This window comes from Achromobacter sp., assembly GCF_057314935.1.
The window spans coordinates 1-56,753 of the sequence record NZ_DBHKZA010000026.1 but is presented as its reverse complement, the minus strand read 5'-3'; the positions used below and the strand labels follow the sequence as shown (position 1 = coordinate 56,753).

The 56,753-nt window shown below is 65.4% G+C and carries 48 protein-coding genes and 2 pseudogenes (1 of these 50 running past the window's edge); 23 read left to right on the top strand and 27 right to left on the bottom strand.

What is annotated here, in order from left to right; all coding sequences use genetic code 11:
* The 7 genes from ACO6D5_RS12130 to ACO6D5_RS12100 form a co-directional block, all read right to left on the bottom strand.
* Positions 1-267 carry the 5' end (the start) of an SDR family NAD(P)-dependent oxidoreductase gene (locus ACO6D5_RS12130; RefSeq protein ID WP_485825519.1) on the bottom strand. It extends 528 nt beyond the left edge of the window, so the window shows 267 of its 795 coding nt (coding positions 1-267); it begins with the start codon at positions 265-267; the stop codon falls past the left edge of the window.
* Positions 264-1,277 carry a phytanoyl-CoA dioxygenase family protein gene (locus tag ACO6D5_RS12125; RefSeq protein ID WP_485825518.1) on the bottom strand — a complete coding sequence of 338 codons (1,014 nt, stop codon included), beginning with the start codon at positions 1,275-1,277 and terminating at the stop codon, positions 264-266. The genes ACO6D5_RS12130 and ACO6D5_RS12125 overlap by 4 nt, the downstream gene beginning before the upstream one ends.
* Before the next feature lie 189 nt (positions 1,278-1,466).
* Positions 1,467-1,967 (bottom strand): Dps family protein, encoded by a 501-nt coding sequence (locus tag ACO6D5_RS12120; RefSeq protein WP_315132093.1) that lies wholly within the window; start codon positions 1,965-1,967, stop codon positions 1,467-1,469.
* Between the two features lie 150 nt (positions 1,968-2,117).
* A complete protein-coding gene (locus ACO6D5_RS12115; protein WP_315846982.1) occupies positions 2,118-3,068 on the bottom strand; it encodes a LysR substrate-binding domain-containing protein in 951 nt (316 codons plus the stop codon).
* A gap of 82 nt (positions 3,069-3,150) precedes the next feature.
* Complete coding sequence (gene recG, locus ACO6D5_RS12110) at positions 3,151-5,241, bottom strand: ATP-dependent DNA helicase RecG (protein ID WP_485825517.1); 2,091 nt, start codon at positions 5,239-5,241, stop codon at positions 3,151-3,153.
* A gap of 39 nt (positions 5,242-5,280) precedes the next feature.
* The gene (locus ACO6D5_RS12105; protein ID WP_315846980.1) at positions 5,281-5,667 is read right to left on the bottom strand and encodes a Rid family detoxifying hydrolase; all 387 of its coding nucleotides are present in this window, start codon (positions 5,665-5,667) and stop codon (positions 5,281-5,283) included.
* 108 nt (positions 5,668-5,775) lie between these two features.
* Positions 5,776-6,690, bottom strand: coding sequence for a LysR family transcriptional regulator (locus ACO6D5_RS12100; protein WP_485825516.1), 915 nt, complete (start codon positions 6,688-6,690; stop codon positions 5,776-5,778).
* Between the two features lie 97 nt (positions 6,691-6,787).
* Here ACO6D5_RS12100 and ACO6D5_RS12095 point away from each other — a divergent pair, with 97 nt between their 5' ends.
* Genes ACO6D5_RS12095 through ACO6D5_RS12085 form a run of 3 tightly spaced genes read left to right on the top strand, consistent with a single transcriptional unit; the run spans position 6,788 to position 9,542 of the window.
* The gene (locus tag ACO6D5_RS12095) at positions 6,788-8,146 is read left to right on the top strand and encodes an acyclic terpene utilization AtuA family protein (RefSeq protein WP_485825515.1); all 1,359 of its coding nucleotides are present in this window, start codon (positions 6,788-6,790) and stop codon (positions 8,144-8,146) included.
* Positions 8,143-8,532, top strand: coding sequence for an AtuA-related protein (locus ACO6D5_RS12090; protein ID WP_485825514.1), 390 nt, complete (start codon positions 8,143-8,145; stop codon positions 8,530-8,532). Before ACO6D5_RS12095 ends, ACO6D5_RS12090 begins: the two co-directional genes overlap by 4 nt.
* A gap of 44 nt (positions 8,533-8,576) precedes the next feature.
* Positions 8,577-9,542 (top strand): tripartite tricarboxylate transporter substrate-binding protein, encoded by a 966-nt coding sequence (locus ACO6D5_RS12085; RefSeq protein ID WP_315846976.1) that lies wholly within the window; start codon positions 8,577-8,579, stop codon positions 9,540-9,542.
* A gap of 73 nt (positions 9,543-9,615) precedes the next feature.
* On the opposite strand, the gene ACO6D5_RS12080 is transcribed toward ACO6D5_RS12085, so the two are convergent.
* Positions 9,616-10,392 carry a ferredoxin--NADP reductase gene (locus tag ACO6D5_RS12080; RefSeq protein WP_183013249.1) on the bottom strand — a complete coding sequence of 259 codons (777 nt, stop codon included), beginning with the start codon at positions 10,390-10,392 and terminating at the stop codon, positions 9,616-9,618.
* A gap of 261 nt (positions 10,393-10,653) precedes the next feature.
* Here ACO6D5_RS12080 and ACO6D5_RS12075 point away from each other — a divergent pair, with 261 nt between their 5' ends.
* From ACO6D5_RS12075 to ACO6D5_RS12065, 3 genes are all read left to right on the top strand, one after another.
* Complete coding sequence (locus ACO6D5_RS12075) at positions 10,654-11,697, top strand: Fe(3+) ABC transporter substrate-binding protein (protein WP_485825513.1); 1,044 nt, start codon at positions 10,654-10,656, stop codon at positions 11,695-11,697.
* A gap of 112 nt (positions 11,698-11,809) precedes the next feature.
* Positions 11,810-13,480 (top strand): ABC transporter permease subunit, encoded by a 1,671-nt coding sequence (locus tag ACO6D5_RS12070; RefSeq protein ID WP_315845865.1) that lies wholly within the window; start codon positions 11,810-11,812, stop codon positions 13,478-13,480.
* A gap of 5 nt (positions 13,481-13,485) precedes the next feature.
* Entirely contained in the window at positions 13,486-14,262 is a 777-nt protein-coding gene (locus tag ACO6D5_RS12065; RefSeq protein WP_485825512.1) for an ABC transporter ATP-binding protein, read from the top strand.
* Between the two features lie 51 nt (positions 14,263-14,313).
* On the opposite strand, the gene ACO6D5_RS12060 is transcribed toward ACO6D5_RS12065, so the two are convergent.
* The 3 genes from ACO6D5_RS12060 to ACO6D5_RS12050 all read right to left on the bottom strand — a co-directional run bounded on the left by ACO6D5_RS12060 (position 14,314) and on the right by ACO6D5_RS12050 (position 17,082).
* Positions 14,314-15,291: a Bug family tripartite tricarboxylate transporter substrate binding protein gene (locus ACO6D5_RS12060; RefSeq protein ID WP_485825511.1), complete on the bottom strand. Its 978-nt coding sequence runs from the start codon at positions 15,289-15,291 to the stop codon at positions 14,314-14,316.
* A gap of 86 nt (positions 15,292-15,377) precedes the next feature.
* A complete protein-coding gene (locus tag ACO6D5_RS12055; RefSeq protein ID WP_315845862.1) occupies positions 15,378-16,283 on the bottom strand; it encodes a pirin family protein in 906 nt (301 codons plus the stop codon).
* Positions 16,284-16,383: 100 nt separating this feature from the next.
* Complete coding sequence (locus ACO6D5_RS12050) at positions 16,384-17,082, bottom strand: pirin family protein (protein WP_485825510.1); 699 nt, start codon at positions 17,080-17,082, stop codon at positions 16,384-16,386.
* Between the two features lie 180 nt (positions 17,083-17,262).
* Between ACO6D5_RS12050 and ACO6D5_RS12045 the strand changes: the two genes are divergently transcribed.
* A complete protein-coding gene (locus ACO6D5_RS12045) occupies positions 17,263-18,177 on the top strand; it encodes a LysR family transcriptional regulator (protein WP_485825509.1) in 915 nt (304 codons plus the stop codon).
* Positions 18,178-18,217: 40 nt separating this feature from the next.
* On the opposite strand, the gene ntrC is transcribed toward ACO6D5_RS12045, so the two are convergent.
* From ntrC to rdgB, 5 genes are all read right to left on the bottom strand, one after another.
* A complete protein-coding gene (gene ntrC / locus ACO6D5_RS12040) occupies positions 18,218-19,711 on the bottom strand; it encodes a nitrogen regulation protein NR(I) (RefSeq protein ID WP_315845859.1) in 1,494 nt (497 codons plus the stop codon).
* Positions 19,711-20,775, bottom strand: coding sequence for a nitrogen regulation protein NR(II) (glnL, locus tag ACO6D5_RS12035; protein WP_006222220.1), 1,065 nt, complete (start codon positions 20,773-20,775; stop codon positions 19,711-19,713). Before glnL ends, ntrC begins: the two co-directional genes overlap by 1 nt.
* 192 nt (positions 20,776-20,967) lie before the next feature.
* Complete coding sequence (gene glnA / locus ACO6D5_RS12030) at positions 20,968-22,380, bottom strand: type I glutamate--ammonia ligase (protein ID WP_485825508.1); 1,413 nt, start codon at positions 22,378-22,380, stop codon at positions 20,968-20,970.
* Positions 22,381-22,564: 184 nt separating this feature from the next.
* Positions 22,565-23,785, bottom strand: a complete 1,221-nt coding sequence (gene hemW, locus ACO6D5_RS12025; RefSeq protein ID WP_315845857.1) for a radical SAM family heme chaperone HemW — start codon at positions 23,783-23,785, stop codon at positions 22,565-22,567.
* 34 nt (positions 23,786-23,819) lie between these two features.
* Positions 23,820-24,443, bottom strand: coding sequence for an RdgB/HAM1 family non-canonical purine NTP pyrophosphatase (gene rdgB / locus ACO6D5_RS12020; RefSeq protein WP_315845856.1), 624 nt, complete (start codon positions 24,441-24,443; stop codon positions 23,820-23,822).
* Positions 24,444-24,625: 182 nt separating this feature from the next.
* On the opposite strand from rdgB, the gene ACO6D5_RS12015 reads away from it, so the two are divergent.
* On the top strand, positions 24,626-26,479 hold the full coding sequence (locus ACO6D5_RS12015; protein WP_315845855.1) for an EAL domain-containing protein: 1,854 nt from the start codon (positions 24,626-24,628) through the stop codon (positions 26,477-26,479).
* A gap of 165 nt (positions 26,480-26,644) precedes the next feature.
* Here the strand turns inward: ACO6D5_RS12015 and ACO6D5_RS12010 are convergent.
* Positions 26,645-28,078, bottom strand: a pseudogene (locus tag ACO6D5_RS12010) (methyl-accepting chemotaxis protein); the annotation flags it as partial.
* Between the two features lie 229 nt (positions 28,079-28,307).
* On the opposite strand from ACO6D5_RS12010, the gene ACO6D5_RS12005 reads away from it, so the two are divergent.
* On the top strand, positions 28,308-29,468 hold the full coding sequence (locus ACO6D5_RS12005) for an acyl-CoA dehydrogenase family protein (RefSeq protein WP_315845854.1): 1,161 nt from the start codon (positions 28,308-28,310) through the stop codon (positions 29,466-29,468).
* 13 nt (positions 29,469-29,481) lie between these two features.
* On the top strand, positions 29,482-30,864 hold the full coding sequence (locus ACO6D5_RS12000) for an MmgE/PrpD family protein (RefSeq protein ID WP_485825507.1): 1,383 nt from the start codon (positions 29,482-29,484) through the stop codon (positions 30,862-30,864).
* Positions 30,865-30,940: 76 nt separating this feature from the next.
* Here ACO6D5_RS12000 and rph read toward each other — a convergent pair whose 3' ends face one another.
* Positions 30,941-31,711 (bottom strand): ribonuclease PH, encoded by a 771-nt coding sequence (rph, locus tag ACO6D5_RS11995; protein ID WP_485825506.1) that lies wholly within the window; start codon positions 31,709-31,711, stop codon positions 30,941-30,943.
* Between the two features lie 73 nt (positions 31,712-31,784).
* Here rph and ACO6D5_RS11990 point away from each other — a divergent pair, with 73 nt between their 5' ends.
* Positions 31,785-32,717, top strand: coding sequence for a YicC/YloC family endoribonuclease (locus ACO6D5_RS11990; protein ID WP_315845851.1), 933 nt, complete (start codon positions 31,785-31,787; stop codon positions 32,715-32,717).
* A 20-nt stretch (positions 32,718-32,737) separates the two neighbouring features.
* On the top strand, positions 32,738-33,904 hold the full coding sequence (locus tag ACO6D5_RS11985) for an NAD(P)/FAD-dependent oxidoreductase (RefSeq protein WP_485825505.1): 1,167 nt from the start codon (positions 32,738-32,740) through the stop codon (positions 33,902-33,904).
* Between the two features lie 28 nt (positions 33,905-33,932).
* Here the strand turns inward: ACO6D5_RS11985 and ACO6D5_RS11980 are convergent, their stop codons facing one another.
* The gene (locus tag ACO6D5_RS11980) at positions 33,933-35,492 is read right to left on the bottom strand and encodes an amino acid permease (RefSeq protein ID WP_485825504.1); all 1,560 of its coding nucleotides are present in this window, start codon (positions 35,490-35,492) and stop codon (positions 33,933-33,935) included.
* A gap of 133 nt (positions 35,493-35,625) precedes the next feature.
* Complete coding sequence (locus tag ACO6D5_RS11975; RefSeq protein ID WP_485825503.1) at positions 35,626-37,125, bottom strand: AMP nucleosidase; 1,500 nt, start codon at positions 37,123-37,125, stop codon at positions 35,626-35,628.
* Between the two features lie 150 nt (positions 37,126-37,275).
* On the opposite strand from ACO6D5_RS11975, the gene ACO6D5_RS11970 reads away from it, so the two are divergent.
* From ACO6D5_RS11970 to ACO6D5_RS11960, 3 genes are all read left to right on the top strand, one after another.
* Positions 37,276-37,629 (top strand): hypothetical protein, encoded by a 354-nt coding sequence (locus tag ACO6D5_RS11970; protein WP_485825502.1) that lies wholly within the window; start codon positions 37,276-37,278, stop codon positions 37,627-37,629.
* 78 nt (positions 37,630-37,707) lie between these two features.
* Complete coding sequence (locus tag ACO6D5_RS11965; protein WP_485825501.1) at positions 37,708-39,807, top strand: TonB-dependent receptor; 2,100 nt, start codon at positions 37,708-37,710, stop codon at positions 39,805-39,807.
* A 214-nt stretch (positions 39,808-40,021) separates the two neighbouring features.
* Complete coding sequence (locus ACO6D5_RS11960; RefSeq protein WP_315845839.1) at positions 40,022-40,618, top strand: C40 family peptidase; 597 nt, start codon at positions 40,022-40,024, stop codon at positions 40,616-40,618.
* Positions 40,619-40,725: 107 nt separating this feature from the next.
* Here ACO6D5_RS11960 and ACO6D5_RS11955 read toward each other — a convergent pair whose 3' ends face one another.
* Complete coding sequence (locus ACO6D5_RS11955) at positions 40,726-41,496, bottom strand: SDR family NAD(P)-dependent oxidoreductase (RefSeq protein WP_315845838.1); 771 nt, start codon at positions 41,494-41,496, stop codon at positions 40,726-40,728.
* 231 nt (positions 41,497-41,727) lie between these two features.
* On the opposite strand from ACO6D5_RS11955, the gene ACO6D5_RS11950 reads away from it, so the two are divergent.
* The 5 genes from ACO6D5_RS11950 to ACO6D5_RS11930 all read left to right on the top strand — a co-directional run bounded on the left by ACO6D5_RS11950 (position 41,728) and on the right by ACO6D5_RS11930 (position 46,677).
* On the top strand, positions 41,728-42,432 hold the full coding sequence (locus ACO6D5_RS11950) for a c-type cytochrome (RefSeq protein WP_485825500.1): 705 nt from the start codon (positions 41,728-41,730) through the stop codon (positions 42,430-42,432).
* Positions 42,429-43,352 carry a c-type cytochrome gene (locus tag ACO6D5_RS11945; protein WP_315845836.1) on the top strand — a complete coding sequence of 308 codons (924 nt, stop codon included), beginning with the start codon at positions 42,429-42,431 and terminating at the stop codon, positions 43,350-43,352. Before ACO6D5_RS11950 ends, ACO6D5_RS11945 begins: the two co-directional genes overlap by 4 nt.
* A 127-nt stretch (positions 43,353-43,479) precedes the next feature.
* On the top strand, positions 43,480-44,112 hold the full coding sequence (gene gmk / locus ACO6D5_RS11940; RefSeq protein ID WP_315845835.1) for a guanylate kinase: 633 nt from the start codon (positions 43,480-43,482) through the stop codon (positions 44,110-44,112).
* 44 nt (positions 44,113-44,156) lie between these two features.
* Positions 44,157-44,360, top strand: a complete 204-nt coding sequence (gene rpoZ, locus ACO6D5_RS11935; protein ID WP_006219679.1) for a DNA-directed RNA polymerase subunit omega — start codon at positions 44,157-44,159, stop codon at positions 44,358-44,360.
* Positions 44,361-44,382: 22 nt separating this feature from the next.
* Positions 44,383-46,677, top strand: coding sequence for a RelA/SpoT family protein (locus ACO6D5_RS11930; protein WP_315845834.1), 2,295 nt, complete (start codon positions 44,383-44,385; stop codon positions 46,675-46,677).
* A gap of 62 nt (positions 46,678-46,739) precedes the next feature.
* On the opposite strand, the gene glnQ is transcribed toward ACO6D5_RS11930, so the two are convergent.
* The 3 genes from glnQ to glnH form a co-directional block, all read right to left on the bottom strand.
* On the bottom strand, positions 46,740-47,468 hold the full coding sequence (gene glnQ, locus ACO6D5_RS11925) for a glutamine ABC transporter ATP-binding protein GlnQ (protein ID WP_315845833.1): 729 nt from the start codon (positions 47,466-47,468) through the stop codon (positions 46,740-46,742).
* A complete protein-coding gene (gene glnP, locus ACO6D5_RS11920) occupies positions 47,465-48,121 on the bottom strand; it encodes a glutamine ABC transporter permease GlnP (RefSeq protein WP_315845832.1) in 657 nt (218 codons plus the stop codon). Before glnP ends, glnQ begins: the two co-directional genes overlap by 4 nt.
* 160 nt (positions 48,122-48,281) lie before the next feature.
* Entirely contained in the window at positions 48,282-49,034 is a 753-nt protein-coding gene (gene glnH, locus ACO6D5_RS11915; protein ID WP_006222243.1) for a glutamine ABC transporter substrate-binding protein GlnH, read from the bottom strand.
* 166 nt (positions 49,035-49,200) lie between these two features.
* On the opposite strand from glnH, the gene ACO6D5_RS11910 reads away from it, so the two are divergent.
* Positions 49,201-50,235 (top strand): C45 family autoproteolytic acyltransferase/hydrolase, encoded by a 1,035-nt coding sequence (locus ACO6D5_RS11910; protein WP_485825499.1) that lies wholly within the window; start codon positions 49,201-49,203, stop codon positions 50,233-50,235.
* A 25-nt stretch (positions 50,236-50,260) separates the two neighbouring features.
* Here the strand turns inward: ACO6D5_RS11910 and ACO6D5_RS11905 are convergent, their stop codons facing one another.
* From ACO6D5_RS11905 to nudC, 3 genes are all read right to left on the bottom strand, one after another.
* Positions 50,261-53,887, bottom strand: a complete 3,627-nt coding sequence (locus ACO6D5_RS11905; RefSeq protein WP_485825498.1) for a hydantoinase B/oxoprolinase family protein — start codon at positions 53,885-53,887, stop codon at positions 50,261-50,263.
* An 80-nt stretch (positions 53,888-53,967) separates the two neighbouring features.
* Positions 53,968-54,477, bottom strand: a complete 510-nt coding sequence (locus ACO6D5_RS11900) for a winged helix DNA-binding protein (RefSeq protein WP_315846830.1) — start codon at positions 54,475-54,477, stop codon at positions 53,968-53,970.
* Positions 54,478-54,615: 138 nt separating this feature from the next.
* Entirely contained in the window at positions 54,616-55,386 is a 771-nt protein-coding gene (gene nudC / locus ACO6D5_RS11895) for an NAD(+) diphosphatase (RefSeq protein WP_485825497.1), read from the bottom strand.
* A 278-nt stretch (positions 55,387-55,664) separates the two neighbouring features.
* Between nudC and ACO6D5_RS11890 the strand changes: the two genes are divergently transcribed.
* Positions 55,665-56,639 (top strand): TRAP transporter substrate-binding protein, encoded by a 975-nt coding sequence (locus tag ACO6D5_RS11890; RefSeq protein WP_485825496.1) that lies wholly within the window; start codon positions 55,665-55,667, stop codon positions 56,637-56,639.
* 7 nt (positions 56,640-56,646) lie between these two features.
* Positions 56,647-56,753 (top strand): annotated as a pseudogene (locus ACO6D5_RS11885) (TRAP transporter small permease); the annotation flags it as partial.

The window sequence follows — 56,753 nt, the reverse complement described above, 5'->3', positions numbered from 1 at the left end:
CATTTCCAGATCGCTCACGGCAGTCAACCAGCCGACGAGCGCGTCATGCTCGCGAACATCAAGTTCTTGTGTAACGACCCGCGCGCCGAACGCCCTGCATGCCTGGTCCAACTCATGAAGACGCGCCGAGTTGCGGCCCTGCAGAATCAATGTCTTTGTCCCTGCTGCCGCATACTCCAGCGCCAGCGCGCCGCCGATGCCGCCCGTCGCGCCGGTAATGAGCACGCAGCGCGGCAAACCGGGCAGCATGCTTTTAGTGCTATTCATGGTTCTGCCTTATTCTTCCGGACACGCCGCCACGGGTTGCGCCGTAGACCAAGGGCTTCTCCCAAGTCCCGAACGCGCCAATACAGGGGCACGACTCTACCCTTCAAGCCTGGCATTCCCTGGATATCCCACCCTGTCCAAGGCAAAAAGGGATTTCGACGGCCGTAGCCCCAGATTTCGATTCGTGTAGCGGGATGCTCGCTTGGGCCACGGGCGTGGAAGCCCGAGGTATCGGCGACCACCAGCGTGTTTCGCTTGACCGAAAATGTGCGCGGCTCCGCATAGCCCATCCGCCGTACTTCCTTTGGTGAGACCCGAAGCGAACCGCGGGCACTTAGGCGGTCGAGTGATTTCGCGTGCGTGGATTCCCGGCGCAACCAGGCCAGACGCCGGCGATTGATACGGTGTGACCCTGGCACATAGACGAACGCGCCATCGCCCTGCTCCACATCGGTCAGAAACAACCACGCCTTCACTGTTGGATGAAACGTGTCCGAATGCAGCTGCACCTGAGGATCGCAAGAGGTCTTGCGCACTCGGGTCAGAATGGTCTGCAAGTAGTTCATAGGATGGCACTGGAACGAACTGGCATAGCTGAGCAACCCCAGCCACTGTTCGCCTCCAAGGACCGATCGGGTTGCCGGCATGCGCCTAAGCGTGTCCGCGTCCAGAGAGACGCGACGAGTGATCGTGTCACCCTGCATCATCTCCCTGCTGTCGCCATTTAGGTTGAAGAGCTCCTGAGCAACAGCTTCGAATACAGTTGGGGCTAAAAAATCCTGCTTGAGGATAAACCCGTCGCGATCAAAATCCGCGCGATCTTGGTTGCTTATCCTGGACGCCAGGCGCCCACGGCGAAACGCCGCCAGGCGATGGGCCAGCTTCACGCGGGCGACGTGCAGCCCCTTCTTATTGAGGAATGCACTGCCAATGATGGGATTGTCTTTGAACGACTTGGCCTCGGTCGCAAGCGCCAGCAACCAGATCGGCGCGCACAGCCAACGCAGCATTTGCGCGGCGTATGTTGAGAGGGTCGCAGAAGGTTTTGTCTGTGGCGTGGTTTTTGACACGGTGCATAACGGACAAGGCCGCCCTGAGGCGGCCATTGTCCGATTTCACAATGATCCGATCGCGTCCCCCCGATGGGGACGACCGGGCATTGTAAGCCAACGCCAGGACCGCGCTGGCTAGATGTGTTGTTACTGCAGCAGGCTGCGCAGCATCCAAGCGTTCTTTTCGTGCACGTCCAGGCGCTGCGTCAGCAGGTCGGCGGTGGGCTGGTCATTGGCGGCATCCGCCTTCTCAAACGCCGAGCGGGCGGTCTTGGCGACGGATTCGTTGGCGCTGACCAAAAGTCGGACCATTTCCAGCGCTTCCGGCACCGACTCGGGCTCGGCAATGGACGACAGCTTGGAGTATTCGCGGTAGGTGCCCGGCGCGTAGTGACCCAGGGCGCGGATGCGTTCGGCGATGCTGTCCAGCGCGTTCCACTCTTCCGTGTACTGCGTCATGAACATCAGGTGCAGCGTATTGAACATGGGCCCCGTGACGTTCCAGTGGAAGTTGTGCGTCATCAGGTACAGCGTGTACGAGTCGGCCAGCAGCTTGGACAATTCACCGGCGACGGCGGCGCGGTCCTTGTCCGAAATGCCGATGTTGATGCGCGGAACGCTCGGGGTCTTCTTGGTGGACTTGGCCATTGCTAGCTCCTATAGGATAAGTACGAATTAAGGATACCACTGCAAACACTACGGATTGACGCGAGACAAGCATCAAGCAAGGGGTTGCGCGACGACTGTTTGACGCGGCTCAAAAGGCCTTTACGTCGTGCCAATCCAGCCCTTGAAACATCAGTCCTGGATCGCGGCCGCCTCGTCGGTCAGCATCTTCACGCCAGGCAGCTCGCACTCATAGACGGCCTGCGCCAAGGCCTCGATGGCGGCCAGGCGGGGAAAGCTGCGGCGCCAGGCCAGCACGACGCGGCGCTCCGGCACGTGGCCGTCGAACGGCAGGTAGGTCAGCAGGCTGTTGCTTGGCGGGTGCTCGGGCACGGCCGTAATCGGCAGCACGGTGACGCCGATGCCGGCCGCGACCATATGGCGGATGGTTTCCAGCGATGAACCTTCGAAGGTGCGCTGGATGCCGTCGCTGGCCGCCGAGAATCGGGACAGTTCGGGACAGACTTCCAGCACCTGGTCGCGGAAACAATGCCCGCTGCCCAACAGCAGCATGGTCTGCTGCTTCAAGTCTTGGGCGTCGATGGACTTGCGCTGGGCCAGTTCGTGGTCGTTGGGTACCGCCACGATGAAGGGTTCATCGTAGAGCGGTTGCATGACGAGGCCGGCTTCGGGCAGCGGCAGCGCCATGATGGCGCAATCGATCTCGCCCTGGCGCAGCAGTTCCACCAGACGTACGGTGAAGTTTTCCTGCAGCAGGAGCGGCATCTGCGGCGTGCGGCCGATCTGCACGGGCACCAGTTTGGGCAGCAGGTACGGGCCGATGGTGTGGATGACGCCGACGCGCAAGGGGCCGGCCAGCGGGTCGTGCCCCTGCCGCGCGATCTCTTTGATGCTGGCGCTTTCTTCAAGCACTTTCTGGGCCTGCGCGACGATGCGCTGGCCGATCGGCGTCACGCCGACCTCGGCGCCGCCGCGTTCGAACAGCGTCACGCCCAGTTCGTCTTCCAGCTTGCGTATCGCGACGGACAGCGTCGGTTGGCTGACGAAACAGGCCTCGGCCGCCCGGCCGAAATGCCGTTCGCGCGCGACGGCGACGATGTACTTGAGTTCGGTGAGAGTCATGGTGGACTACGCCCCCGGGGGTTGCGCGCAGGCCTTGCGGCCGGCGCTTGAAAGATTCAGATTAATGATGGCCTGCATGGCGTCACGTCCGCAGGAAGTCTTCGCGGCCACGCATCCAGCGCGCCAGATGCGCTTCGACGGCATCGGGATGCTCGGCGCGCAGCCATACCGCGGCATCGCGCGCGTCTTCGGCGATGGCGGCATCGGTTTCCAGGTCGGCAAAGCGCAGCAGCGCCATGCCCGACTGGCGCGTGCCCAGGAATTCGCCCGGGCCGCGTTGCTCCAGGTCGCGCCGGGCGATTTCAAAGCCGTCCGACGTCTCGAACATGGCCCGCAGGCGTTCGCGCGCGATCTGGGACAAGGGCGTTTGGTACAGCAGCACGCAAACGGACTCGGCGGTGCCCCGCCCTACCCGCCCGCGCAGCTGATGCAGCTGGGCCAGGCCGAAGCGTTCCGCGTGTTCGATGACCATCAGCGACGCGTTGGGCACGTCGACGCCGACTTCGATGACGGTGGTAGCCACCAGCAGGTCCACGTCGCCTTCGCGGAAGGCCTGCATGACGGCCGCTTTTTCAGCCTGGGGCAATCGGCCGTGCACGAGCCCGATGCGCAGGTCCGGCAGGTCGACGCGCATGCCTTCATAGGTATCGACGGCCGTTTGCAGTTCCAGCGCCTCGCTTTCCTCGACCAGCGGACAGACCCAATACGCCTGCTGGCCGCCACGCGCGGCTTGCGCGACATGCGCGATGACTTCTTCGCGCCGCGCGTCGGAAACCAGCTTGGTCAGCACGGGAGTGCGGCCGGGCGGCAGTTCGTCGATGACGGACACGTCCAGGTCGGCGAAGAACGTCATGGCAAGCGTCCGGGGGATGGGCGTGGCGCTCATGTTCAGCTGATGCGGCACGAAGCGCCCGCGCACGGTCTCGCCCTTTTTCGTCAGCGCCAGGCGCTGCCCGACGCCGAAGCGATGCTGCTCGTCAACGATCGAGAGGCCCAGACGATGGAACTCCACGTGATCCTGGATCAGCGCCTGCGTACCGACGACCAGTTGCACGCTGCCGTCGGCCGCGGCGGCGGCGGCCTCGCGGCGGGCTTTGGCGGTGAGGCTGCCGCTTAGCCAGGCGACATTCACGCCTAGCGGCTGCAACCACGACACCAGCTTCTGGAAGTGCTGCTCCGCCAGGATTTCAGTGGGCGCCATCAAGGCCACCTGTGCGCCGCTGGCTATCGCTTGCGCCGCCGCGATGGCGGCGACGACGGTCTTGCCGCTGCCCACGTCACCTTGCAGCAAGCGGTGCATGGGATAGGGCTTGGCCAGATCCGCCGAGATTTCCTGCACCACGCGTTCCTGCGCGCCGGTCAGTTTGAACGGCAGCTTGGCGTAGAGCTTGTCGACCAGGCCCCCCGGCTCGTTGCGCACCGGCAGCGATTCGGCTTCTTTCACGCGGCGCGCCGCGCGGGCGGCTGCCAGCGACAACTGCTGGGCCAGCAACTCATCGAATTTGATCCGGCGCCAGGCGGGATGCACGCGGTCCAGCAACGCCTGCTCGGACTCGCCTTGAGCGGGCGTATGCAACGCGCGAATGGAGGGTTCGAAGGGCGGCAGGTCATAGCGCTGGCGCGCTTCGTCCGGCAAGGTATCGGACAAATCAGCGCGGTCCAGCGCTTGCGCGATGGCGCGACGCAGCGTCAGCTGCGGCAGGCCTTCTGTGGTCGGATAGACAGGGGTCAGCGCCGTGGGCAATGGGGCATCCGCATTGGTCATGCGGGGGTGCACCATCTGGCGGCCGAACATATTGGTACGGACTTCGCCGCGGGCGCGCAGACGCTTGCCCACGGTGATCTGCTTTTGTTGGCTGGGATAGAAGTTCAGCCAACGCAATTGAAGTTCGCCGGTTTCATCCGCCAGGGTGGCGGTGAGTTGGCGCCGAGGCCGGTAAAGCACCTCGGATTTGGTGATCTCGCCCTCGACCTGGCCGGAAAACCCAGGGCGCAGGGAACTTATCGGGATGACTCGGGTTTCGTCCTCGTAACGCAACGGCAGGTGCAGCACGAAGTCCTCGGGCAGCACCAAACCCAGGTTACGGAGCTTGCGCTCTGTATCCGTCAACGGTTTCCCGGCGCCTTTGTTATCGGCGCCGGGTCGCTTGGAAGCCACTGCCGCGGCCGGCATGAAGGAACGAACCCCTGGGATCGAAAGTCCGGGTGTGCCTTACAGGACGAGGATGGCTTCGACTTCGAACTGCGCACCCTTGGGCAGGCTGGCCACGCCGATGGTCGAACGCGCCGGGAACGGCTGCGGAATGATTTCGGCCATGATGGAATTGGCGGCGGTGAACTTGCCCAGGTCCGTCAGGAACAGGGTGAGCTTGACGACGTTGTCCAGCGTGCCGCCGGCGGCGGTGATCACGGCTTGCATGTTGGCGAAAGCCTGGCGCACTTGCGCGTCGAAGTTTTCGGAAACCAGATCGCCGGTGCCCGGCTCCAGGCCGATCTGGCCCGAGAGATAGACAGTCTTGGTGCCGGTAACGGCAACCGCTTGCGAGTAAGGGCCAACGGCGGCGGGCGCGGCGTCGGTATGGATGATTTGCTTGCTCATGGGCGGAATCCTTCAGGTGACGGATAGAAGCTACAACTATCGGAGTTTAAACAGCAATAGACTTTTGCGAAAGTGGCCGGATGACGCAGGGATGTCCCTTTTCGCGTCCTATGAGTCTGCCTGATGGCCCGCGCCGCCGATATCGCCCCGATGCGCGATCAGCAGTTCGTATAGCGCCTGGGCCGCGACGGAGAGGCTGCGGCCTTTGCGCTGCACCAGATACAGCGGCCGCGTCAGCACGCGCCCGGCCAGCGGCACCACGCGCAGGTCATCGCTGCGGAAATGAAAGAGCGTCATGGCGGGCACGACCGACACGCCCAGGCCGGCCCGCACCAGCCCGGTCACGGTCGCCAGGTGTTCGACTTCGAACACGGGCAGCGGCGCATCGGCGCCCAGCGCCTCGTCCAGATGTTTGCGCACACTGCTGCCGCGCGCAAGTTGAATGACGGGATGGCGCACGATGTCGCGCAGGCGGACCCGGCTCTGCGCCGCCAGGGGATGGTCAGCGCGGCACACCAGGAAATAGCGGTCGGCGTGCAGGAATTCGCTGTCCAGGTCCGTCATGTCCGGCCGGCGGGACGCCACGGCAAAGTCGACCTGGCCGCTTTGCACCATGTCCAGGCAGGGATCCAGCAGCGCATCGCGCAGGTCCAGCACGATGCCCGGATGCGCCTGGCTGAAGCGCGCCAGCAGACCTGGCAGCCAGCCGGCGGCCAACGAAGGCAGCGCGGCCAGCGCGACGCGACCGCGGCGGCGGGCGGCATGGTCGCGCAGGTCTTCCATCACCAGATCCATGTCGGCCAGCAGGCGGCGCGCCGACGCGTCCAGCACCCTGCCCTCGGCCGTCAATTCCACGTGCCGCGTGTTGCGGTCGAAGAGCCGCAAGCCGGCGGCCTCTTCCAGAGACCGGACCAATGCGCTGAAAGCCGGCTGGGTCAGGTGGCAGCGCTGGGCGGCGCGCGTGAAGTGCCGCTCGTCGGCCAGCGCCACGAAGGCGCGCAGTTGCCGGGCAGATAGATTCATGGGTTTTTTCTATCAATTCATCCGATCTTTCTATTTTACTGATGAACCTCGTCTGCCTATAGTGACCTGCACCGCCCCAAGGCCGACTGGACCCTTTATGTCTCACTCTCCCCTGCTTATCGGCTGCGCCTCCGGGTTCTCCGGCGACCGCAGCGACGGCGCCGCCGCCGTGGTGCGTACGCTGGCCGCCCAGGGCGGCGGCACGCTGATTTTCGAAACGTTGGCCGAACGCACGCTGGCGTTGGCCCAACTGGCCCGCAACGAAGACCCCAGCCGCGGCTACGAGCCCCTGCTGGACGAACTGGTATCGCCGGTGCTGGCGGATTGCCTGCGCCATGGCATCAACATCGTCAGCAATTTCGGCGCCGCCAACCCGGCCGCCGCAGCCCGGCGCATTGCCGCGATCGCGCGCGAGCAGGGGCTGCCGGCGCCGCGGATCGCCGTGGTGCACGGCGACGCCTTGAATGCGCCGGATCAGCGCGCCTTGTTGCAGGAACGCCTGGGCGCGGCGCTGGAAGGACAAGAAGTGGTCAGCGCGACGGCCTATCTGGGCGCGACGGAAATCGCGCAGGCGCTCGCCGCCGGCGCCCAGATTGTGGTTGCGGGCCGCGTGGCGGATCCCTCGCTGACCTTGGGTCCGGCAATGGCGCACTTTGGCTGGGACGCCGCGGACTGGCCCCGCCTGGGCCGAGCCACCATGGCGGGCCACATGCTGGAATGCGGATTGCAGGTCACGGGCGGCTATTTCTGCGTGCCCGGCCTGAAAGAGGTGCCCGACGTGCACGCGGCGGGCTTTCCCATCGCCGAAATCCATGCCGACGGCGAATTCGTTATCGGCAAGGCAGCCGATACCGGCGGCGCGGTGGACGCGCGCACCGTCAAAGAGCAATTGCTGTACGAAGTCCATGACCCCGCCCGCTATCTGACGCCCGACGTCGTGGCCGACCTGAGCCAGGCCCGTGTGGTCGAGTTGGGCGGCAACCGCGTCGCCGTGCATGGCATCACCGGCCACGCGCGCCCACCCGAACTGAAGGTCAACGTGTGCTATCGCGGCGGCTGGCTGGCCGAAGCCGAGATCTCGTACGCGGGCGTGCAGGCTGAAGCCCGCGCCCGCCTTGCCGCGGACATCGTGCAGAAGCGGCTGGGCGCCGCCTTCAGGCTGCGCGCCGATCTGATCGGCGCGATCAGCATCCTGGGCGACGACGCCGGGGAAATGCGCCGCGCGCTGCCCGACGGTTTGGCGCGCGACGTGCGCCTGCGGATCGCGGGCGAACATACCGACCGCGCGCAGGCTGAACGCATCCTGCGCGAAGTGACCGCGCTGTACACCTGCGGCCCCGCTGGCGGCGGCGGCGTCCGCACCGCGTTGCGGCCGCGCCTGAACATGGTGTCCTGCACCATTGCCCGCGAAGCCGTGCACAGCGGCTGGAACTTCCTGGAGGACATCGCCCCATGACCCGCAACCCCGACACGCTGCCCGTGCCGTTATACCGCCTGGGCCACAGCCGATCCGGCGATAAAGGCGACATCTCCAACCTGAGCCTGATCGCGTGGGACCCGGAGTGCTACGCGGTGCTGGCGGCGCAAGTCACCGAGGCGCGCGTTGCCGCCTGGTTTGCCTACCGGCACCCTGCCCGCGTCACCCGCTACCTGCTGCCCACCCTGCATGCCATGAATTTCGTGCTGGAAGGCGTGCTGGACGGCGGCGTGAACGACGCGCTGAACCTGGACACGCACGGCAAGAGCCTGTCTTTCCGATTGCTGGACTTGACGGTGGAGGTCAGCGCCGACCTGGCCGGCCGCCTGCCAGACATACCCGGCGACCGTCCCGCGGCCGCCTGATCACTGCCATTACCCCCTATAAAAAAACACCACAGGAGACACACATGCGCATTTCATCCAAGGGCCGGCTGGCCCTGCTGCTGGCGGCTGCCCTTCCCCTGACCGCGCTGGCCCAGAGCTTTCCGGCCAAACCCATCACCTTCATCGTGCCGTTCGCGGCCGGCAGCGCCACGGACCAGATCGGCCGCGCCATCGGCCAGGGCGTCACGGAACAGACCGGCCAGGCCGTCGTCATCGAGAACAAGCCCGGCGCCAGCGCCATGATCGGCGCCGCCGCCGGCGCGCGCGCCGCGCCGGACGGCTATACGGTCCTGATCACCACCAACACCACGCACGCCGCCAATGAACACCTGTACAAGTCGCTGACGTACCAGCCCGTGAAGGACTTCGCACCGATCTCGCTGTTGGGCAAAGGCGGCCAGATCATGGTGGTCAACCCCAACTCGTCCGCCAAGACCGTGGGCGACTTCCTGGCCCAGGCCAAGCAATCGCCGGGCAAGCTGAGTTTTGGCAGCGGCAGCTCCAGCAGCCGCATCGCGGGCGAATTGCTACAGCAGATGGCAGGCGTGCAACTGCTGCACGTGCCCTACAAGAGCAATCCGCTGGCCGTGACCGACCTGCTGGGCGGTCAGATCGACATGATGATCACCGACACCGCGACGGGCCTGCCCCAGGTCAAGTCCGGCAAACTGCGCGCATTGGGGGTGACGGGGCTGGCCCGGTCGCCATTGGCGCCAGACGTGCCGACGATCGCCGAAGCCGGCGTACCGAACTACGAGATGGGCTATTGGTTCGCGGCCTATGCGCCAGCCGGCACGCCGCCCGACGTGGTGAAGCGCTTGAACGAGCTGCTGGTGAACGCCACCAAGACCAAGCCCGCCCAACAGTTCTATGCGCAGACCGGCACCGACCCGGCCACTTCCACGCCCGACGAGTTGGCCGCGTTTCAGCAGGCCGAATCCAAAAAGTGGGGCGACATCATCAAGAAGGCGGGAATCCAGCCGGAATAAGCTGGCCTGCCATGGAATGCAAAAAACCATCGCCTGGGCGATGGTTTTTTTTTATCGACACAGGCGCGATGGCTTATTTGTCGACGAACGCGCGTTCAACCACGTAATCGCCCGGCTGGCCCACGCCCGCCGAAACGACGAAGCCGCGCTTGTCCAGCATGGCGCTGATGTCGGCCAACATATGCGGGCTGCCGCAGATCATGGCGCGATCGGTTTCGGGGTTGATCTGCGGGATGCCGATGTCTTCACACAGCTTGCCGTTTTCCATCAGTTCCGTGATGCGGCCCTGATTGCGGAACGGTTCGCGCGTGACGGTCGGGTAGTACACGAGCTTGTCGCGGACGACGTCGCCGAAGAACTCGTTGTTCGGCAGTTCCTTTTCGATGAAGTCGGCATAGGCCAGCTCGCTGACCCAGCGCACGCCATGGACCAGGATGACCTTGTCGAAGCGTTCGTAGATGTCCGGATCTTTGATGATGCTCATGAACGGCGCCAGGCCCGTGCCGGTGCCGAACAGGAACAGGTGCTTGCCCGGCTTCAGGTCGTCGACGACGAGCGTGCCCACGGGCTTGCGGCTGACCAGGATGGTGTCGCCTTCTTTCAGATGCTGCAGTCGCGACGTGAGCGGACCGTTCTGCACCTTGATGCTGAGGAATTCGAGGTTTTCTTCGTAGTTCGCGCTGGCGATGCTGTATGCCCGCAGCAGCGGCTTGCCTTCAACTTCCAGCCCGATCATGACGAAGTGGCCGTTGTGGAACCGCAAGGCCGCATCACGCGTCGTGGTGAAGGAAAACAGGGTGTCGTTCCAGTGGTGCACGCTTAGTACGCGCTCAGTGTTGAAAGCAGCCATGTCGTAGTAGGGAATATTAGGGTTGACCCTATTCTACAGGGTCTTGATGGGAATTGCTCTCATTATTCCGTAATACCCTTATGCCGTATTGATGGGGATCAAGGGTTGGAACCCATGCCTTACGAAGAGTTGAATGCTGTTTCGCTTCCTGTTATTGTCCGGTTCTCAGTTGATAATCGTTTTCGTTAGCAGACCGTTTTAAGCAACGGAAAGCCCCCTTACGCGGCTTTGCCCGTTGCTGCCCTAGCCGGAGTTCCCGACATGACCAAGCGTCCCCAATTGAATTCGCTGCTTCGCGCCCTGGCGCTGGCCGGCGCCGCCGCCTTCACCGTCTCGGCCAATGCCGCAGAAGAAGTCAGCCTGTACACCACCCGGGAACCCAAGCTGATCCAGCCGTTGCTGGATGCCTTCACCAAGGAAAGCGGCATCAAGGTCAATACCGTTTTCGTCAAGGACGGCCTGCTGGAACGCGTGAAAGCCGAAGGCACCAAGTCGCCTGCCGACGTGCTGATGACCGTGGACATCGGCAACCTGCTGGACCTGGTGGACGGCGGCGTGACCCAATCGGTCAAGTCCGAGACCCTGGAATCGGTGATCCCCGCCAACCTGCGCGGCGCCGACGGCAAGTGGTACGCCCTGTCGCTGCGCGACCGCGTGCTGTACGTGGAAAAGGACTTGAAGCTGGAGTCCTTCCGCTACGAAGACCTGGCCGACCCCAAGTGGAAAGGCAAGGTCTGCATCCGTTCGGGCCAGCACCCTTACAACACCGCCATGGTCGCCTCGATGATTGCGCATGACGGCGCGGAAGCGACCGAGAAGTGGCTGCGCGGCGTCAAGGCCAACCTGGCCCGCAAGGCTGCGGGCGGCGACCGCGACGTGGCGCGCGACATCCTGGGCGGCATCTGCGACATCGGCCTGGCCAATGCGTACTACGTCGGCCACATGAAGAATTCCGAACCCGGCACCGACGGCCGCAAGTGGGGCGACGCCATCAAGGTCATCCGCCCGACGTTCGCCAACGAGAAAAGCGGCGGCACGCACGTGAACGTCAGCGGCGCCGCCGTTGCCGCCCACGCGCCGAACAAGGCCAACGCCATCAAGCTGCTGGACTTCCTGGTGTCCGAACCCGCCCAGGCCCTGTATGCCCAGGCCAACTATGAATACCCCGTCCGCAAGGGCGTGAAGCTGGACCCCGTGATCGCCAGCTTTGGCGAACTGAAGGTGGATCCGCTGCCCTTGACCGAAATCGCCAAGCACCGCAAGCAAGCCAGCGAACTGGTGGACAAGGTCGGCTTCGACAACTGATAAGCCCCGGGTCGCCACGCCCTGGCGTGGCATCATCCTGCGGCAGTATTGGGCCTGTTCCCTTCTTTGCGGAGGGAACAGGCCTTGCCTTTGATGCAATCGACTTTGAAGCATGCACACAGAATCCTTGCCCCGGCCGCTGCGTTTGCGCTGGACTGAACGCGGCGCCGGCTGGCTTGCGGGCGCCGGCCTGATCGCCCTGGCCGTGCTTGCGCCCGTGCTGACGCTGCTGTGGTGGGCGCTGGGCGGCGAACTCTCTCACTGGCAGCACCTGGCAAGTTACGTGCTGCCGCAGGCTCTCGCCAACACGGCCATGCTGCTGGCCGGGGTGGGCGTGATGGTGACGCTCTTGGGCACCGGCGCCGCCTGGCTCGTAACCGCCTACGACTTTCCCACGCGCCGCATCCTGACATGGGCGCTGCTGCTGCCGCTGGCGGTACCGACCTACATCATCGCGTTCTCTTACCTGGACTTGCTGCACCCCATCGGGCCGGTCCAGACGGCGATCCGCGCCCTGCTGGGCTATGACAGCCCGCGGCAGTTCCGCCTGCCCGACCTGCGCTCCATCTACGGCGCGATCTTCGTGCTGGGCTTCGTGCTGTACCCGTATGTCTATCTGAGCACGCGCGTCATGTTCATGACCCAGGCGGCCAGCCTGCTGGAAGCGGCGCGCACGCTGGGCGCCGGGCGCGTTGCGGTGTTCTTCCGGGTGGCGCTGCCCCTGGCACGGCCCGCCATCGTCGTGGGTGTCAGCCTGGCGCTGCTGGAAACGCTGAACGATATCGGCGCGTCCGAGTTCCTGGGCGTGCAGACGCTGACGGTGTCGGTCTATACCACCTGGGTCACGCGCTCGGACCTGGCCGGGGCCGCGCAGATCGCGCTGACGATGCTGGCCATCGTGATCGGGCTGATCATGCTGGAGCGCCACGGCCGCAAGCGCCAGCGCTACGCCAATACCCAGCGCATGCGCCCCATGCAGCCGCGCCGCCTGCGCGGCCTGGCCGCCGGCGTGGCCGCCCTGCTGGGCTGGATCCCCGTCATGCTGGGGTTCATCGCGCCGGCCGCCTATCTTATCCATGAAACCTACAAGCGCCTGCACTTGGTGGGCGGCGTATCGAACCAGTTGATCAACGGCCTGGGCAACACGCTGATCGTCGCCTTCAGCGCCACGATCGTTACCCTGCTGTGCGGGCTGATCGTGGCCTGGGCCGGACGCACCATGCGCGAAAGCGCCAGCTTCAATCCGGGCCGGGCCTGCGCGCGGATCGCCAGCCTGGGCTACGCGGTGCCGGGCACGGTGCTGGCCATCGGCCTGTTGACGCCTTTCGTCTGGATCGACCATGCCGTGGCCTCGGTTTTCGGCGGTCCGGGCCTGTTCCTGATGGGCTCCATGGGTGCGCTGGTCATCGCCTACGTGATCCGCTTCCTGGCGATTTCCACGGGCGCGCTGGAAGCCGGCCTTGCCCGCATCCCGCCTTCGCTGGAACAGGCGTCGCGGCTGCTGGGCGAAAGCTCGGCAGGCACCCTGCGTCGCGTCCATCTGCCGCTGCTGCGCCCCGCGCTGGCCGCAAGCGCCCTGCTGGTCTTCGTGGACGCCATGAAGGAATTGCCGGCGACCTTGCTGCTGCGGCCGATGAATTTCGACACGCTCGCCACCTGGCTTTACGCCGAAGCCGCGCGCGGCACGTACGAGGAAGGCGCCGTCGCGGCGCTGGCGATCGTGCTGGCCGGCCTTTTGCCCGTCATCCTGCTGGCGCGCACCAATCTGAAAATGGGACATTGATCATCGTGCCCGATCTGTTAGAAATCGATCACCTTTCGCTCGCTTACGACACGCCCGGGGGCTTGAAGCCCGTGGTGCAAGACTTGACCCTGGGCCTGCCGTCCGGACACATCGGCTGCCTGTTGGGCGAGTCCGGCTGCGGCAAGACCACAGTGCTGCGCGCCATCGCCGGCTTCGAACCGGTGCGGGCGGGGCGCATCCTGCTGGACGGCACCGTCATCTCCTCAGCCACCGAACAGGTCGCGCCGGAACTGCGCCGCGTCGGCATGATGTTTCAGGACTACGCCCTGTTCCCGCACCTGACCGTGGCCTTGAATGTGGCGTTCGGCCTGCGCAAGCTCGCGCGCGCAGACCGTGCGCGCCGCGTTGAAGAAATGCTGGAACTGGTGGGTTTGGCGCATGCCGCCAACAGCTACCCGCACGAAATCTCGGGCGGGCAGCAACAGCGCGTGGCGCTGGCCCGGGCGCTTGCGCCCTCCCCCGATCTGCTGTTGCTGGACGAACCGTTCTCGAACCTGGATGTGGACACACGCGAACGCCTGGCGTTCGAGGTGCGCGACATCCTCAAGACCACCGGCCACACGGCCATCCTGGTCACGCACAACCAGGCCGAAGCCTTCGCCATCGCCGACCGCATCGGCGTGATGAGCAAAGGATCCATCGCGCAGTGGGATACGCCCTATAACCTGCATCATCATCCGCGCAACGATTTCGTGCGGGACTTCATCCGTCGCGAAGCGCTGGAGGCGCAGCGCGAGCAGGCATTCGCCCGCGGGCGCTGATTTACCCGAGCCCCTCGTGCGGCCTTGGCCGCCGGGGGCATCAGCCGGCCATCAATCCGCCGACAGCTTGACCTTTTGCGACAGCGCCTTGAAGGCTTCGTGCTGGCTTTGGGTCAGGCGCTCGACCTCTTGCGGCGTCGATCCATACGGCATGAAACCGGCTTGTTCCAGCTTGTCCTTCACTTCCGGCAAGGCCAGCGCCCACTGGAACGCCTCGCTCAGCGCCTGGGTGACTTCCGGCGACATCTTGGCCGGGCCGTACACTGCGAACCACGGGTCCACCACTGCGCCCGCATAACCCAGTTCGGCCAGCGTGGGCACATCCGGCAATGCCGGCGCCCGCTTGCTGCCCGTGACGGCCAGCGCATGCACCTTGCCCGCCTTGATGTGCGGCAGCGAGGCCGGCAGGTTGTCGAACATCACAGGCAGGTGTCCGCCCAGCAAATCGTTCAGCCCTTGCGCGCTGCCCTTGTACGGAATGTGCTGCATGCCGGCGCCCGTCAGTTGGTCGAACATCACGCCGGCCAGATGCATGGACGTCCCGGTGCCGGGCGTGCCGAACGCGGTGCCCGGGTGTTGCTTGGCGTACGCCACCAGATCCTTGACGCTATCCACCTTCAATGCAGGGCCGACTTCAAGCACCACGGTGGATGCGCCCAGCATGCTGACGCCGGTGAAATCCTTGGTGGGATCGAACGGCATCGACGGGTAGACGAACGGGTTCAGCGCGTTCGTGGAGATGGCGCCGAAACCGATCGTGTAACCGTCCGGGGCAGCCTTGGCCACGGCATCCATCCCGATGTTGCCGCCCGCGCCCGGCCGGTTTTCGACAATGACGGGCTGGCCGAGCTTTTCGGCCACCTTCTGCCCGGCGCTGCGGGCCACCAGATCGGTGGTGCCGCCCGCCGTGTAGGGAACGATGAAGGTGATGGGTTTGGCCGGATAGCCGGCAGCGAACGCCGCGGACGCGCCGTTGACCAGCGCCAACGCGGCCAGGCCGCGCGCAAGGTTGAGGGTGTAGCGATGCATGAGTCTCCATCCTGTTGTTATCAAGGTTTGGAGGCGCATCATACTGCCGCGCTGGCGTTGCGCGGCAGGGGAAAACACGGCTTCAATCAGGCGCGCGGTTCCGGCAGCGGAATGTACTCGGTCTCGTCGCCGGGCACGATCTGGTCGAAGCGCGTGCGCTGCCAGTCTTGCTTGGCCTGTTCGATGCGGTCCTTGCTGCTGGAGACGAAGTTCCACCAGACAAAGCGCGGACCGTCCAAGGGTTCGCCGCCCAGCACCGCGAACCGTGCGGCGGTGACGGCGCGGATCTGCACCGGCCGCCCCGGGGCAAACACCACCAGCCGGCCGCTTTCGAACACTTGCCCATCCACTTCGACCGAGCCTTCGGCCAGATAGGCGGCGCGCTCTTCGTACTCGGCCGGCAGCACCGTCGTGGCGCCCGCCTTCAGTTGCAAGTCGCCATAGAACAGCGGCGACAGCGTCTTGACCGACGAGGTCTTGCCGAACAGCGAGCCCGCCACGATCTGGGCGCGCACGCCTTCGCCTTCGACCACCGGCTGCGCGTCCAAGCCATAGTGCGTAAAGCCCGGGTCCGTTTCTTCGTGCTGCTTGGGCAGGCCCACCCAGATCTGCAGGCCACAGAGCCGCTGCGGCGCCTTGCGGCTTTCCGGTGAAGAACGTTCCGAATGGACGATGCCGCGGCCGGCGGTCATCCAGTTCACTTCGCCAGGCAGGATCGTCTGGGTATTGCCCGCGCCGTCGCGGTGCACCATCGACCCTTCATACAAGTAGGTGACCGTGGACAGGCCGATGTGCGGGTGCGGGCGGACGTCGATGCCTGTGCCGGCATCGAATTCGACCGGACCCATATGGTCAAGGAACACGAATGGCCCGACGGTCCGGCGCTGTGCCGACGGGATTGCGCGGCGGACGGAAAAACCGCCCAGGTCGCTGGTGCGCGGCACCACGACGGTTTCAATCTGGTTTTCGCCTGCATCGGACAACGTAGACATGGTGTAGCGCTCCGCTTCTATAGGCCAATGGCCATGTTAAGGCCCAATGGCCCGTTCAAAAACAAGGCCGGGCGGAAAACTCTCCGCCCGGCCTCAGGCATTACGCCAGGTCGAACACCAGCACTTCGGCGTTCTTGCCGCCCGACAGCTCGACGCGGGTGTCGTCCGTGATGGCGACCGCGTCACCGGCCGAAAGCTCGGCGCCGTTGACCGTCACGCTGCCCCGCGCCACATGCACCCAGGCGCGGCGGCCGGCGGCCAGTGCCAGGGTGGCGGACTCGACGCCATCGAACAGGCCGCCATACAAGCGCGCGTCCTGATGGATCTTCATCGAGCCGTCTTCGCCATCCGGCGACACCAGGGCTTGCAGCCGGCCACGCTTTTGCGCATCACTGAAGCTGCGCTCTTCGTATTCCGGAGCAATACCCGTCACGTCGGGTTCGATCCAGATCTGCAGCATGTGCGTTTCAGTATCCGGCAGCGGATTGAACTCGGAGTGCATCACCCCGCGGCCGGCGCTCATCCGTTGCACGTTGCCGGGCTGGATGGTCGAACCGCTGCCCATGCTGTCCTTGTGCGCGATGGCGCCGTCCAGCACGTAGGTGATGATTTCCATGTCCCGGTGGCCATGCGTGCCGAAGCCGCGGCCGGCGGCGATGCGGTCGTCGTTGATCACGCGCAGCGCGCCGAAGCCCATGTGAGCCGGGTCGTAGTAGTTGGCGAAGGAAAAGGTGTGAAACGAATCGAGCCACCCATGGTTGGCGTGACCCCGTTCGGCAGCGCGGCGAATCGTAAGCATTGTGGACTCCTGTTTCAATAATATGAATGATATAGAGGGTGAGGTGCGGGCATTTCGCTTCCCGGATTCCGCCTTACCCCTGGCATGAGTGATATTCTGCGCGCGCAGGCCGGGTGATTTGGCGCTATATTTTGATGACTTCGTTCAAATTATTTGAATGACTCTGATCGACCCACCGCCATGCAGCCCATTACGCCTGAATTGTTGATCCTGGTTGACGCCATCGCCCGCCACGGCAGCTTTGCGAAGGCCGCGCGCGAGCTGGGCAAAGTGCCCTCCGCCGTGACGTATTCGATCCGCAAGCTTGAGGACGGGCTGGACGTGCTGCTGTTTGACCGCTCCGGCCATCGGGCGCTGCTGACGCCCGCGGGCGAAGCGCTGTTGAAAGACGGACGGCACGTCCTGCAATCGCTGGATGACCTGGCCTGCCGCGTCAAGCGCATCGCCACAGGCTGGGAGGTCGAACTCCGAATCGCTGTCAGCGCGGTACTGCCATGGCGGCCGCTATACGACCTGATCGACGAATTCCAGACATTGGAGAGCGCGACCACGCTGCGCTTTTCCAGCGAAGTGCTGAGCGGCAATTGGGATGCATTGACGGCCGGGCGCGCCGACCTGGTGATCGGCGCCGGCGCCAATGCCGAGCCCACGGGGCCTTACCGGTCGCAGGCGATCGGCGCCACGCAGTTCGGATTTTGCGTGGCGGCGCATCATCCCCTGGCGTCGTTGCCGCAACCGCTCAGTCGCGCCGACATCACGAAGTACTGCGCGGTGGTCGTGGCGGACACGTCGCGCAATTTGCCGCCGCAATCGCGCGGCATTCTGGCAGATCAACCGACGCTGGTGATGCCGTCCATGCAGGCCAAGATCGACGCGCAAGTTCGCGGCCTGGGCTGCGGCTATCTGCCGTTGACGATGGCGGCGCCCTATCTGGCGCAAGGCCTGCTGGTGGTATGCGAAACGGATGAAGGCATGTCCCTGACGGAACACGTGGCGTACGCCTGGCGGGCCGAGCCGCCGGGCGAGGCGCTGAAGTGGTGGCTGCAGAAGCTGAAATCGCCGCGGCTGTGCGAAAGCTTGCTGGGAATGGGCTGAGGGGTCGCCGAGCGTCCGACGCGCGGCAACCCGTCAGCGGTCACTCGTCTTCAATCCCCAGCTCGCGCAGCTTGCGCGTGATGGTATTGCGGCCAATGCCCAGGCGGGATGCGGCTTCTACACGGCGGCCGCGACTGGCGTCCAGCGCGCTTTGCAGCAGGATCTTCTCGAACTGGCGCGTCAAGGTCGCCATCACGGCCGGTTCGCCGCGCTCCAGCCGGTATTGCGCATCGCGCAGCAAGGAGTCCTGCCAGTTGCGCGGCGCGCCGTCGTCCAACCCTTGGGACGACGGCACCACCGTGCCGATCCCGGGCATCGGGGTTGCCGGACGCAATGGGGCCAGCCCGGGTTGCTGCTGGTGTTCCAGCGCGCGGATCTCGGGCGGCAGGTCCTGGCGGTCCACCGTCTGGCCCGGCGCCATTACCGTCAGCCAATGGCAGAAGTTCTCCAGCTGGCGGACGTTGCCGGGAAAATCGAACTTGGTCAGCACGGCCAGCGCGTCGGGCGTCAGGCGCTTGACCGGCACGCCCAGCGTGCGGGCGCTTGCCGTCAGGAAATGCTGCGCCAGCGCGGGAATGTCTTCTACGCGTTCCCGTAGCGGTGGCAGGCGCAACCGGATCACGTTCAGGCGATGGAACAAGTCCTCGCGGAACAAGCCCTGCTCGACACGCTGCTCCAGCGGCTGGTGGGTCGCGGCCACGATGCGCACGTCCACCCGCACGGGCTGTGCCCCGCCCACGCGGTAGAAGCTGCCTTCGGCCAGGACGCGCAACAGGCGCGTTTGCAACTCAATCGGCATGTCGCCGATTTCGTCCAGGAACAAGGTGCCGCCGTGCGCTTCTTCGAAGCGGCCGCGGCGCAGATTGTTGGCGCCCGTGAAGGCGCCGCGCTCGTGGCCGAACAGCTCGGCTTCAAGCAGGTCGCGTGGAATGGCCGCGGCGTTCAGCGCCACGAACGGGCCGCTGGCCCGCACGCCGTGGCCGTGCAAGGCTCGGGCGACGAGTTCTTTGCCGGTGCCCGATTCGCCGGTGATCAACACCGTCACCTTGGATTGGGCCAGTCTGCCGATGGCGCGGAACACTTCCTGCATGGCGGTGGAAGACGACTGCGTCATCATCCAGCGCTCGTTATTCTGCGCCGCCTCGCCCTGCCCTTCGGGTGTTTCCGGCTGCGTGGATTCCTGCATGGCGCGCTGGATCAGCGCAACCGCCTCGTTCACGTCGAACGGCTTGGCCAGGTAATCGAACGCGCCGCCCTGGAACGCGGACACGGTGCTGTCCAAATCGGCGAACGCGGTCATCACGATGACCGGCAAGCCGGGATGGCGCTCTTTGAGTTGCCGCAACAGCTCCAAGCCGTTGCCGCCGGGCATGCGGATATCGGACACCAGGGCGACGGGCGTTTCGCGCGACAGCGCTTCCAGCACGTCAGCCGATTGGGAGAAACTGCGGGTGGGGACACCAGCGCGGGCCAGGGCCTTTTCGAGGACCCAGCGGATGGCCTGGTCGTCGTCGACGATCCATACGGGTTTCATCAGTGTGCAGGCTCCATCGGTAGGACCAGGCGAAACTCGGTGCGCCCCGGTCGGGATTCAAATTCGATGATGCCGCCGTGCTGCTGCACGAAATCCTGGGCCAGGCTCAGGCCCAGGCCCGTGCCGCCCGCCCTGGCCGTGACCAGGGGGTGGAAAATGCGGTCGCGGATGTGGTCCGGCACGCCGGGACCGTTATCGATGATGGACAGCACCAGCGCCAGCCGGTGCTGCCGGTGGGCCAGCATGACCTGGCGCGCCACGCGCGTGCGCAGTGTGACGACGCCGGGCTCCGTCTTGGGCCCCTCGGGCCGCGCAACCAGTTCCTGCGCGGCGTTGCGCGCCACATTCAGGACGGCCTGCATCAGACGGGCGGCGTCGCCCTTCAGATCGGGAACCGACGCATCGTAGTCGCGCAGGATGGTGACATCGTTGCGGAATTCGGCCTGGATCAGCGCGCAGACGCGCTCGCAGATCTCGTGGATGTTCACCGGCCGCGCATTCAGCGGCACACGTTGCGGGCCGCTCAGGCGGTCCACCAGCGCCTGCAGGCGGTCGGCTTCGGAAATAATGACCTGGGTGTACTCGGCCAGGGCCGCGCTGGGCAGCTCGGCTTCCAGCAATTGCGCGGCGCCGCGCAAACCGCCCAGGGGGTTCTTCACTTCATGCGCAAGATTGCGCAGCAATTCTCGGTGCGCTTCGATTTCATCGACCAGCCGATGGTTACGGTCGGCCAGCACGCGCTGCTCGATCTCGCGGGTCTCTATCAATACGGGCCAGCGCTGGCCCGTCAGTCCCACCGTCGTGACGGCGACTTCCACGGATTCGGCGGCGCGGCGCAACGAGGCCAACTGCCTGACGTCGGCGTACCTGCCGGCCGCGGCGCGGTCGATCGAAGACTGGATATTTTCTGGGGTGTCGAACAGCGTGGCGGCGGAGTGCCCGCCCAGTTGCTTGCGCGAGCGGCCGAACAGATCTTCGGCGGCAGCGTTGGCGTATTCAATGTGACCGCGCTCGTTGACCAGGAAAACGGACGTGGCAAGCAGATCGAGAGCTTCTACATTCATTTTTCAACGTACCCGAATGACAGGGGGAAAGCGGAACGCGCCCGCGACGGCGGCGCCGGAACCCGGCGCCCTGCCCGCCAGGCGTAATGCCTGGCGGACAAACCGTCGAGCCGCGACCTGGTGGTGCGCGTGGTGTGGGCCCTGGTTTCTGCCTACATCATCGCGCTCCCCCCCGCCACAGCCTCTAAACGATCAGAGGCTGTAGTACATGTCGAATTCGACCGGGTGCGTCGTCATGCGCAGACGATTCACATCGGCCATCTTCAGGTCGATGTAGGCGGTGAGCATGTCGTTGCTGAACACGCCGCCACGGGTCAGGAATTCGCGGTCGGCGTCCAGGGCTTCCAGCGCTTGTTCCAGCGAGGAGCACACGGTCGGGATCTTGGCGTCTTCTTCCGGCGGCAGGTCGTACAGGTTCTTGTCGGCCGGATCGCCCGGGTGGATCTTGTTCTGGACGCCGTCCAGGCCGGCCATCATCAGGGCCGAGAATGCCAGGTACGGGTTGGCCAGGGGGTCCGGGAAACGCGCTTCGACACGACGGCCCTTCGGGTTGCCGACGTACGGGATGCGGATCGAGGCCGAGCGGTTGCGGGCCGAGTAAGCCAGCTTGACCGGCGCTTCGTAGTGCGGTACCAGACGCTTGTACGAGTTCGTGCCCGGGTTGGTGATGGCGTTCAGGGCGCGGGCGTGCTTGATGATGCCGCCGATGTAGTACAGCGCGAATTCCGACAGGCCGGCGTAGCCGTTGCCTGCGAACAGGTTCTGGCCATCCTTCCAGATGGATTGGTGCACGTGCATGCCGGAACCGTTGTCGCCAACGATGGGCTTGGGCATGAACGTCGCCGTCTTGCCGTAGGCGTGGGCCACGTTGTGCACGACGTACTTGACGATCTGCGTCCAGTCGGCGCGCTGGACCAGCGTGCTGAACTTGGTGCCGATTTCCAGCTGGCCGGCGCCGGCCACTTCATGGTGGTGCACTTCCACCGGCACGCCCATTTGTTCCATCAACAGGCACATTTCCGAGCGCATGTCCTGGAACGAATCAACCGGGGGAACGGGGAAGTAGCCGCCCTTGACCAGGGGACGATGGCCGGTATTGCCGCCTTCGAATTCCTGGCCGCTAGACCACGAGGCTTCTTCGGACTTGATCTTGACGAACGTGCCCGACATGTCCGTGTTCCAGGTCACGCCGTCGAACACGAAGAATTCGGGTTCCGGACCGAAGTAGGCGGTGTCGCCCAGGCCGGAGGACTTCAGATAGGCTTCGGCGCGCTTGGCCAGCGAACGCGGGTCGCGGTCATAGCCCTTCAGGTCCGACGGTTCAACGACGTCGCACGACAGGATCAGGGTCGGCTCTTCGCGGAACGGATCCAGGTTGCCGGTGGAGCAATCGGGGATGAGCAGCATGTCGGAGGCTTCAATGCCCTTCCAACCCGGGATCGACGAACCGTCGAAAGCCTGGCCGCTTTCCAGCTTGTCTTCGTCGATCTGGCTGGTGGGCACGGACACGTGGTGCTCACGGCCAACCGTATCGGTGAAGCGGAAATCCACGAATTTGACTTCGTTATCGGCGATCTGTTTCAGGACGTCTTTCGGGCTTGCCATGTCATCTCCATTAGATAAAAGGGTCGAGGGCTTTGCCTCTCGACTGGCATAAAAGAGGGAAGCAATAAGCGTGCCAGGTTTTACCCCCGGGAATCCCTGGGGAGGACCGCACGGTCATGAAAAAATGTAGCACCACTTTGGTGCAAATAGTGGGGCACGATTGCCCCAATATGGTGCATTCCCGCTACAGGAACATTTCCTGAAGGTCATTCAGGAAGCGCCAGCCCAAGGGCGTGGCCGCAAGGCGGGTCGGATCGCCGTCCAGCAGGCCCCGTTTGGAGGCTGCCTCCAATTGGTGCGCAATCGCGGCCAGCGACAAGCCGGTGCGTTCGTTGAACGCCGTGCTGGCCACCCCGTCTTTCAGACGCAGGGCGTTGAGCATGAATTCGAAAGGCAATTCGTCAGGGCCGACCTGCCGGCTTTCTGCCAGATGGCTGCCGTCGCGGGCCATCGCAGCCTGCATCCAGGAATCGGGGCTGCGCAGCCGCGCCTCGCGCACGATACGGTCATGGAATGACAGTTTGCCGTGCGCGCCGGGGCCGATGCCCAGGTAGTCGCCGAACTCCCAGTAATTCACGTTGTGGCGGCAGCGGGCACCGGGCTTGGCATAGGCCGACACCTCGTAGCGGGCCAGGCCGGCGGCTGCCAGTTCGGATTCCACGGCGTCCTGCATGGCGGCGCTGGTGTCGTCGTCGGGCAGGTCTTCGGGCGGGAACTTGGCGAAGACGGTATTGGGCTCCATCGTCAGGTGATACAGCGACAGGTGCTCGGTGCCGAACGAGATGGCCTCGCGCAGGTCGGCCACACAGGCGTCCAGCGTCTGGCCCGGCAAGGCGAACATCATGTCCAGGTTCACCCGCGAGACGGCGCGTTGCGCCATGCCGATGGCGGCGCGGGCCTGATCGGCATCATGGATGCGGCCCAGCTTCTTCAATTGGGCATTGTCGAAACTCTGGATGCCCAGCGAGAAGCGCGTGACCCCGCTGGCGGCGTAATCGCGGAAGCGGCTGGCCTCAGCGGTGCCGGGGTTCGCCTCCATGGTGATCTCCGCATCCGGCCATACATTCAGACAGGCGCGCAGCATGGCCAGCAATTCGTCCAGCCCTGCCGAGGACAGCAGGCTGGGCGTCCCGCCGCCGATGAAGACGGACACGACCTGGCGGCCCCAGATGGAGGGCAACGCCTGTTCCAGGTCGCTGCGCAAGGCATCCAGATAGGCGCGCTCGGGGATTTCGCCCGGCGCGGCGTGGGAATTGAAGTCGCAATACGGGCATTTGCGCACGCACCAGGGCACGTGCACATAGACGGACAACGGCGGCAGGCTGGTCAGCGTGGCGCCGGCCGGCACAAGCCGGCGCGAGGGCGACGCGCCCAGGTCATTGCGGATGGGGATGGTGATGGACATGCGGTTTCCTCGAGCAGGCGCGGCGCGCGCGCGCTCAAGCCTGGCTCAGCTTGCTCAGCAGTTCGCGCAGCGCGCGGGCGCGGTGGCTGACGCGGTTCTTTTCTTCGGGGTCCAGCGTCGCGGCGGTCAGCCCCATGTCGGGCAGGTAGAAATGGGGATCGTAGCCAAAGCCGTTCGCCCCTTCCGGCTGGTCGATGATCTCGCCATGCCACAGGCCTTCGCCGATGATCGGGCACGGGTCGTTTTCCGAGCGCACCAGCGCCAGCACGGCGACATACCAGGCACGCCGGTCGGCCTGGCCGGCCAGCTTCTGCGTCAACAGCGCGTTGTTGGCCAGATCGGATTTCTCACCGCCATGCATCTTGGCGTAGCGGGCCGAATAGACCCCCGGCGCGCCATCCAGCGCGGCCACGCACAGGCCGGAATCGTCAGCCAGGGCGGGCAGCCCGGTCAGGCGGCTGGCATGGCGCGCCTTGGTCAGCGCGTTTTCGACGAACGTGACGTGCGGCTCTTCGGCCTCGGGCACGCCCAGCTCGCCTTGGGGCACCAGTTCGATGCCCAGAGGAGCAAACAAGGCGGAAAACTCACGCAACTTGCCGGCATTATTGGACGCCAGCACGATGCGGCGCAGGGAATCGGGAATCTTGGGGGATGTCATAAGGCAAATTGTATAGGGCGCAGCCTGCCTATGCCGCCGCGTCACGGGATCGCCCTGCGCACCGAATGGGCATTGAAATCCCCGCATGAAGCCAAATCCCCATACCATGCCGCAACAACGCAGACATATTTTGTCGTCACTATCGCTAATCTTGTCACTGATCGTATCTGACGCCCTCGGCGATGACCCCACTTCACGCTTTGCCCCGGACGGCCGCCGTCCGCAGGCCCCACGCTTCACCGGGCGATGCGCCCGCGCCCGCCGGCTTGGCCGGCATCCTGCGCGAACGGCTGCTGCGGCCCCGCTATCAGCCGGTCATCGACCTGTCGCACAGCCGCATCTATGGCCATGAAAGCCTGATCCGCGGCCCGGCCGATACCGCCCTGCACTCTCCCGACGCGCTCTTCGCCGAAGCGCGGCGCCAGGGGCTGCACCCGCAGGTGGAGCTGGCCAGCTTCCGCGCCGGCGCCCAGGGCTTCCAGGACAACGAGGCGGCCGGCAAGCTGTTCCTGAACCTGTCCGGGTCAGCGCTGATCCATTACTGGACGCTGTGGGGGGACGACATGCCGCTGCGCCTGTTGAAGGATTGCACGCTGCCCCCTTCCAGCATCATCGTCGAGCTGACCGAACAAGACCCGCTATCGGACCACATGGGCGAATTGGGCAGTGCCTTCGCGTGCCTGCGGGAACGCGGCATGCGCATCGCCCTGGATGATTACGGCGTGGGCAACTCCAACCTGCAGCTGTGGTCCGAGATGCAGCCCGACCTGGTCAAGATCGACCGCTATTTCTTCAATGGCATCGGCCAGAGCGACCGCAAGCAAAACATGGTGCGGGCCATTCTGAAGGTGGCGCAGCACCTGGGCACGGCGATCGTCGCGGAAGGCATTGAAACGGCGGAAGACCTGGCCGTGGTGCGCGAACTGGACATCCGGTATGCCCAAGGCTGGTTCCTGGGCCGACCCGAGGAGACGCTGCTGACCGAGCTGAACGCGCCGCTGCGCGACTCGCTGCGGGTACGCAGCCCTGCCCCCCTGTCGCAGCGTTCCGCAGGCGGCACCGCCGCCAGCCTGCGGGTGGAAGCGCCCGCCGCGCTGCTGAACAAGCACACCAACGACGACGTGCACCGGCTGTTCATCGAACACAAGAACATGCACGCGGTGGCGGTCATCGACGGCGACAACCGGCCGGTGGGCATCATCAACCGGCGCGACTTCTCGGAACACTATGCGCAACGCTACACGCGCGAACTGTTCGGCCGCGACGCCTGCTCCACTTTCATGAACGGCGAACCGGTGCTGGTGGACCTGAACGTATCGATCGACCAGCTCAGCCATGTGCTGATTTCAGAAGACCAGCGGTATCTGATGGACGGCCTGATCATCACGCGGGATGGCCGCTACGATGGCCTGGCCACGGGCGAAACCCTGGTTCGCTCGGTGACCGAGATGCGGATCGAAGCGGCGCGTTACGCCAACCCGCTGACGTCCCTGCCCGGCAACATTCCCATCAGCCGGCATATCGCGACGTTGCTGGAGGATGCCGCCGACTTCACGATCTGCTATGGCGACCTCAATAACTTCAAGCCTTTCAACGACGTCTACGGCTATTGGCGCGGCGACGACATGATCATGCTGACCGCCGAAGTCGTCAAACAGCATTGCGATCCGCTGCGCGACTTTGTGGGGCATGTGGGCGGCGACGATTTCGTGGTGCTGTTCCGCAGCCCCGACTGGACGCAGCGCGTGCAGCGGATCATCGCCGAGTTCAATGAGCAGGCCATCGACCTCTATGACGACCAGGGCCGCCATAACGGGGGCATTGAAGCCGAAGACCGTTATGGCGTGCCGCGCTTCTTTCCGTTCGTGACGCTGGGCGTGGGCGCGCTCACCGTCACGCCGTCCCTATGCGAGCGCATCCGCCCGGAGGACATCGCGTCGGCCGCCGCGCATGTCAAGCACAAGGTCAAGCATGGGAACCTGTCGCTGGTGATCGAACGCTACACCGGCGGCGCCCTGCCCCAACTGGCCGATTGATTGCCCCGCTGCCGCCTGCACGGCGGCGGCATTCTGCGCCGCCTGCGCAATCTGGAACACCGCCACCGCGCGGCGCAACCCTTGCGCCTGGATCTCCAGCGCGGCCGCCGCGGCAGCGGTCTGCTCGACCATCGCCGCATTCTCCTGCGTGGAGCGTTCGATGTCGGCCACCGCATCGTTCACCGAGGCGATGCCGGCGGCCTGTTCGGCGGTGGCGTTCGAGATTTCGGCCACGATCTGCGTCACCCGGTCGACCGACGCCAGCATGTCGCGCATGGTGTCGCCGGCCAGGTTCACCTGGCGCACGCCCGCCTCGACCCGGGAAGCCGAGTCCTCGATCAAGCCCTTGATTTCTCGGGCGGCCTGGGCGCTGCGCTGAGCCAGCGAACGCACTTCGCCGGCCACGACGGCAAAGCCCTTGCCCTGCTCGCCCGCACGCGCCGCTTCCACAGCGGCGTTCAGCGCCAGGATGTTGGTCTGAAACGCGATGCTGTCCACCACGCCGACGATCTCACCGATGCGCCGCGCGCTGTCGGCGATGCCCTGCATGCTTTGCACGACCTCGTCCACCGCCTGGCCGCCGCGCTGCGCCAGCCGAGTGGCGCTTTCGGCCTGCCGGCTGGCCTGGTCCGCATTGCCGGCCGTCATCTGGACGGTGTGCGCCAGCTGAGTCATGTTGGCCGCGGCCTCCTGCAGCGAACCGGCCTGACGCGCCGTGCGGTCCGACATGTCCGCCCCGCCGGCCGCGATCTCGCCCGAGCCGGTATGGATCTCTTCGACGCCCTGCCGCACAGAGGCCACGGCGGCAGACAGCCCGGTCTGCATGCGGCGCATGGCCGAATACAGCACGCCGATCTCGTTGTCGCCGCGCATGGCGATGGCGCCCGTCAGGTCGCCGTCGGCGATGCGGTCGAAGTGCGCGCCGGCCTCGTTCAGCGGCCGCAGGATGCTGCGGCGGAACGCCAGCCGGATCAACACGGCCAGCAGCAGCACGACGCCCAGCACGCCGGCCGCCACCAGGATCACCCGCTCCAACGTCTGGCTGGCGCCCGCGACGGCAGTCTGGCCCTGTTCGCGCGAATAGGTCTGGTACGCGTCCGCCTGCTTGACGTAGGCGGCGCCGCTGGCGGGCAGCACCTTGTCCACCAGGCGGTTGACCTCGATGCCGTTCCAGCCCTGGATCGCCTTCTGCATGGGCACGAGCGTCTGCTCCGCGAACGCTGCGTAGGCCTTGAGCACCTGTTCGAACAACGGGCCGCCCTGGGCGCTGGCATCGGGGTTGGCGCGCAGGCGCGCCAGGCTGGCGCCGGCCTGCTTGAGCAGCGCGTCCGCCTGGGCCAGGGACTCGTCGCGGGCGGCTTCCAGCCCGCCTTCCATGCCGGTCTTGGCGTCGGTCAGCGCGGCGCGCGCCTGGAACAGCCGGCTGGTCATGTCGGCCAGGTCGCTGGCGCGTTCAATGCTGCCGCGGCCCAAGGCCTCGATATCGGCCCGGTTGTCGCGCAAGACGGCGATGCCGGCCGCCGCGGCGACGGCGAACAGCACCACAAACAACGCCAGAATGGCCGATACCGCCGTGGTGACCCTGAGATTTTTCCGCATATCCATCCGTATATAGCCTGGCGCCACAGGCGCAGTGCATCGGATTATGGGCATGCAGTTTGGCAATTTCTTGACACAACCTTGGCCCGCGCATGACGAACGCCCGTCATGAAACTGCGCTTTTGCGAACAGGAACCCCGTATTAAGGAATTGTGAATTGGCAGAGCCGCGCCCTTGCGGCACATTCGATGCTGTACCGAACCATTCCCCTCATTCCTACAGCAGCCCTATGCCACACGCCTCCGACGCTTATCAGGACATCCGCGAAGCCGTGCGCGACCTTTGCGCCCAGTTCCCCTCTGAGTATTTCCGCAAGATCGACGAAGATCGCGGCTATCCCGAGGACTTTGTCCGCGCGTTGACCGAGGCCGGCTGGCTGGCGGCGTTGATCCCTCAGGAATACGGCGGCTCGGGCCTGGGCCTGACCGAAGCGTCGATCATCATGGAAGAGATCAACCGCAGCGGCGGCAATTCAGGCGCCTGCCACGGCCAGATGTACAACATGGGCACGTTGCTGCGCCACGGCTCCGACGCCCAGAAACGTGAATACCTCCCCCGCATCGCCGCCGGCGAACTGCGCCTGCAATCCATGGGCGTGACCGAGCCCACCACCGGCACCGACACCACCAAGATCAAGACCACCGCCGTGCGCCGCGGCGACCGCTACGTGATCAACGGCCAGAAAGTCTGGATCTCGCGCGTGCAGCATTCCGACCTGATGATCCTGCTGGCCCGCACCACGCCGCTGGACCAGGTCACGCGCAAATCCGAAGGCATGTCGATCTTCCTGGTGGACCTGCATCACGCCGTCAAGCACGGCATGACGATCCGCCCGATCCCCAACATGGTCAACCACGAGACCAACGAACTGTTTTTCGACAATCTCGAAATCCCCGTCGAAAACCTGATCGGCGAAGAAGGCAAAGGCTTCAAGTACATCCTGGACGGCCTGAACGCCGAACGCACCCTGATCGCCGCCGAATGCATCGGCGACGGCTACTGGTTCGTGGACAAGGTCACCGCCTACGCCAAGGAACGCATGGTGTTCGGCCGCCCCATCGGCCAGAACCAGGGCGTGCAATTCCCCATCGCCCGCGCCCACATCAACGTGGAAGCCGCCAGCCTGATGCGTTACGAGGCCTGCCGCCTGTTCGATGCCCACGAGCCATGCGGCGCCCAGGCCAACATGGCCAAGCTGCTGGCCGCCGACGCGTCCTGGGAAGCGGCCAACGCCTGCCTGCAGTTCCACGGCGGCTTCGGCTTCGCGACCGAGTACGACGTCGAGCGCAAGTTCCGCGAGACGCGGCTGTATCAGGTGGCGCCCATTTCCACCAACCTGATCCTGTCATACGTCGCCGAGCACATCCTGGGCCTGCCCCGTTCCTTCTGATCCGATTCCGCACATGAACGCCGCCAAAGACACTCCCCACCTCAGCGCCGAACTCGCGGCCTTTGCCGCCAACTTGCGCTATGAGGACATCCCCGCGCCGGTACTGCGCCGCGCCGAAGACCTGCTGCTGGATTGCCTGGCCTCGATCCTGGCCGGCGCGTCGGCCCGTGCCGTACAAGCCATCGACCGCTACGCCGCCGCGATGGGGCCCGCCGACGGCCCCAGCGAAGTCCTGATCACACGCCGCCGCACGTCGCCGCTGTTCGCCGCGATGGTCAACGCCGCGGCCGCCCACGTGGTCGAACAGGACGACGTCCACAACGGCTCGGTGTTCCACCCCGCCGCCGTGGTCTTCCCGCCCGCGCTCGCCGTGGCGCAAGCGCTGGGCAGCTCGGGCCGCGACCTGATCACGGCCGCCGTCGCCGGGTACGAAGTCGGCATCCGCGTCGGCGAATTCCTGGGCCGCTCGCACTACAAGATCTTCCACACCACCGGCACGGCGGGCACGCTTGCCGCCGCGGTCACCACCGGCCACCTGCTCAAGCTGTCGCCCGAACAGATGCTGCATGCGCTGGGCTCGGCCGGCACCCAGGCCGCCGGCCTGTGGGAATTCCTGCGCGACGCCGCCGATTCCAAGCAACTGCACACCGCCAAGGCGGCCGCCGACGGCATCACCGCCGCTTATTTGGCGCGCGAGGGATTCACCGGCGCGCGCCACATCCTGGAAGGTCCGCAAGGCATGGCGGCCGGCATGTCCACCGACGCCGATCCGTCCAAGCTCTGCGACCGCCTTGGGCAACGCTGGGCGCTGGCGGAAACCTCGTTCAAGTTCCATGCGTCGTGCCGCCACACCCACCCGGCGGCCGACGCACTGCAGCAGGCGCTGCGCGCCAACAATTTGACGGAAGCCGACGTGGCGCGCGTGGTGGCCCACGTGCACCAGGGCGCCATCGACGTGCTGGGCCCGGTCGTCAACCCGCAGACCGTGCACCAGTCCAAATTCTCGATGGGCACGGTGCTTGCCCTGATCGCCCGCAAGGGTCGCGCCGGACTGGCCGAGTTCGACGCGGGGCTGGACGACCCGGCCGTCGCCGACTTCCGCGGCAAGGTCGACATGGTGCTGGACGAAGAGGTGGACCGCGCCTACCCGCAACGCTGGATCGGCAAGGTCACCGTCACGACCCGCGACGGCCGCACCGTGCACGGCCGCGTGGACGAACCCAAGGGCGATCCCGGCAATACGCTCAGCCGCCCCGAGATCGAAGACAAGACGCTCAGCCTGGGCCGCTATGCAGACGCCGCCACGGACGCGGAACTGCGTGCGCTGATCGACACCATCTGGGGACTGGAGCAGGTCGCCAAGGTCGACGCCCTGCTATCGCGCAAGGCAGCCTAGGTCCGGCCCTGTTCCTCGCGCCCCATGAAAAACAGCCGCTTTCGCGGCTGTTTTTTCGTGCCCGAAGGCTGTGCTATCAGGCCAGCGCAGCGCGTTGCGCGCGCACCAGGCTGGCGATGCCGCCTTCGGCCAGGACCAGCATCGTGTCCAGTTCCGCACGGGTGAAGGTCGCGCCTTCGCCCGTGCCCTGCACTTCCACAAAAGCGCCGCTGCCCGTCATGATGACGTTGACGTCGGCATCGCACGCCGAGTCTTCCTGGTAGTCCAGATCCAGCACCGAGCGGCCTTGCACCAAGCCGACGGAGACGGCTGCAACCGCATCGCGGATCGGGTTGACGGCCAGGTCGCTGCGCTTCATCAGCAAGGCCACGGCGTCGGCCGCCGCCACCCAGGCGCCAGTGATGCTGGCGCAACGCGTGCCGCCGTCGGCCTGCAGCACGTCGCAGTCCAGGTGCAGGGTGCGCTCGCCCAGCGCCTTCATGTCGAACACGGCGCGCAGGCTGCGGCCGATCAGGCGCTGGATTTCCTGGGTGCGGCCGCTCTGCTTGCCGCGCGCTGCTTCACGGTCGCCACGCGTATGCGTCGCACGCGGCAGCATGCCGTATTCCGCCGTGACCCAGCCTTCGCCCTTGCCTTTCAAGAACGGCGGCACCTTCTCCAGCACGCTGGCCGTGCACAGCACATGGGTGTCGCCGGCCTTCACCAGCACCGACCCTTCGGCGTAGCGCGTGAAGCCGCGCTCCAGCGTAAACGGCCGCAGTTCGTCGACGGCGCGGCCCGACGGGCGGGCGATGGTGGGCGTAGTGGTCACAGGCAGACTCCAGACAGGAACATTGATTCGCGGCATTGTACGGGCAGGCGCCGCAGGAAATCCCCGCTTGGAGTATCCTGCCGCGATATATCACCAGGAAACGCCCATCATGATTCGCAGCATGACCGCCTTCGGCAACGCCCGAGCAGACCTAGAGCAAGGCACGCTTGCCATCGAACTGCGCAGCGTCAACAGCCGCTTCCTCGACCTGTATTTCCGGCTGCCCGACGAATTGCGGCACGTCGAGACGCCGCTGCGCGAATTGCTGACCGCCAACCTGGCGCGCGGCAAGGTCGAAATCCGGGTTTCGTTCACGCGCAATGCCAGTACGGACCTGTCCAAACTCGACCCCGCCTGGCTTGAAAGCCTGGCCGAGCAGCTTCAGGCCGCCCGCCGCATCGTCCCCGATATCGCCCCGCCCCGGCTGGTGGAGCTGTTCAACTGGCCCGGCCAACGCGGCAACGATGCGCTGGACCCGCAGATCTGGGGCGCCGCCTGCCTGCAGGCCGGTCAGCAAGCGCTGACGCAATTGCAGGAAGGCCGTGCCCGCGAAGGCGAACGCCTGGCCGGCATGATGCGCGAATGCGCCGACGGCGTGGCGCGCGTCGTCGACATCGTTCAGGCCCATCTGCCCCAATTGCTGTCCGACCATCGCGACAAGCTGGCCGCCAAGCTGCGCGAAAGCGTTGAATCCGCCTTCCCCGGCGGTTTTACGCATATTTCCGGCACCGAACTGTCCGAACGCCTGTCGCAGGAAGCCAATCTGTTCGCGCTGCGCATCGACGTGGCGGAAGAACTGTCGCGCCTGCGTTCGCACCTGGAAGAGCTGCGCCACCTGTTGACCGACGGCGGCGGCAAGTCTGCTTCGGGCAAGAAGAACGCGGGCAGCGCGGGCAAGCGCCTGGACTTCCTGTTCCAGGAAATGAACCGCGAAGCCAATACGCTGGGATCCAAGGCAGGCAGCATGGAAGTCACGCGCGCCGCGATGGACCTGAAGCTGCTGATCGAGCAGATGCGCGAGCAGGCGCAGAACATCGAGTAACCCCTCGCGCGCACCGGTCCATGCAACGTGTCGTCATCATAGGCGGAGGGGCCGTGGGCAGCTCCGTTGCCTACTTCCTCAGCCGGATGCCCGGCGCGTTCGATGTCACCGTGATTGAACGCGACCCCACGTATGCGCAGGCATCCTCCGCGCTATCGGCCAGTTCCATCCGCCAGCAGTTTTCCAGCCCGGTGAACATCGGCATGTCGCAGGCAGGCATCGCCTTTCTGCGCGCGCTGGGTTCCACCCTGTATGTCGACGACCCGGCCCCGGACGTCGGGCTGACCGAACCCGGCTACCTGTATCTGGCCAGCGCTGGCGGCAGCGCGGCGCTGCGGGAAAACCATGCAACGCAGGTCGCGCACGGCGTGGACGTCGCCCTGCTGCCGCCCGCCGAATTGGGCGCACGCTTTCCTTGGTTGCATACCGGTGATCTGGCGTTGGGCGCCTTGGGGCTCTCGGGCGAAGGCTGGTTCGATGGCTACGGGCTGATGCAGGCCTTGCGCAAGAAGGCCATCGCCCAAGGCGCGCGCTACCTGCGCGGCGAGGCCGTCGGCCTGCTGCGCGACGGCGCCAGGGTCAACGGCGTCTGGCTCAGCCAGGGCGCGGCGCTTGCCTGCGACGCCGTCGTCAATGCGGCCGCCCCTTGGGCCGCCCGCGTCGCCCGCTGGGCAGGCATCGACCTGCCGGTGCGCGCGCGGCGCCGTACCGTATTCAGTTTCAGCTGCCCGGATTCCTTGCATGGATGTCCGTTGGTGATCGATCCTTCCGGCATCTGGTTCCGGCCTGATGGCGGAAGATTCCTGTGCGGCTTTGCGCCTGACGCCTGCGACGATGCCGATGACTTGCCGCTGGAGGCGCAGCACGGGGCGTTCGAATCCCACGTCTGGCCGCTGCTGGCCCAACGCGTGCCTGCGTTCGACGCGGTGCGGGTTCAAAGCGCCTGGGCGGGCTATTACGAGATGAATCTCTTCGACCAGAACGCCATCATTGGCGCCCACCCCGACTGCCCCAACCTTTACTTCGTCAACGGGTTCTCGGGGCATGGCCTGCAGCAATCGCCCGCCGCCGGACGCGGCGTCGCGGAACTGCTGGCCCACGGCGAGTACCGCAGCCTGGACCTTTCGCCCCTATCGTTTCAGCGCATCCTGGACAACCGCCCATTGCGGGAGAAGAACATCATCTGAGTGACGCCCGCCTCCCGCAACGGGGGGGTCAACGGGCCTCGCCCGCCGCGGGTTCGCCGCGCAGGGCCGAATCCAGATATTGGCTGCGGGCGCGCGCGTCCGGGAAATGCATGTCGCGGTAGTTGATGAATCGCGACCCGCGCGCCAGCCGGTATCCCAGCCAGATCAGCAGGAACAGCGGAATGCCGACATAGGTGGCCACCACGCCGCCCCAATCGATCCGGTCCTGCAGGAAAGCCTGGTAGTTCTGGCCCAGGGTGATGACCAGGCAAAGCACGAAGGCGAAAATCGGGCCGAACGGGAAGAACGGCGACACATACGGCAGGTCGGCCAGGTTATGGCCCTGCTTCACGTAGCCGCGCCGGAACCGGTAGTGGCTGATGGCGATGCCCAGCCAGGCGATGAAGCCCGTCATGCCCGACGTGTTCAGCAGCCAGATGTACACCGCATTGGGGCTGAAGATGAAGGTGAAGAAGCACAGCGCCGCGACCACGGTGGTGGCCAGCAACGCCCACAAGGGCACGCCGTTGCGCGAAATGCGGCCGAAAATGCGCGGCGCCTTGCCCTCGCGCGCCAGGCTGTAAAGCATGCGCGTGGCCGCATACATGCCCGAATTGCCCGCCGACAGGACCGAAGTCAGCACCACGGCGTTCATGATCGACGCCGCCCCCAGCAGGCCGGCGCGTTCGAAGATCAGCGCGAACGGGCTGACGCTGATGTCCTCGACCTCGTTGCGCAGCAGGTGCGGGTCGGTATAGGGGATCAGCAGGCCGATCACCAGGATGGCCGCCACGTAGAACAGCAGGATCCGCCAGAACACCTGGCGCACGGCGCGCGGCAGATTGCGCGCCGGATCTTTGGATTCGCCAGCGGCGATGCCGATCAATTCGGTGCCCTGGAACGAAAAGCCCACCACCATGGCCACGCCGATCAACGCGGCGAAGCCACCTGCGAACGGCGCGTCGCCGACGGTCCAGTTGGCCACGCCGCCCGCCTCGCCGCCGCGGATGATGCCCAGCAGCATCATCACGCCCATGGCCACGAATCCCAGCACGGCCACTACCTTGATCAGCGCGAACCAGAACTCCGCTTCGCCGAAGCCGCGCGCCGACATGGCGTTCAGGCCGAAGGTGATCGCCAGGAACAAGGCGCTCCAGTAGAAGCCCGGCACATCCGGAAACCAGTACGCCATGACGAGCTGTGCCGCCACCAGGTCCACCGCCACGGTGACCGCCCAGTTGTACCAATAGTTCCAGCCCAGCGCGAAGCCGAAGCCGTCTTCGACGTAGCGGGCGCCATAGGTGGAAAACGAGCCGGAAACCGGCATCGCCGCGGCCAACTCGCCCAAGCTGGTCATTAGGAAATAGACCATCACCCCGATCAGCACATATCCCAGCAACGCGCCCCCGGGCCCGGCCTTTGCGATGGTCGCCCCCGAGGCGACGAACAGGCCGGTTCCGATGGACCCGCCTACCGCGATCATCGTCAGGTGGCGCGCGGACAGGGTGCGGCGCAGTTCGGATGGCGGATTTGCCTTCGCTGCGCGCGCGCCGCCTGCGCGGCCTTCATCGTGTTCCGATGGTGCCAAAATGCTTTTCCTTCACGTCGTGAAGGCACCCGCGCGATGCGCTGCGGATGCCTTGGGATTACCGGGCAACGCGCGAGAATAGCGCAAACCGCCCCGCCACGAAAAATGGCCGGGGCGTCGGGGACGGATCCTGCTATTGGAAAGCGGTTTCCATGAAGGTGCGCAGCTTGCGCGAATGCAGCCGCTCCGGCGGCATGTCGCGCAGCCGCTCCAGCGCCCGGATACCGATCTCCAGATGCTGGTTGACCTGCCGGCGATAGAACACGCTGGCCATGCCGGGCAGCTTCAGTTCGCCGTGCAAGGGCTTGTCCGACACGCACAGCAGCGTGCCGTAGGGCACGCGGAAGCGGAAACCGTTGGCGGCGATGGTGGCCGACTCCATGTCCAGCGCGATCGCCCGCGACTGCGCAAATCGCTCGACCAATTCCACATGGTCGCGCAATTCCCAGTTGCGGTTGTCGATGGTGGCAACCGTGCCAGTGCGCATGATGCGCTTCAAGTCCCAGCCGGACAGCCCCGCCACTTCTTCCACTGCCTGCTCCAGCGCCACCTGCACTTCGGCCAGCGCCGGTACCGGCACCCAGGTGGGCAGATCGGCGTCAAGGACGTGGTCTTCACGCACGTAGCCGTGCGCCAGCACGTAGTCGCCCAACCGCTGGGAATCGCGCAGGCCCGCGCAATGGCCCAGCATCAGCCAGGCGTGCGGGCGCAGCACGGCAATATGGTCGGTGATGGTCTTGGCGTTGGACGGGCCCACGCCGATATTCACCAGGGTGATGCCGGAATGGTCGCCGCGCACGAGGTGGTAGGCGGGCATCTGCGGCAGGCGGGCGGCCTGCCCTTCATCACCCGGGCCGCTTTCACCGCGGCGCGTGATGCGGTTGCCGGGTTCGACCAGCATTTCGTAGTCTTCGTTGCCGCTGGCCATCAGCGCCCGGGCGCGGGCGCAGAACTCGTCTACGTAGAACTGGTAGTTTGTGAACAGCACGAAATTCTGGAAGTGCGCCGGCGCCGTCGAGGTGTAGTGCTGCAGGCGATGCAACGAGTAATCCACGCGCTGGGCGGTGAACGGCGCCAGCGGCTTGGGTTCGCCTTCCTTGCCGCGCCAGGAACCATTGACGATGGCGTCGTCGGTCACGGCCAGGTCCGGAACATCGAACAGGTCGCGCAACGGGCGCTTGAGCGCCTCCAGGTGCTCGCCTTCGACATAGGCGCCTTCCGGAAACGCGAAATGCAGCGGGATGGGCGAATCGGATTCGCCGACCTCGACCGCCACGCGGTGGTTCTGCAGCAACTGCCCGACCTGCTCGATCAGGTAGTCGCGGAACAGTTCGGGTTGCGTGACGGTGGTCTGGTAGATGCCGGGTTCGGCCACATGGCCATAGGACAGGCGCGTGTCGATCGGGTCGTAGGTTTCAACCACGATGCGAATGGCCGGATAGTAGGCGCGGGCGCGCTCGCGGCCGTTGCCGGTGCCGTTCAGGACCTCGCGGAAGGCGGCGCGCAGGAAAGCCGTGTTGCGCGCGTAGATCTCGGCCAACCGGTCCACCGCCGCCTGGGCATCCTGGAAGGGTTCAAAGGGCATGGCATCGGGCCGGTTCATCGACGACAGGGGGTGGACTGCATTCATCATTGAGCTGTACTCCGCTTTCTTGTCTGCCGATTATGCCCGAGCGCGTGCCAGATGAAGCGTCATATTCCAGCGCGGTGGCGCTGCAGCGCCGTCGCCAATGATATAGAAACAATATATCATTCCGATTCTTCGAATTTTGCCCCCCTGTCCATGCCGTCCCTGCCAGGCCACCGCCACGCCGCCCCGCCGCACTACGCGCGCTGGGCCGTGCTTGCCTGGCTGTCCGTCTGCCTGCTGCTGGCGCCGATGGGCAGCCTGCGCCATGCGCTGACGCATCTGGGCGAGGCGCCCGCCGCCAGCCAGGACGATGCCCACCCGCATGAAAAGCTGGGCCATTGCGACCTGTGCCAGCTGTGGGACGTGCTGGACGCGACGCTGCCGTCGTCATTCGCGTGGGCCGGCGGGCACGCCGCCCCTGCCGCGTTGGTCGCCCATTTGCCCGCCGGCGCCGCCGCTATCGGCGGGACCTGGTTCCAATCCCGCGCTCCGCCCCTCCCGGCCTGAAATCCGCTTTTTCCGCCGCCTGCTGGCGGTGCCCGATTTCATCCGCCGGCCTTGTCGCCGGCACCCTGGATTGCCACCATGAATTTCCTGACCGTCCGCGCCGGGGCACGCACGCCCCTGCGCGCCTTCGCCCTGCGTCCGCTGGCCCTTGCCTGCCTGTACACCCTACCCCTGGCCTTGCCCGCAGCCGTTCGCGCGCAGGCCGCCCCCGACACCGCCACGTTGTCGCCCGTCGTCATCACCGCCAACCCGCTCGGCAGCGACGCGCTGGCCTCGCCGTCCACCGTGCTTCAAGGGCAAGAGCTGGACCTGCGGCGCGGCTCCAACCTGGGCGAAACGCTCAACGGCCTGCCCGGCGTATCCACCACCAGCTATGGCCCCATGGTGGGCCGACCCATCATCCGCGGCCTTGATGGCGACCGCATCCGCTTGCTGAACAACGGCGTCGGCACACTGGACGCGTCCTCGCTGTCGTTCGACCATGCCGTCCCCCAAGATCCGCTGTCGACCAACCGCGTCGAGATCCTTCGGGGCCCCGCGGCCCTGCTGTATGGCGGCAACGCCATCGGCGGCGTCGTCAACACGCTGGACAACCGCATTCCCACCGAGCCCATCGACGGCATCCATGGCGACGTGGGCGGCAGCTATGGCGGCGCCAACAATGACCGCAACGGCGCCGTCCAACTGGAAGGCGGCGACGGCACCTTCGCCATCCATGCCGACGTCTTTGGCCGCAAGACGGGCACGCTGCGCATCCCCGGCTACGCCCGCACCGTCACGCAGCGCGCCGCCGACGGCCCCGACGCCGACCAGCCCCGCGACCGCCTGCCCAACAGCGACGGCCAGGCCAGCGGCGGCGCGCTGGGCATGTCATGGACCGGCGAACATGGCTACGCCGGCCTGTCCTACAGCGGTTACGACTCCAACTACGGGTCGGTCGCCGAAGCCGACGTGCGCCTGAAGATGCACCAGGAACGCTTCGGCCTGGCCGGCGAGTTGCGCGACCTGACCGGCCCATTCCAGAGCATCAAGCTGAACTTCGCCTATACCGACTACCAGCACAAGGAAATCGAAGACGGCGAGACCGGCACGGTCTTCAAGAACCGCGGCTATGAGGCGCGCCTGGAGGCCCGCCACGCCGACATCGGCCCGCTGCATGGAGTGGTCGGGCTGCAGTTGGGCCAGACGCGCTTTTCGGCGTTAGGCGATGAAGCGCTGGTGCCGACTACCGACACCGACTCGGCCGCCCTGTTCGCGCTTGAGGAATGGAACCTGACCGAGCGCCTGACGCTGTCGGCCGGCGCCCGCATGGACCACACGCGATTGAGCCCGGCAGCAGGCGGCAACGACCGGTTCGACGATTCGGCCCGCCGCAGCTTCACGGCAGGCAGTTTTTCGCTGGGCGGCATCTACAAGCTGACCCCGGTCTGGTCGCTGGCGGCCAATGGCGCCTATACCGAACGCGCGCCCACGTTCTACGAGCTGTACGCCAACGGCCCGCACGCCGCCACCGGCCAATACCTGGTCGGGGACCAGAACCTGGGCAAGGAGCGCGCCTGGTCCGGGGATTTGTCCTTGCGCTACAAGGACGGCACGGATCACGGCAGCGTGGGCGTGTTCTACAGCAGCTTCGCCAACTATCTTGCCGAGACGAACACCGGCCGCTACCGGAACGACGATGGCGACGTGGTGGCGGCCGGCGACGACGGCGCGCTGCCCGAGGCGCGTTACCAGGGCGTCTCCGCACGACTGTACGGCCTGGAGGCTGAAAACGTGACCCGCATCCTGCAGCGCGACGGCCACGCGCTGGATCTGGGCTTGTCAGGCGACTACACCGTATCGCGCAACCGGGATACCGGGCGCTCGCTTCCCCGGATCCCGCCGTTGCGCCTGCGCGTGGCGCTGGACTACGGGTATGGCCCGTACAGTGCGGGCGTCAGCGTATCCAAAGCCTTCGCCCAGCACGATCATCCGGCCAACGACACGCCCACGCCCGGCTACTACAGCCTGGACGCCAACGCCGGTTACCGCTTCAAGGCGACCGGCGTGCAGTGGCAAGCCTACGTGCGCGGCATCAACCTGACCAACCAGGACATCCGTTACGCGACGTCGGTGCTGCGCGAGGTGGCCCCCGAAGGCGGCCGCGCCGTGCTGGTCGGCCTGCGCGGCAGCTTCTGACAGGCATTTTTGCTGCGGCCGTTACGTTTCGCCCGGGGCGCGGCGTAACGGCAGCGCTCAAATAATGCTGCATTGCACTACAAATGTAATGAAACTTTATTCCATTATAATTTGCGAGCATCCGGGGCGTGCGCGCGCCGGATGCACCCCTTTCCGCCGGCTTGCCCCCTCTGGGCAAAGCCATGCCGCCCACTCCGATTTTTGAAGTGACGTAATGACTCCGCCCACGCGAAAAGTCCGAATTGCCAATTTCAGCATTCCCGTTTTCCTGTCAGCCCCCCTCCTGGCCCTGACCCTTTCCTGGATTCCCGGCGCCGCCCAGGCGTCCATCCCCGCCGAGCAAGCCCGCCCGACGCTCAACGGCCTGCGCCTGGCGCAAGAGCCCACCGTTCCCACCCTGCGTGAACGCGTCGTGCAAGCCGGCCTGGACGCCATCGGCACCCCGTACAGCTGGGGCGGCGACGACGCCGAAGGCTTCGATTGCAGCGGCCTCGTCCTGTACGTGTTCCGCGAGATCGCCGGACTCGAACTCCCCCGCACGGCGCGCGCGCAGCGCACCGAAGGGCAATCCGTGTCCAACAAGAAAGAACTGCGTCCCGGCGACCTGGTGTTCTTCGCCACGCGCGGGCGCGGCGTGACGTCGCACGTCGGCATCTATATCGGCCAGAACAAGTTTGTCCACGCGCCGCGTCGCGGTACGAAGGTGCGTGTCGACGAAATGAAGAATCCCTACTGGACCAAGCGCTATGTTGGCGCGCGGCGCTACCTGGATTCGACGCAAGGCCAGATGCTGGCCCAGGCCTCGCGCTAAGCGCGATTGCCGCAAGTCCAGGCGGAAAAAAGGCGCCTGCCGGGCGCCTTCCTGGGAGCATCGACGAGCCTGCCGCGGGACTTTCCCGCCGCAGGCCGTTTGCGTGTTCAGCCGCGGCCCACGAAGGGCATGTTCGTCGCCATGATCGTCATGAACTGCACGTTGGCCTCCAGCGGCAGGCGCGCCATTGCGGCCACTGCCTGGGCCACATGCGCCACGTCCATGCGCGGCTCGACCTTCGTGCTGCCGTCCGCCTGCAGGATGCCGGCCGCCATGCGTTCGGTCATGTCGGTGGCGGCATTGCCGATGTCGATCTGGCCGCAGGCAATGCTGTAGGGGCGGCAATCCAGCGAAATCGACTTGGTCAGCCCCGTCACCGCATGCTTGGTCGCGGTGTAGGCGATGGAGAACGGGCGCGGCGCGTGCGATGAGATCGACCCGTTATTGATGATGCGGCCGCCCTGCGGCGTTTGCGCCTTCATGATGCGGATAGCGGCCTGCGCGCACAGGAACATGCCGGTCAGGTTGGTGTCGACGACATCGCGCCAAACGGCTACCGGCAATTCTTCAATGGGCATCGCCGGCGCGCCGCGGCCCGCATTGTTGAACAGCACGTCCAGGCGGCCATATTCGCGCTGCGCCGTGTCGAAAAGATCGCGCACGGCATGCTCGTCCGTTACGTCGGTAGGCACCACCAGCGCTCGCACGCCGTCTTCGCCCGCCGCGGTGCGGGTAGCTTCCAGCGGCTCGCGGCGCCGGCCGGCCAACACCACGCGATAGCCCTGGGCCAGGAATTCCAGCGCCACGGCGCGTCCAATTCCTGTGCCGGCGCCGGTCACCAGCGCAACGCGGGGTGGTTCGATCTCGTTCGTATGCATCGGATTCTCCTTGTTCTCAACCGCCGTGATCCTACCCCAATCATTGCCCCGATGCTGCAAGCAAAGTTAGCAGCGGCGACACACTTTCGCCCCCAGCGGCGCAAGCAAAAGAAACGCGGATGCACGGCCTCAAGCCAACGATTTCGCGTTGATCTGTCACAAGTCTTTATATAATTTGTGGAAATTAGCTTATTACCTAAAGTCCAATAACATTCCTCGGAGCAGGCATCCATGACCCCACGGTCCTTTCCGCGTGCGTTAGCGCTTGGCGCGCTGATCGCCACGGCCGCCAACGCGCAAGCCGCGCCAGACGGCAAACAGATCAGCACCCAGGGCGCCAATGGCGCACCCGCCTGTGTCACCTGTCACGGCGCCCGCGGTGAAGGCAACCCCGCCGCGGGCTTTCCGCAATTGGCCGGCATCGGCGCCAAGTACCTGGCCGAGCAGCTTGAAGCCATGGGCAACGGCTCGCGCGTCAGCCCCGTCATGGCGGCAACGGCCAAGGCGCTGGACCCGGCGCAGCAACAGGCGGTGGCGAGTTACTACGCCAGCCTTCCCTCCCCGCTGAACACCGACCGCCTGGCCGCCACCGCGATGCACCCCGTCAAGCCCGCCGATACCGGCGCCTGGCTGGCCACGCGCGGCGCCTGGGACAAGAACGTGCCCGCCTGCAATCAATGCCACGGCCCTGGCGGCATCGGCGTCGGCGACAACTTTCCGGGTCTGGCCGGTCAACCCGCCGCCTATATCGCCGGCCAATTGCGCGCCTGGCGGCAAGGCCAGCGTCCGCCCGGTCCGCTGGGCCTGATGCCTGCCGTCGCCACCCGCCTGACCGACGCCGAAATCGACGCCGTGTCGGCCTACTACGCCGGCCTGCCCAAAGCCGCCGATCTGCTTGCCGCGCAAGGCGGCGCCGCCGAGGGGACCAAGCAATGATCCGCTTCCCGCTTTTCCGCCTGGGGTCCGCCGCAGCCTGTCTGGCGCTCTCGGCCACCGCGCTTGCCGCCGATCCCCGCCCCGCCTTCACGCCGCCCTCGGCGGCATCGCTGCCCGACACCGAGTTCGGCAAGATCGTGCGCCAGGGTGAACAGATCTTCCTGCATACGCCCCAGATGGCCGGCAAGTTCGTCGGCAACGACCTGAACTGCGCCAGCTGCCATCTGGATGCCGGCCGCCGCCCCGATTCCGCGCCCATGTGGGCGGCCTATGTGCTGTATCCCGCGTATCGGGCAAAGAATGAACACGTCAATACGCTTGCCGAACGCCTGCAAGGCTGTTTCCGCTTCAGCATGAATGGCAAGGCGCCCGCCGCCGACGATCCCACGCTGACCGCGCTGCAAAGCTACATGTTCTGGCTGGCCAGCAAGGCGCCCACCGGTGTGGTGCTGGAGGGCCAGGGCTACCGCAAGCTGCCGGCGCCGGCCCAAAAGGCCGATTACGTGCGCGGCAGCGAGGTGTACGGCCAGTATTGCGCCGTCTGCCACGGCGCGGACGGCCAGGGCCAGAAGAACGGCAAGCATTGGGTGTTTCCGGCATTGTGGGGCGCCGATTCGTTCAACTGGGGCGCGGGCATGCATCAGATCGGCAACGCCGCCGGCTTCATCAAGGCCAATATGCCGCTGGGCCAGGCCGGCATGCTGAGCGACCAGGAAGCCTGGGACGTGGCGTACTTCATGAACGCGCATGAACGCCCCCAGGATCCGCGCTACGCCGGCTCCGTCGCGGCCACTCGGGCCAAGTATCACGATTCGGATGATTCGCTGTACGGCGTCGAGATCAACGGCCATTTGCTGGGCAGCGATTCGCCGGCGCCGGGCGGCAAGCTGATCCAGGCCGCCGCCAAACCCGCCGGCTGACCGGCAAGCGCGCGCCGCGCAAGTGCGTGGCGCCCATCAATCGCGCGGCCCGGCAGCGGGTTTTCCCCCTGCCGGGCCGCGCGATTTGCTAGACTTCCGGTCTTAGCATCACACGCCGGTCATATTCATGCATTCCAATCCCGGAAACGTCTTCATGGTCGTCGCGCCCAGCGGCGCGGGCAAATCCAGCCTGGTCAAGGCCTTGCTCCAGCAAGACCCTTCCATCGAACTGTCCATTTCCTGCACCACGCGCGCGCCCCGCCCTGGCGAAGAAGACGGCCGTGAATACCGCTTCGTGACGCCTGACGACTTCAAGCGCATGCGCGACGATCAGAACCTGCTGGAATGGGCGGAAGTCCACGGCAATTTCTACGGCACGCCGCGCGACCGCATCGACGCCGCCACCCGCGAAGGCCGCGACGTCCTGCTCGAGATCGATTGGCAAGGCGCCCGCCAGGTCAAGCAACGTTTCCCCGGCGCAATCGGCATTTTCGTGCTGCCGCCGTCCATCGATGAACTCGAAAGCCGGCTCAAGGCGCGGGGCCAGGATGCGCCCCAGGTGATCGCACGCCGCCTCATGGCCGCGGGCGGCGAAATCGCCCACGCGCCTGAATGCGAATATGTTATTATTAATCAAGAATTTAGCGTAGCCTTGTCGGAACTGATACAAATCGTCAGTGCCGCGCGGCTGCGCTTTTCGTCTCAGGCCGCCCGCCACGCCCAGTTGTTCTCGCAACTTGGCATTCCGGCCGAGCACTGAGCCGAACGCATTCTCCCTATCATCCATCAGCACCAGGTGTCCTAATGGCTCGCATTACCGTCGAAGACTGTCTGAATCAAATCCCCAACCGTTTCAAGCTCACGCTGGCCGCGACGTATCGCGCTCGCGAGTTGGCCCAGGGCCATGCCCCGCGCCTGGACAGCAAAGACAAGCCCACGGTCACTGCACTGCGCGAAATCGCGGGCGGCCTAACCGGCGTGGAAATGCTGCGTAAAGTTCCCACCTGATAGTCTCCGGGGGGCGGCAAGCATGGCTTTTCCCGGGCTGAAGTACGCTTCATCTGGTCTGCTTGCCGCACTACGTGCCGGCTCCCGTCTTGGGCGCCGCACGGGCAAGAAAGACAAAAAACTCTCTACGCCACCGTCCGTCGCCGCGCAAGAAGCGGCGGACGCAACCGCCTCGCCGGTTGCTTCGCTGGCACCGCTGACCGAAATCATCGGCAGCTATCTCGACAAAAAAGATGTAGAGCGCGTGCGCGAAGCCTATCGCTTCGCGGACCAGGCGCATCTGGGCCAGTTCCGCGCCAGCGGTTCGCCCTATATCTCGCATCCGATCGCCGTCACTGAAATCTGCGCAGGCTGGAAGCTCGACGTCAACGCGTTGTCGGCCGCTCTGCTGCACGACGTGATGGAAGACCAGGGCATCGCCAAGCACGAACTGGCCGAGAAATTCGGGCCGGAAGTCGCCGAACTGGTCGATGGCCTGTCCAAGCTGGACCGCCTGGACTTCGCCACCAAGGCTGAACAACAGGCCGAGAGCTTCCGCAAGATGTTGCTGGCGATGGCGCGCGACGTGCGCGTCATCCTCATCAAGCTGGCCGACCGCCTGCACAACATGCGCACGCTGGACGCGGTCAATCCCGAAAAGCGCCGGCGCATCGCGCGCGAAACGCTCGACATCTACGCGCCCATCGCGCACCGCCTGGGCCTGAACCTGCTGTTCCGCGAATTGCAGGATCTGTGTTTCGCGGCCATGTACCCGAACCGCTACCAGGTGCTGTACAAGGCCGTGCTGGCAGCGCGCGGCAACCGCCGCGAAGTCATCACGAAGATCGCCGATTCGGTCCGGGCCTCGCTGCCCGCCGCCGGCATCGAAGCGGAAGTCACCGGCCGCGAGAAAACGCTCTATGGCATCTATCGCAAGATGGTCGACCAGAAGAAGTCGTTTTCCGACGTCCTGGACATCTACGGCTTTCGCGTCATCGTCCATACCCTGCCCGAGTGCTATCTGGCGCTGGGCACCTTGCACCAGCTGTATCGCCCGGTGCCCGGCAAGTTCAAGGACTACATCGCCATTCCCAAAGTGAACGGCTACCAGTCCTTGCACACGACGCTGGTGGGTCCTTACGGCACGCCGGTGGAATTCCAGTTCCGCACGCGCGACATGCATCATGTGGCCGAGGAAGGCGTGGCGTCGCACTGGCTCTACAAGGGCGCCGACCTGACCCTGAACGACCTGCAGAAGCGCACCCACCAATGGTTGCAGTCGCTGCTGGACATCCAGAGCCAGACCGGCGATTCCGGTGAATTCCTGGAGCACGTCAAGGTCGACCTGTTCCCGGATGCGGTGTACGTGTTCACGCCCCGCGGCAAGATCATTTCCCTGCCCCGCGGCGCGACGCCGGTGGACTTCGCCTACGCGATCCACACCGACATCGGCAACCAGGCCGTGGCCGCCAAGGTCAACGGCGAATTCGTGCCGTTGCGCACCGAGTTGAACAGCGGCGACACAGTGGAAATCGTGACGTCGCCCGCATCGCGCCCCAATGCGCAATGGCTCAACTACGTGCGCACGGGCCGCGCCCGCTCCGAAATCCGCCATTACCTTCGCACGGTCAAGTACGAAGAATCGGTGGCCTTCGGCGAACGCCTGCTTGGCCAGGCGATGCAAGAGCTGCACATGCCGATGCCCGCGACCGACGACCCGGCCTGGCAGAAACTGGCGCGCAGCACCGGCGCCAGTTCGCGCGAAGAAATCCTGGCCGATATCGGATTGGGCAAGCGCCTGGCGGCCGTGGTCGCGCGCCGCTTTGCGCCGGAACACCAGCTGGTCGCCACCACCGCCGCCGCGGTTGACGAGCTGACTTCGGCGCGCAGCGCCCCCATCCTGATCCAGGGCAACGAAGGCCAGGCGGTGCAGTTGGCGCCTTGTTGCGGCCCGCTGCCCGGCGACCCGATCGTGGCAGGCATGCGGATGGGGCATGGGCTGGTGGTGCATACCGCCGACTGCCCCGTCGCCATGCGCCAGCGCCTGCGCGAGCCGGAACGCTGGATCAATGTGGGCTGGGATGCGCACACGGCCAAGCACCTGGCTACCCGCCTGGACATCGTCACCCGCAATGAACGCGGCGTGCTGGGGCGCCTGGCGGCCGAAGTCACGGCCGCCGACGCCAACATCATGCACGTCACGATGCACGACGACGCGGTGTCCACGGTGTCTTTGCATCTGACGATCCAGGTCGACAGCCGCAAGCATCTGGCCCAGGTCATCCGCGCCATCCGCCACGTGCCCCAGGTGCAGAAAATCGTCCGGGTAAAGGGATAAGCCCCTTGTCCAGGCGTAGAAAAGCCGGCGCTTGCGCCGGCTTTTTTTTCGTCCAGAGCAGTTCACGCCACGTGCTGCAGGAAATCCTTCAAGCGCTGGCTGGGCGGGTTGCTCAGCAATTCCGCCGGCGGACCGTCATGCGCGATCTTGCCGGCGTCGATGAAGATCAAGCGGCTGCCGACCTTGCGCGCGAATTCCATTTCATGCGTGACGACCACCATCGTCATGCCCTCTTCCGCCAGGTCGCGCATCACCTTCAGCACTTCATGGCGCAGCTCCGGATCCAGCGCGGACGTCGGTTCGTCGAACAACATGAGCTTGGGCTTGATGGCCAGCGCGCGGGCAATGGCCACGCGCTGCTGCTGGCCGCCGGACAACTCCGCCGGATAGTGGTGCATGCGTTCGCCCAACCCCACCTTGTCCAGCAGTTCCTCGGCCAACTTGCGCGCTTCGCCCCGGCTTTGCCCGCGCGTATGCACCGGGCCGAACATGACGTTCTCCAGCGCGGTCATCTGCGGAAACAGGTTGAACTGCTGGAACACCATGCCGGCCTCTCGGCGGATCTCGCGCACCTGGGCAGAATCGCCCTTCACGCTCAGCCCGTCGACCAGCAGGTCGCCGCCATTGATCGTTTCCAGCACGTTGATGCAGCGCAGGAACGTGGACTTGCCCGACCCCGACGGCCCGACCACCACCACGACCTCGCCCGCGTCGATGTTCAGCGAGATGCCGTTGAGCACCATGGATTCGCCGAAGTTCTTGGTGACGTTATGAAATTCAACCATGCTCATAGTATGCGCATCCTCTTTTCCACCAGGTGCAGTCCCAACGCCATCAAGCCGGTCAGGATCAGGTAGACGATCGCGACGGCCGACCAGATTTCAACGGCGCGGAAGTTGCTGGCCATGATTTCCTGGCCCTGGCGCGTCAGCTCCGCCACGCCGATCACGATGAACAGCGAGGAATCCTTCAGGCTGATGATGCACTGGTTGCCCAACGGCGGGATCATGCGGCGAAACGCCACGGGCCCGATGATATGGAACAGGATCTTGTGGAACGGCAGGCCCATTGCCTGGCCCGCTTCCTTCAGGCCCTTGTGCACCGACAGCAGCGCGCCGCGCACGATCTCGGAAATGTAGGCGCCTGAGTTGATGATGAGCGTGACGATGGCCGCCCACTCCGCATCCACGCGGATGTTGGCCAGCAGCGGCAAGGCGAAGTAGATGAACATCACCTGCACGACGATCGGCGTGCCGCGGATGACCGCCACATAGACCTGCGCGATGGCCGACAGGACCGGATGTCCGTAAGCCCGCGTCACGCCCGATAGCGCGCCCAGCAGGAAACCGCCGAACAAGCCCCAGAACGTGATCTTGATGGTCATCAGCGTACCCTCAAGCAGATTGGGTAACGCGTCTCGAATTACACCCCAGTCAAACTCCACGATATTCCCCCTATGGCGCCATCTTGCGCCGCATCATGGTGGGACCTGCCAGCCGGCGGAAACGGCACGGGGCCGTCCGCCGGGGCCCGGCGTTCCGCTCGGGAACGTCCGGAGCCCGTTGCCGGCAGGCGGCCCCGAATGCAAAGCGGCTCTGCGTCAATTACGGCTTCTTGCCGAACCACTTCTCGTAGATGGCGTCGTACTGGCCGTTGGCCTTCAGGGTGGCCAGCGCCTTGTTCACCTGCGGGACCAGTTCGCTGCCCTTGGGGAAGGCGATGCCGTAGAAGTCCCCGCTCTTGACCGAGCCGACCACCTTCACGCGGCCCTTGCCGGCCGTATTGGCGTAGTACTGGACGTTGGGCGTATCGTGCACGGCGGCGTCCACGCGGCCCGTGGCCAGCTCGAGGTAGGCGTTGTCGATGTTGGGGAACAGCTTGAGCTTGGCGTCCGGCACCTGCGCCTTCAGGAAGTCCACCGTGGCGGTGCCGGTCTTGACCGCGACGGTCTTGCCGGCCAGGGACTTGGCGTCCTTGATGTCGGTGTTCTTCTCGCCGACCAGGATGGCCAGGCCGCTTTCATAGTAGGGGTCAGAGAAGTCGATGACCTTCTTGCGGTCGTCGCGGATCGTGATGCCCGCCAGCGCGGCGTCGATGTTCTTCGTTTGCAGGCCCGGGATGATGCCGTTGAAGTCCATCGGCTGCAGCTTGTACTTCAGGTTGAGTTCCTTGGCGACCGCTGCCCAAAGATCCACGTCGAACCCCACGTAGGTATTACCCTGCTTGAATTCGAACGGCACGAAAGCGGTATCGGTGGCCACCACCAATTCCTTGCCTTGGGCCTGCGCGCCGGAGACGGCGCCGAACATGGCCACGGACAGGCCGACCAAGGCGGCGGCGACTTTACGTTTGATCATGAAACTCTCCTCTTGGGGACCGTCGGCACCCCGGGGTTGTTGTAGGGGCATGATTCCTGGGCTACGCCGGGGTCTCCGGTGCAACTTATTGGGGATCTTAACGCATCCGTCCCCACCGCAGAGAGCTTAGAAAAATTACAATCCCCATGACACCCGGAGAATCCCCATGCCCTACAAATATGTACGCATTGCCGGAAATCGGCGCCAGGTTGGTCAGGCGCTGGGCAAACTTGCCCGCCCCCTCATGTCGGCGTATTTGAATCAAAGCGGCACCTGGGAAGCCCTGCGCCCCTGGCGCGGGCACGCCTATGTCGCCGAGCTTGGGCAACAGGCCCGGACGGCGCTGCCGCAGATCTGGGAAGAGCTTGAAGGGTTGGCCGACGGGCTGCGCATGCCGGTCGAAGACGTGCTGCTGTGGAACTGCCGCGGCGACCTGCTGCACAGCACGGGCGACGGTTGCACCTCGGTCGCCCTGAGGGCGGCGGACGGCTCGCGCTGGATCGGCCACAACGAAGACGGCGACCCCTATCTATACGGGCGCTGCCACCTGGTGGACGTGGCCCTGGACGACGCGCCGGGCTATCTCAGTTTCTATTACCCCGGCTCGCTGCCGGGACATACCTTTGGGGCAAACCGGGCCGGACTGGTGCAAACGATCAACAACCTGCGCACCCGCCAACGGCATGCCGGCGTGCCGCGCATGCTGCTGGCGCGCGCGGTGCTGGATTGCGCGACGCTGGACGAAGCCACCGACCTGCTGCGCGACACGCCGCGCGCCGGCGGCTTTCACCATACGCTGGGCAGCGCATCCGATCCGCGCCTGATCAGCGCCGAGGTCACGCCCGGCGCGGTCTCCTTCCTGGAGATCGGCACCCGCTACGGCCACGCCAACCATATGGTGCACCGCGAGACCCGCGGGCAGCCGCAAGTCATCACTGAATCGTCGCGCGAACGCCAGAACCGGATCGACGGCATCGTGGACGGCTGGTCGCCCGAGACCGGCAGCGCGGACGTGCTGGCCGCGCTGCACGACACGTTGGGCGCCCTGCCCATCCTGCGCACGGACGCCAAAGACCCCGACGGCGAAAACACCCTGGCCACCGCTGTCTTCGAAATCCGGGACGAGGAAGTGGCCTTGCGGGTGTACGACCGCAAGAGCAAGGCCGATATCGCATTGGACGTGATGTCCGACCCCGATTGACCGGAGCCGGACATCGCCGGCGGCCTTACGGCGCGCCGTAACCGCCCCCGCCCGGCGTTTCCACGACGAACACATCGCCCGGATGCAACTGGGCGCTGTCTTGCGGGCCAAGCTCCTGGATGGAACCGTCGACGCGCTCGACCGTGTTGCGGCCCATGGCCCCCGGTTGCCCGCCCGCCAGGCCGAACGGCGCGAACCGCCGGTTGTTGGACAGGATCGCCGCCGTCATGGCTTCCAGGAAGCGAATGCGGCGCACGCCGCCTTCGCCGCCCGGATAGCGGCCGGCGCCGCCCGAGCCCTTGCGGATCTCGTAGGACTCCAGCCTGACGGGGAACCGGAACTCCAGCACTTCGGGATCCGTCAGGCGCGAATTGGTCATGTGCGCCTGCACCACGGACGTGCCCGCGAAGCCCTCGTCATGCGGACCCGCGGCATCGATGCGCACCGGACCTGCGCCCGTGCCGCCCGAGATGGTCTCGTAGTACTGGTGGCGGGCATTGCCGAACGTGAAGTTGTTCATCGTGCCCTGGCTGGCCGCCAGCACCCCCAGCGCGCCGTACAGCGCGTTGACGATGCACATGGACGTCTCGACGTTGCCCGCCACCACCGACGCCGGCGGATTCGGACGCAGCATCGATCCTTCCGGCACGATGATGGACAGCGGCACGAGGCAGCCGTCGTTCAGCGGAATGTCGTCGTTGACCATGGTGCGGAACACGTACAGCACGGCCGCCACGGCGATCGCTCCGGGCGCATTGAAGTTGTTGTCCAACTGCGCCGACGTGCCGGTGAAATCCACCACGGCGCTGCGCGCTTCGGTATCCACCTTGACCGCCACGCGGATGACCGCGCCGTTGTCCAGCGGATACTCGTAGCTGCCGTCCTTCAGGACCGAAATCACGCGGCGGACCGCCTCTTCGGCGTTGTCCTGCACGTGGCCCATGTAGGCGCGCACGACGTCCAGCCCGAAGTGATCGCACATGCGCAGCAGTTCCTGCACGCCCTTTTCGTTGGCGGCGATCTGCGCGTGCATGTCGGCGATGTTCTGATCCGGATTGCGCGCGGGCCAGCGGCCCGAGCCCAGGATGTCGCGGGCGGCCTGTTCGCGGAATTCCCCGTTCTTCACCAACTGGAAGTTGGTGAACAGCACGCCTTCGTCTTCCACCGTCTTGGAATCCGGCGGCATCGACCCGGGCGTCGTGCCGCCGATATCGGCGTGGTGCCCGCGTGACCCGACATAGAACAGGATTTGGCGCCCGTCATGGTCGAACACCGGGGTGATCACGGTGACGTCCGGCAAGTGCGTGCCGCCGTGGTAAGGATCGTTCACGACATAGGCGTCGCCCGGCATCATGCGCCCGGCGTTCGCATTCATGACCGTGCGCACGGATTCGCCCATCGATCCCAGGTGCACCGGCATGTGGGGCGCATTGGCGATCAGGCGCGCCTGTGCATCGAAAATGGCGCAGGAGAAATCCAGCCGTTCCTTGATATTGACCGAATAGGCCGTGTTCTGCAGCCGATAGCCCATCTGCTCGGCGATCGACATGAACAGGTTGTTGAACACCTCCAACATGACCGGGTCGGCCTGCGTGCCGACCACACGGCGTTCCTTGCGGACTTCGACGCGCCGGATCACGAAATGGTCCTGCAGGGTCAGCTCGGCCTGCCAGCCGGGTTCGACCACGGTGGTCTGGTTGGGCTCGGAGATGATGGCGGGGCCCGCCACCACGTCGCCGCCTGCCATGTCTTCGCGCACGTACAAGGGCGTGTCGCGCCAGGCGCCGGCGCTGTACATGCCGACCACGCGACGCGGGGCCAGCGCGCCTTCGCGCGTGCGCGACACCGGCGCTTCGCCGACGCGCTCGCCCCCGCCCGTGGCTTCCACCGAGATGGTTTCCACCACCAGTTCGCGGTTGGGCATCAGGAAGGAATAGCGTTGGCGATACGCCGCTTCGAAGTCGCTGCGCGCCTGCTCCAGGTCCGAGAACGCGACTTCCAGCGCAGTGTCGGTGCCGCGGTACTTCAGATGCAGCCGGCGCTGGACGCTGATGTCGCCCTCAGGCACGTGCTGACGGCGAAGTTCGCCCACGGCTTGCCCGGCCAGCTCATCCAATTCGTCTTGCAGCTGGCCCATCAGGCCCGCTTCCAGCACCTTTTCAACGGTCTTCTGACGCATGTCGGTCTGGTCGGCCAGCCCCATGCCGTAGGCCGACAGCACGCCGCCCAGCGGGTGTGCGAACACCGTGGTCATACCCAGGGCATCGGCCACCAGGCAGGCATGCTGGCCGCCCGCGCCGCCGAACACGGTCAGCGCGTATTCCGTCACGTCGTGGCCGCGCTGCACCGAAATGCGCTTGATGGCTTCGGCCATATTGCCCACGGCGATCTCGAGAAAGCCCTCGGCCAATTGCTCGGGCGACATCTCGCGGCCGGTCGCGGCGCGCACCTCGTCGGACATGGCCGTGAAGCGCGCGACGACGGCATCGCGGTCCAGCGCTTCATTGGCCTCGGGGCCGAATACTTTCGGAAAGAAGTCCGGCTGGATCTTGCCCAGCAGCACGTTGCAGTCAGTCACGGCCAGCGGGCCGCCGCGGCGATAGCAGGCGGGTCCGGGATTGGCGCCCGCGGAATCGGGGCCCACGCGCAAACGCGCGCCGTCGAAATGCAGGATCGACCCGCCGCCCGCCGCCACCGTGTGGATGCTCATCATGGGCGCGCGCATGCGCACGCCCGCCACCTGCGTTTCGAACTCGCGCTCGAACTCGCCCGCGTAATGGGACACGTCGGTCGAGGTGCCGCCCATGTCGAAGCCGATCACCTTCGGGAAGCCGGCGATTTCGCTGGTGCGCACCATGCCGACGATCCCGCCGGCCGGGCCGGACAGGATCGCGTCCTTGCCGCGGAAGCGGTGCGCGTCGGTCAGGCCGCCGCTGGATTGCATGAACATGAGGCGGATGCCCGGCAGTTCGCCGGCAACCTGGTCCACGTAGCGTTTCAGGATGGGAGACAGGTAAGCGTCCACCACCGTGGTGTCGCCGCGCGAGACGAACTTGATCAGCGGGCTGACCTCATGCGAAGCCGAAACCTGCGTGAACCCGATTTCGCGGGCGATGCGGGCGGCGCGCTGTTCGTGCGCGGTCGCGTGCCAGGCGTGCATGAACACGATCGCGACCGCGCGGATGCCGCTGTCATAGGCCGCTTGCATGTGTTGGCGCAGGCCGGCCTCGTCCAGGTCGCGGATGACCTCGCCGTCGGCCGCCACGCGTTCGTCGGCTTCAACGACGGACTCGTACAGCATTTCCGGCAGCATGACGTTGCGGTCGAACAGCCGCGGCCGGTTCTGGTATGCGATGCGCAGGCCGTCGCGAAAGCCCCGGGTCGTGACCAGCAACGTGCGTTCGCCCTTGCGTTCCAGCAAGGCGTTGGTCGCGACAGTGGTACCCATCTTCACGCATTCGACCTGCTCGACCGGCACGGGCTGCCCGGGCGCCACGCCCAGCAGCTTGCGGATGCCGGCGACGGCGGCGTCGCGGTACTGCTCGGGGTTCTCCGACAGCATCTTCGCGGTGGTGGTGGTGCCATCGGGGCGGCGGGCCACGATGTCGGTAAAGGTGCCCCCACGATCAATCCAGAATTGCCACTTCTTCATACATGTCCTTGAAAACGAACGGCCGCGGCGCGCATCGCCGCGGTCGGATTGCAGGAGACGGGGCCGAGCCCGAACGGGTATCAGAGAGAGGTTGCCGCGCGGGCCGCCTGGTCGTACAGGCCGGACAGCGCGCGCAAGGTGTGGGCCAATTGCCGGCTGAATTCCAGCCCGCCTCCGCCCGGCCCGTCCAGGCCGGCGGTGAGGCATTGTTCGCGGATCTCGCCGTAGCGCTTGAGGATGGCCGCGCCCTGGGGCGTGACGCTGTAGAAGACTTCCTTGCTGCTGCGCTCGCCTCGGACCACGCCCAGGCGATCTAGCTTCTTCAACGCGTAGCTGACGATGTGCGTGTCTTCGACGTTGAGCGTGAAGCAGATGTCGGCCAGCTTCTTGGGACGCTGCCGGTGGTAGACGTGATGGAAGACCATGACGTCGGTCGGCGTCAGCTCGGGCAGGCCGGCCGCTGCCATGCAGCGCACCGTCCAGCGGTCGAAGGCATGGCTGGCGATCATCAGGCCGAATTCGACTTCGGACAGGTCAGGCGCGCTGCCGCCGGCCAAATGGGCCGACGACGCGATCAGGGAAGAGCTCATGGAAGGCCCAAGCCAAATTAACTTGAGCGAAATACTAATAATTTATGGATAGTTCATCCATAAAAAATCACCATCAGGCTGCAGGAAACCCCCGTTTCGAGGGAAATCCCCTAGCGCCTGCCAACTGGATTCCGGAAATCAGGGCGCGGACCAGCCCATGGGCAGGTTGGCCCGGATCAACCAGCCCGCGATCGAAATGCGGGGCGCAATGTCGGGCATGGGGTCGCCCGGACCGAACCAGCGGGCGTCCGCGATCTCGTCTTCCTGCACCCGGATGTCGCCCGACACGTAGTCGGCCGTGAAGGCGACCATCAGCGAATGCGGGAACGGCCAGGGCTGGCTGCCGAAGTACTGCAGGTTGCCGACCTTCAGGCCGACTTCTTCGAAGACTTCGCGGTGCACGGTCTGTTCGATGCTTTCGCCCGGCTCGACGAAACCCGCCAGCGCCGTGTAGCGCGACGTAGCGGTGGTGGTGTGGCGGGCCAGCAGAATGCTGTCGCCCTTGCGGATCAGCACCATCATGGCGGGCGAAATACGCGGATAGGCCGAAAAGCCACAGGACGGGCAACGCAGGCAGAACTCGTGCGCGACGCGTTGGGCCGGCGTGCCGCAGACGCCGCAAAACCGGTGCGTGCGCGCCCACTCGGCGATTTGATAGGCCCGGCCCGCCAGCGCCATGCGCTCGTCGTCCAGCACGCCGAACAAGGAACGCAACTTCTTGAAGGCGTAGCCTTCGGGCGCTTCCAGGCCGGGATCGACATGGACGGTGCGGTACGGCGAATCGGGCGCGATCCACACCGGCTGCAGCGCCGTGGGCGGCACGCCGATCCGTTCGCATAACGCCGTGTCCGGCAACACGCTGGACGTCTCTTCGACCAGCAATTCATCACGGCGAAAAACGAAATTCACACAGGCCTCGGCACACGTTTTCAATAGCGCCATCTTAGAAGAAAAACGTGCCGCGAACGCGTCGCCCGATGCGCTTTCGCAACGATTGAAACTTCAACCATCCCCAACGGCCGTGCCTAGGATTAACCCGTAAAGCTACGTTTTTTCCGCGCGTTGTGACGGGGCGGCAACATAGAATGGCACGGCTTTTCAGCAGCGAGTCACGTTCGCCCGCTCTCTTTTTCGCAATGCCTATCGGGCACAACCCGTCTTCACCATTCGCAAAGAAGGACCACCCCATGTACAAGAAAATCTCGCTGCTGGCTGGCAGCATCATCCTGGCGTTCAGCGCGGGCGCCCAGGCGCAAACCAAGTGGGACCTGCCCAGCGCCTACCCGGCGAGCAACTTCCACGTTGAAAACCTGACGACCTTCATCAAGGACGTCGACACGCTGTCGCAAGGCAAGCTGAAGATCCAGTTGCACAACAACGCATCGTTGTACAAGGCCCCCGAGATCAAGCGCGCGGTGCAAGGCAACCAGGCGCAGATCGGTGAAATCCTGCTGACCAACTTCGCCAATGAAGACCCGATCTACGAACTGGACGGCCTGCCCTTCCTGGCCACCGGCTACGACGCCTCGTTCAAGCTGTACCAGGCGCAGAAGCCCTTCCTGGAGAAGAAGCTGGCCTCCCAGGGCATGACCCTGCTGTATGCCGTGGCATGGCCGCCCCAGGGCATCTTCGCCAACCGCGACATCAAGCAGATCAATGACATGAAGGGCCTGAAGTGGCGCGCGTACAGCCCGGTGACGGCCAAGATCGCCGAACTGGTGGGCGCCCAACCGGTCACCGTGCAGCAGGCTGAGCTTGCACAGGCGCTGGCCACCGGCGTGATCGATTCCTACATGTCGTCGGCATCCACCGGCTACGACACCAAGACGTACGAATACATCAAGAAATTCTACGACACCCAGGCCTGGTTGCCCAAGAACGCCATCATCGTGAACAAGAAGGCGTTCGAGGCGCTGGATCCGGCTACGCAAGACGCCTTGAAGAAAGCTGGCGCGCAGGCCGAGGAACGCGGCTGGAAGTTGTCGCAGGAAAAGAACAAGTGGTACCAGGAAGAATTGGCCAAGAACGGCATGGAGACCATCAAGCCTACCGTAGAGCTGAAGGAAGGCCTGTCGGTGATCGGCAAACGCATGCTGGATGACTGGCTGAAGAAGGCGGGCGCTGACGGCCAAGCCATGATCGACGCCTACAGGAAGCAGTGATACCGTTATGCGCCGCTTTCTAGATGGTCTTTACGGCGCGGCCGGCCTGTTGGCCGGCTTGTGCACGATCGGCGTGCTGGTGTCGGTACTGGCGGCGATCATCGCCCGCCAGCT

What these genes read in the sequence shown, in the direction of transcription:
- ACO6D5_RS12125 (WP_485825518.1), bottom strand. Translation starts at nt 1,277, where the DNA reads ATGCTGCGTTGGCTGTGCGCGCCGATCTGGTTGCTGGCGCTTGCGACC.
- ACO6D5_RS12120 (WP_315132093.1), bottom strand. Translation starts at nt 1,967, where the DNA reads ATGGCCAAGTCCACCAAGAAGACCCCGAGCGTTCCGCGCATCAACATC.
- ACO6D5_RS12115 (WP_315846982.1), bottom strand. Translation starts at nt 3,068, where the DNA reads ATGACTCTCACCGAACTCAAGTACATCGTCGCCGTCGCGCGCGAACGG.
- recG (WP_485825517.1), bottom strand. Translation starts at nt 5,241, where the DNA reads ATGCCGGCCGCGGCAGTGGCTTCCAAGCGACCCGGCGCCGATAACAAA.
- ACO6D5_RS12105 (WP_315846980.1), bottom strand. Translation starts at nt 5,667, where the DNA reads ATGAGCAAGCAAATCATCCATACCGACGCCGCGCCCGCCGCCGTTGGC.
- ACO6D5_RS12100 (WP_485825516.1), bottom strand. Translation starts at nt 6,690, where the DNA reads ATGAATCTATCTGCCCGGCAACTGCGCGCCTTCGTGGCGCTGGCCGAC.
- ACO6D5_RS12095 (WP_485825515.1), top strand. Translation starts at nt 6,788, where the DNA reads ATGTCTCACTCTCCCCTGCTTATCGGCTGCGCCTCCGGGTTCTCCGGC.
- ACO6D5_RS12090 (WP_485825514.1), top strand. Translation starts at nt 8,143, where the DNA reads ATGACCCGCAACCCCGACACGCTGCCCGTGCCGTTATACCGCCTGGGC.
- ACO6D5_RS12085 (WP_315846976.1), top strand. Translation starts at nt 8,577, where the DNA reads ATGCGCATTTCATCCAAGGGCCGGCTGGCCCTGCTGCTGGCGGCTGCC.
- ACO6D5_RS12080 (WP_183013249.1), bottom strand. Translation starts at nt 10,392, where the DNA reads ATGGCTGCTTTCAACACTGAGCGCGTACTAAGCGTGCACCACTGGAAC.
- ACO6D5_RS12075 (WP_485825513.1), top strand. Translation starts at nt 10,654, where the DNA reads ATGACCAAGCGTCCCCAATTGAATTCGCTGCTTCGCGCCCTGGCGCTG.
- ACO6D5_RS12070 (WP_315845865.1), top strand. Translation starts at nt 11,810, where the DNA reads ATGCACACAGAATCCTTGCCCCGGCCGCTGCGTTTGCGCTGGACTGAA.
- ACO6D5_RS12060 (WP_485825511.1), bottom strand. Translation starts at nt 15,291, where the DNA reads ATGCATCGCTACACCCTCAACCTTGCGCGCGGCCTGGCCGCGTTGGCG.
- ACO6D5_RS12055 (WP_315845862.1), bottom strand. Translation starts at nt 16,283, where the DNA reads ATGTCTACGTTGTCCGATGCAGGCGAAAACCAGATTGAAACCGTCGTG.
- ACO6D5_RS12050 (WP_485825510.1), bottom strand. Translation starts at nt 17,082, where the DNA reads ATGCTTACGATTCGCCGCGCTGCCGAACGGGGTCACGCCAACCATGGG.
- ACO6D5_RS12045 (WP_485825509.1), top strand. Translation starts at nt 17,263, where the DNA reads ATGCAGCCCATTACGCCTGAATTGTTGATCCTGGTTGACGCCATCGCC.
- ntrC (WP_315845859.1), bottom strand. Translation starts at nt 19,711, where the DNA reads ATGAAACCCGTATGGATCGTCGACGACGACCAGGCCATCCGCTGGGTC.
- glnL (WP_006222220.1), bottom strand. Translation starts at nt 20,775, where the DNA reads ATGAATGTAGAAGCTCTCGATCTGCTTGCCACGTCCGTTTTCCTGGTC.
- glnA (WP_485825508.1), bottom strand. Translation starts at nt 22,380, where the DNA reads ATGGCAAGCCCGAAAGACGTCCTGAAACAGATCGCCGATAACGAAGTC.
- hemW (WP_315845857.1), bottom strand. Translation starts at nt 23,785, where the DNA reads ATGTCCATCACCATCCCCATCCGCAATGACCTGGGCGCGTCGCCCTCG.
- rdgB (WP_315845856.1), bottom strand. Translation starts at nt 24,443, where the DNA reads ATGACATCCCCCAAGATTCCCGATTCCCTGCGCCGCATCGTGCTGGCG.
- ACO6D5_RS12015 (WP_315845855.1), top strand. Translation starts at nt 24,626, where the DNA reads ATGACCCCACTTCACGCTTTGCCCCGGACGGCCGCCGTCCGCAGGCCC.
- ACO6D5_RS12005 (WP_315845854.1), top strand. Translation starts at nt 28,308, where the DNA reads ATGCCACACGCCTCCGACGCTTATCAGGACATCCGCGAAGCCGTGCGC.
- ACO6D5_RS12000 (WP_485825507.1), top strand. Translation starts at nt 29,482, where the DNA reads ATGAACGCCGCCAAAGACACTCCCCACCTCAGCGCCGAACTCGCGGCC.
- rph (WP_485825506.1), bottom strand. Translation starts at nt 31,711, where the DNA reads ATGCCGCGAATCAATGTTCCTGTCTGGAGTCTGCCTGTGACCACTACG.
- ACO6D5_RS11990 (WP_315845851.1), top strand. Translation starts at nt 31,785, where the DNA reads ATGATTCGCAGCATGACCGCCTTCGGCAACGCCCGAGCAGACCTAGAG.
- ACO6D5_RS11985 (WP_485825505.1), top strand. Translation starts at nt 32,738, where the DNA reads ATGCAACGTGTCGTCATCATAGGCGGAGGGGCCGTGGGCAGCTCCGTT.
- ACO6D5_RS11975 (WP_485825503.1), bottom strand. Translation starts at nt 37,125, where the DNA reads ATGATGAATGCAGTCCACCCCCTGTCGTCGATGAACCGGCCCGATGCC.
- ACO6D5_RS11970 (WP_485825502.1), top strand. Translation starts at nt 37,276, where the DNA reads ATGCCGTCCCTGCCAGGCCACCGCCACGCCGCCCCGCCGCACTACGCG.
- ACO6D5_RS11965 (WP_485825501.1), top strand. Translation starts at nt 37,708, where the DNA reads ATGAATTTCCTGACCGTCCGCGCCGGGGCACGCACGCCCCTGCGCGCC.
- ACO6D5_RS11960 (WP_315845839.1), top strand. Translation starts at nt 40,022, where the DNA reads ATGACTCCGCCCACGCGAAAAGTCCGAATTGCCAATTTCAGCATTCCC.
- ACO6D5_RS11955 (WP_315845838.1), bottom strand. Translation starts at nt 41,496, where the DNA reads ATGCATACGAACGAGATCGAACCACCCCGCGTTGCGCTGGTGACCGGC.
- ACO6D5_RS11950 (WP_485825500.1), top strand. Translation starts at nt 41,728, where the DNA reads ATGACCCCACGGTCCTTTCCGCGTGCGTTAGCGCTTGGCGCGCTGATC.
- ACO6D5_RS11945 (WP_315845836.1), top strand. Translation starts at nt 42,429, where the DNA reads ATGATCCGCTTCCCGCTTTTCCGCCTGGGGTCCGCCGCAGCCTGTCTG.
- gmk (WP_315845835.1), top strand. Translation starts at nt 43,480, where the DNA reads ATGCATTCCAATCCCGGAAACGTCTTCATGGTCGTCGCGCCCAGCGGC.
- rpoZ (WP_006219679.1), top strand. Translation starts at nt 44,157, where the DNA reads ATGGCTCGCATTACCGTCGAAGACTGTCTGAATCAAATCCCCAACCGT.
- ACO6D5_RS11930 (WP_315845834.1), top strand. Translation starts at nt 44,383, where the DNA reads ATGGCTTTTCCCGGGCTGAAGTACGCTTCATCTGGTCTGCTTGCCGCA.
- glnQ (WP_315845833.1), bottom strand. Translation starts at nt 47,468, where the DNA reads ATGAGCATGGTTGAATTTCATAACGTCACCAAGAACTTCGGCGAATCC.
- glnH (WP_006222243.1), bottom strand. Translation starts at nt 49,034, where the DNA reads ATGATCAAACGTAAAGTCGCCGCCGCCTTGGTCGGCCTGTCCGTGGCC.
- ACO6D5_RS11910 (WP_485825499.1), top strand. Translation starts at nt 49,201, where the DNA reads ATGCCCTACAAATATGTACGCATTGCCGGAAATCGGCGCCAGGTTGGT.
- ACO6D5_RS11905 (WP_485825498.1), bottom strand. Translation starts at nt 53,887, where the DNA reads ATGAAGAAGTGGCAATTCTGGATTGATCGTGGGGGCACCTTTACCGAC.
- ACO6D5_RS11900 (WP_315846830.1), bottom strand. Translation starts at nt 54,477, where the DNA reads ATGAGCTCTTCCCTGATCGCGTCGTCGGCCCATTTGGCCGGCGGCAGC.
- ACO6D5_RS11890 (WP_485825496.1), top strand. Translation starts at nt 55,665, where the DNA reads ATGTACAAGAAAATCTCGCTGCTGGCTGGCAGCATCATCCTGGCGTTC.